Origin of the sequence: Chryseobacterium sp. B21-037, assembly GCF_028570785.1 — a bacterium.
Lineage (GTDB): Bacteria > Bacteroidota > Bacteroidia > Flavobacteriales > Weeksellaceae > Chryseobacterium > Chryseobacterium proteolyticum.
Genome location: NZ_JALGCB010000001.1, coordinates 230687 through 288357 on the forward strand (window position 1 = coordinate 230687; position 57671 = coordinate 288357).

Consider the following 57671-nt stretch of genomic DNA (forward strand, 5'->3'; position numbering starts at 1 on the left):
TATGATGCAGTTCCGGCATATTATCAAAGTTCATTCCGTAGACTCCCGCTATAAAAGTAATCGGTAAGAAGTAAACAGAATAAATTGCCAATACCTTCATCACCTGGTTGGCTTTTTGATCCGATAATGCCAGGAACATAGAAATAAGGTTGGTGATCTGGATGTTCAGGTGATCAAAATCGGCAACAACGTCTTTGTGCTTATCTTTCAGGTCTACAAATTCGGAATCCTGAAGATTCAGAAGTTTAAACTTATCAACGGCATCTGTAGAAATAATAAGGACCCTGGAATTCAAACCTGATTTTCTTTTCAGTTTATAAAGCCTTCGGATCTGGGTCGTATGATTGGTATTCTTTAAGAAAATTTCATTTTCTATATTATCCATGGTTTCCAGTAAGCTGATTGACTCATCATCAAAGCTTTTCATGATCAATAGGGCGATCATCAAGGCGATATTTTCCGGTGACGAATCTGTGGTGCTGGAAGAAAGTTGTTTTTTTGTTTCGGTGATACTTCTGGTTTTCATCCTGTGAACTGTAATGATCGTATTTTCCAGAAGAAAAATTCCAATTTTGGTGCTGATATCACTTATCGTATTCAGATTTTTCCTTTCCAGTTCTGTACTTTCCCGCAGCAGGAAGAACTTTACATTCCCATCCTCTTCATATTTCGGAAGGTGATTAGGATCAAGGGTGTCTTCCAGAAGGAGATTATTAATCTCATATCTTTCATGAAGAAACTGTAAATCTTCTGGGGTTGGAGCTTCTACATCCACCCATTCGCAGTGGGAATCTCTGTATATCGTATCGATTGGCATAAAGTAAAAATACTAATATTTTGAAATACTATGGGTCAAATAAGTTTATCTTTGCCAAAATTAAAAAACTATATGATTAAAAGTACAATAAAAGGAATCGGATTTTATGTTCCGGATAATGTTGTAACGAATGATGATTTAGCTAAATTAATGACTACCAATGATGAATGGATCACGGAGAGGACAGGTATCAAAGAAAGAAGACACAGGAAAAACAGAAACGATTCACAGGAGACGACAGCCTACCTGGCATTCAAAGCGTCTGAAAAAGCTCTTGAAAAAGCAGGATTAACCGCTAAGGATATCGATTATATTGTTTTTGCCACGCTTTCTCCCGATTATTATTTTCCAGGATGTGGGGTATTGCTTCAGGATATGCTGGGATGCGATACCATCGGAGCATTGGATGTAAGGAATCAATGTTCAGGATTTGTTTACGCGATGAGTGTAGCTAATGCTTTTATTAAAACCGGAGCCTATAAAAATATTTTAGTCGTAGGCGCTGAGGTACATTCCTTTGGTTTGGATTTTTCTGATGAAGGAAGAGGAGTTTCCGTGATTTTCGGGGATGGGGCAGGAGCTGTTATCCTTTCTGCAACTGAGGACGAGAATGCGGGAGATGTTTTATCCTTTAATATGCATTCTGAAGGTAAATATGCAGACGAATTATGTACCCAGTTCCCGGGTTCAAAATACGGCTGGAGTGATCGCATGAGAAAGGAGCCCGAAAATGTTACCAATAAAGAAGTATATCCTATTATGAATGGAAACTTCGTATTCAAACATGCGGTAACAAGATTTCCTGAAACGATGGTGGAAGCATTAAATAAAGCAGGAAAAACAGTTGAAGATCTCGATATGTTTATTCCCCATCAGGCGAATCTGAGAATTGCCCAATTTGTACAGCAGAAGTTCGGATTACCGGATGAAAAAATCTACAACAATATCCAGAAATATGGGAATACAACGGCAGCTTCTATTCCGATTGCTTTAAGCGAAGCGATTGAAGAAGGTAAAATCAAAAGAGGAGACCTGGTACTTCTTTCCGCTTTCGGAAGTGGATTTACCTGGGGAAGTGTATTGTTTGAATATTAATATCTTGATTGGATATATATAAATAAGAACCGCAGTTACACTGCGGTTCTTATTTATATATAGAAGTTGTTTAAAGGCTCTTCAATAATTTTTCAGTATCCGAAGCATCTTCACCGCTACTCTTAGCCAGTGCTACAGACTTTTCAGCCCAGATTTTAGCATTCTTTTTATCCCCAACCTTATTGTAAAGGTTCGCTAAGGTATCTGTATTTGCATAGCTTTCATTTTTCTTTACCGATTCCTGAGCCCAAAGGATTGCTTTTTCAAGAGATGATTTTGTGGTTACATTTTCAAAAAAGTTCCATGCAATAGAATTCAGTTCTTCAGAAGAGGCAGCCGAATAATCTTTGTATAAATCTAAAGTTAATGCCTCATAAGTGGCAATGTCCTTATTTTTCAATGCTCTGCTGGATTTTGCTCTTTTTAAGATTTTTTCAGATTCTTCTTTGCTTAGAAACTTCTGGGTTTCGGCTAAAAAGTAACTGTCATTCCATGTTTTGGTGTCGGCATTATAAGACTTTTTAACGATGGTATTCATCTTAATATTCTTATCAACCATATCGTATTTTTCACCAGGAAGGACCTTCACAATGTCCGCTTTTTTATCTTTAAAAATTTTGTACAAAGGACTTTCTGTACTTTGAATTCCGGCAAGTAATATCTGAACATCTTCCTGATTCAGACTGGATTTTCCCTGGAAATAACGATCCAGGACTTTACCCGCAAATTCCGAGTCATTATAAATGGTAAGTCCGGCAAGATTCTTTAAGAATTCAGGATCTTTTTCTCCGTTTTCGAATTTTTGCTTTAATGCAGTCAGTCTTTTATTCGGGTCTTCCGCATCTTTAGCAAACTGAACGAAATCATTTTCTTCTACGTATCCTAACGTTCTGTGTACTTCTTCACCGTTTGCATTAATGAACAAGTAGGTAGGGAAAGCTTTTACATTATATTTTTTGGCAAGGTCAATTCCTTCCCCTTTTTCCATGTCAATTTTGGCATTGATAAAATGAGAATTATAGTAATCTCCAACATTTTTCAATGGGAAAATGTTTTTTGCCATCAGTTTGCATGGTCCACACCATGATGCATAGGCATCGATAAAGATCAGCTTGTTTTCTTTTTTTGCTTTAGCAACAACGCTTGCGAAGCTGGTATCCTCAAATTTGATACCTTGTGCAAAAGCAAATACACCCACGAAGATTGAAGAGAGTATCGTTAACTTTTTCATAAATACTTTTTTATTGATTGCAAATGTAATAAATATGTCAATGCATAAGTCGTACTACAGTGAAAATTGTTACGGTATTATCTATTTTAATGATAAATTTTTAACACCAGTTGATGGTATTCTTCTTCTATGTAAAAATAAATCCGCAGAAATTCTGCGGATTATTTTATTATTTTGCTTTTGTAGAATCTGTTTTCGTTTTTAAACTGTCCGATGGGTTGGTTTGAGCCGTGTCAGAGTTGGCAACTGCAGAATCTCCCATTGTATTTCTCATGGCATTTTTATCATGCTCATCTTTAAATTCTTCCCGCTTTTCTTTATTCTGGGCGCAGCTGCTCATAATAAATAACCCTAAAACTGCTCCGATCCATAATTTTTTCATAGTAATTTCTTTTAATGTTTGTTGATCAAATATAGAAAAATATTAGTATTAATAGTATATAAGCTAATATTCATTATAAAAATACGATATAATGTAATTTTTCAGTTATTTTTGAGATCTATTGGATATCAAAGCATTATAAGAAAAAGAGATGGAACTGCAATTGATGAAACCTAAGAATCCCACGCTGGGTAATTTTCTGGAAGGTTATTATTTCCTGAATAAAAGCCGGTATTCAGAGGATATAGAGTATCTCACTTTTCCTAATAACTACAGTATTGTATCAATATCCCGGAATGTAGAGCTGCAGTTTGAAAATAATGAGATACGGGTCATTGAAAAAAATAACGGCGGATTTTCATCAGACTTAATATGCCATTATAAAAGGCCTATAAAAGTATTAATACAAGGCTGCTTAAATGAAATAACCTTTTACTTTAAGCCATTGGGATTAAATGCTTTTTTAGAACGCCCATTGAAAGAATATACCAAGGACTTTTCCAAAATGTTTTTCCCTTATGATGATTTTGAAGCCTCAATGATTCCGATTTTAGAAGAACAGGATCCTGAAAAAAGAGTAGAAATGATTGAAGATTTTTGGATGTCCAGGTATATAGGTTTCAATCATGCATTCCTTAATGAATTGGTGGGTGATGTACTGATGGACCTGGATAAGTCTATAGAAGCTCATGCCTGCGAATATAAAACAACAAGGCAGACGATTAATAAGCTTTTCGATCTTTATTTATGTAAAAGTCCGTCCGATTTCAGGAAAATTCAACGGTTCAGAGAAACTCTCCTGGAGCATGTCGGGAAGAAAACTCTTACCGAACTAAGCTATGATCACCTGTTTTATGATCAATCCCACCTGATAAAAGATTTTAAGGCGCTTACAGGTTTTACCCCTAAAAAATTTTTTGACAAGGTATATTCCGAAGGAAAAGTAAAATGGTTGTTTCTTTAGCCAGGTTTACAATTTTACAATTTTTCATAGAGAGGAATGTGTACTTTTGAAAGCAATACCACTAATCACGAAAACTAAAATTAGCACCAGAATCAAAATCTGTACTCCATAAAAAAATCCGTAGCGTTTCAGCTGCGGATTTTCCATATTTAGGTTAAAAATTTATTATCGGGTTGCGGGAGCTTTTACGGTATCCATTTTCATTTTGATACTATCAGGAGGTAATGTCTTTGTTTTGACTGTATCAGTAGTAGAAGGGGCTGTTTTCACAGTTTTATCTACTGCTGTAGAATCTGTAGTTCCTGATGACATTTGGGGCTCCTTGGTTCCGCAACTCACTGCAAATATCCCTAAACCCAGGGTTAGCAATATCAACTTTTTCATAATATTCTGTTTTGGTGTATAACAGACAGTTCAATAATTGTTCCTAACGGGGTGGTCGTATTATTAAAAAACAATAAAAAAATGAAAATTATGTTAATTAAAACTTTATTGCGTTTATTTGAATAATAAAATTTAAGAATTGTATTTAAAATATTTATAATGATGAAATTTTATGTGACTTTATAAGGATGAACAAGAGATATATAAAACATAAAAAACCGCCCTTGTAAGGGCGGTTACTATTTTATTCATGATGCTCATACATTTTATTGTATAAATTAATAAACTTTTCTTTGACCGCTTTTCTCTTGAGTTTAAGAGTAGGCGTTAAAAGACCTCCTTCAATACTCCATACTTCAGGAGTCAATTCAATCTTTTTAATTTTTTCCCAGTTTCCGAGATGTTCATTAATGCCATCAATTTCTTTTTCTATTCTTTCTTTTAATTCAGGGCTTTTTGCAATTTCCTGAGGAGTAGAGCCTACATTCAGATTATTTCTCATAGCCCAGCTTTTGGCAAATTCAAAGTCTGGCTGAATAAGTGCACATGGCATTTTCTCGCCGTCACCGACTACCATAATCTGTTCTATGAATTTAGAAGCTTTTGCCAGGTTTTCTATAATCTGTGGTGCAATATATTTACCTCCGGATGTTTTGAACATTTCTTTCTTACGATCGGTGATTTGTAGAAAGCCGTCAGCATCAATATTTCCGATATCTCCGGTTTTAAAATATCCGTCTTCAGTAAAAACTTCTTTTGTCATTTCTTCATTTTTAAAATAACCTTTAAAAACAGAAGGACCTTTTACTGTTATTTCACCGTCTTCCTGGATTTTTACATGTAAATTATCCAATGGAAGTCCTACGGTTCCGATTTTCATCTTATCAAAACTATTTACGGAGATCACGGGCGATGTTTCCGTTAATCCATATCCTTCCAGAATAGGAATCCCGGCATTCTGAAACATCAGGTTTAATCTTGTGGAAAGTGCTGCAGAACCTGAAACCAAAGTGATGATTTCACCTCCCAGACCTTCTCTCCATTTTGAAAATACAAGTTTATCAGCAATAAGTTCCAAAAGACCGGAAGGCTTTGAAACTTCTTTCTTTTTTGAGATCAGGTTCAGGGCCCAGAAAAAGATTTTTGATTTTAATCCTCCTGCTGAAGATCCGGTGTTGTAAATCTTATCATATACTTTTTCTACCAATCGCGGAACAACACTCATATAATGAGGTTTTACCTCCTTTACATTTTCTCCCATTTTATCAATGCTTTCAGCGAAATAAACGGAGAACCCATTGTATTGGAACAGGTAGAAAAGCATTCTTTCAAAAATATGACAGATCGGCAAAAAGCTTAACACTCTTGTTTCTTTATAGTCAAGGCTTCTTTTCTTGGGAATCCTTGGAACAGAACCCAGAACATTGGAAACGATATTATGGTGGGTAAGCATTACTCCTTTAGGCCTTCCTGTAGTTCCTGAAGTATAAATAATGGTGGCCAAGTCTTCAGAATTAATGGCATTCGAAAGATCTTCCACTTCAATTTGTGTAGAATCATCTTCACCCAGATCCAAAATTTCACGCCAGTTTGGAGCACCACTGATCATATCAAATGTGAAAACCCCTTGTAAAGAAGGAATGTTATGCTTCACCTTCATTACTTTAGCAAGCAATTCTTTATCAGAAACAAAGCAATATTGTATTTCGGCATTATTAAAGATGAATTCGTAATCTTCATGGGATATGCTTGGATATACAGGGACTGAAACAACACCGATCTGGGAGAGTCCCAAATCCATCACCGCCCATTCCGTACGGGTATTGGTGGTAATGAGTGCAATCTTATCTCCGGGTTTTATTCCAAGCTTTAAAAGTCCCCTGGATATTTTGTTTCCCTGATTGATAAATTCCTGTGTAGATGTTTTTTTCCATTCACCCTGATACTTTGTAACGAACATGTCCGTTTTAGGAAATTTCTCCAAAGCATAGTGAGGTATATCGAATAATCTTTTGATCGTCATAATTTTTTATGTAATTTTTAAGGAAATCTAAATATAAGCATTTTTGTGAAAATAGCATAAACCTCACTGGAATTTTATAATAGTAATTATTTTTTCAGATTTGCTTAAAAAGTGTAAATTTACGACCATCTAATTATTAATTTTTATGGACTTTAATTTATCCGAAGAACAGCTGATGATACAGCAGGCAGCAAGAGATTTTGCACAAAACGAACTATTACCAGGGGTTATTGAAAGAGATCGCGATCAGAAATTCCCGACTGAGCAGGTAAAGAAGATGGGTGAAATGGGGCTTTTAGGGATGATGGTAGATCCGAAGTACGGTGGAGCAGGAATGGATAGTGTTTCTTACGTTTTGGCAATGGAGGAGATCGCAAAAGTAGATGCATCTGCAGCGGTTGTAATGTCTGTAAACAATTCATTAGTTTGTGCAGGTTTGGAAAAATTTGCTTCTGAGGAACAAAAACAAAAATATCTTACCCCTTTGGCAAGTGGACAGGTAATTGGTGCATTTGCTTTATCTGAGCCTGAAGCAGGATCTGATGCGACATCACAAAAGACCACTGCAGAGGATAAGGGAGATTATTACCTTTTGAACGGAATCAAGAACTGGATTACCAACGGAGGTACGGCTACTTATTACATCGTTATTGCACAAACTGACCCTGAGAAAAAGCATAAGGGAATCAATGCGTTTATCGTGGAAAGAGGATGGGAAGGTTTTGAAATCGGACCGAAAGAAGATAAATTGGGAATCAGAGGAAGTGATACACACTCTTTGATCTTTAATAACGTAAAAGTACCAAAAGAGAACAGAATCGGAGAAGATGGATTTGGATTCAATTTTGCTATGGCTGTACTAAATGGAGGAAGAATCGGGATTGCTTCTCAGGCTTTAGGAATTGCTTCCGGAGCTTATGAGCTGGCTTTGAAATATGCTAAAACGAGAAAAGCGTTTAAAACTGAAATTATCAACCACCAGGCTATTGCCTTCAAATTAGCAGACATGGCTACGCAAATTACAGCTGCCAGAATGCTTTGCTTTAAGGCTGCAACTGAAAAAGATGCAGGAAAAGATATCTCTGAAAGTGGAGCGATGGCAAAGTTATATGCTTCCCAGGTAGCAATGGATACTTCTATTGAAGCAGTACAGATCCATGGTGGCTATGGATACGTGAAAGAATATCACGTGGAAAGATTTATGCGTGATGCTAAGATCACCCAGATCTATGAAGGAACTTCTGAAATCCAGAAAATTGTGATTTCAAGAAGTATTTCAAAATAAAAAAAACAAACAAACACAACTATTTATGAAAAAAACTTGGTGGATTACTCTCGGAGTCATTGTACTTCTTTTAGGAGTATTTGTATGGTATAAATACTTCTTCGTTTTCGGAGAAGGAGTAAAATCAGGTTATCTGAATTACGCGATTAAGAAAGGATATGTTTTTAAGACGTATGAAGGTAAATTGATTCAGGAAGGCTTCGGCCGGGGAAAAACAGGAAGTATAACAAGCTACGAGTTTGAGTTTTCTGTAAACGATCCTGAAGTTTTTAAACAACTTGAAACCAACAGTGGTAAAAGCTTTGATCTTCATTATAAAGAATATAAAGGAGCCTTACCATGGAGAGGAAATACCAGGTATGTTGTAGATAAAGTAGTGAATATGAAATAATGAAAGGCTCTCGATCGAGAGCCTTTCATATACACGCACCACAAAATATTAAGATATAATATTGTTTCTTTTATATGATCTTCTTTATATAAGCATTGAATAAAGTAAGATTTTATTTAATAATCACCTGACCGGACTTTGGAAATTGGTCTATACTGCCAGGTGTTCGTTTTTTAATTCTGTATCATAAAGTTAGTAAAGAATATTTTCTTTATGACCTTCCGGGCATTAAAAAAAAATTAAAAATAAAACACCCCCAGGTCTGAAGGTGATTTTGTACTTAATGAGAAGGGCTTTTGGGAATATTTTTGTTTTTTCTTTTGTAAAAATAATATCCGATCCCTCCGATAAGGAATACAGGCCAGAAAGGCAGGAAAAATAAAAAAATTCCTGTGATAACATCCCATCCTGAAGAGATGGCAGCGATCGAGCGATTACCAAAAGTTTCAGGTTCTTTATCTTCCGCATACCATGATGTTGTTCCGTACAAAGTAATTTCCAGATCACACATAGTATTTTCCAGATAATTCTGCCCGGAAACTTCTGTTTCTTTTTTTTCAACAGAGCCGATACTACTGAGATCAGCCATAAGATATTCAAATTTCTGGATGGGAACCTTTACTCGCAGATAAGCCGTTTTCTTATCATCATTACCCGAAGAAATACTTTCACTTCTTATAAAACCATCATATTTTCTTATTTGCTCGCTTACAAGGTCTTTGGCTGTTTCGGCGTTTTCAACTTTTAATTCCAGGGTACCCGTTTTTATCATTTTGTTTTTAGAAATATTTGCTTCTTCATTTGCCTTGTTGTTTTTATCTTTATAAACAACCCGGGTTTCTCTAATGATCTTTGGAGAAGGAACATTGATCACCATTTTTTCAGCTTTTTTTTCCGTAGAATCTTTCTTTTCTTTTTTGATTCAAGCCGGGTGGAAGTAATCTGCTGCGAAAGGGAGTCTACGCTTTTTGAGGTCGCTTCAATAGTTTCTTTGAGGTTGCTTTGAGCTTGATCAAATTCTTTGATTTTTACATTGGCAGAATCAAATACAGCATCTGCCGTGTTGGCCATCTTATTGATGCCTTCTGATGCGGCAACAACAGAACTGTCAACAGATTGTACAGCTTCTTTCAGCTGAGATTGCGTTGCTTCACTTTTTTTACATGCTATAAAGGAGGTGGATAAAGCAATAAGTAAGATATACTTTTTCATAAGATTAATTTTTTTGATGAGGTAAAATTAGCTGGGTGATCAAAGCTTCGCTTGTAAAAAGACTGTATTCTTTCGGTAAAATCTTAAGTGCTATGTAATGAGGCGTTTGTATTGTTTGTAAAACTATTTTACAAATGGGGAATGCTTTTGTTTTATAGATTTGTACAAAAAAAACCGCTCAGTATCTGCTGAACGGTTTTAAATTATTGGGTAACAATTTTTTATTGTTGACTGAACTCACTGATGAAATGGAGTTTGACATTCGGGAATTTCTCCTGAGTCATATGGATGGTAAACGAAGAATCCGCTAAAAATACAAGCTGGTTATACTTATCTCTTGCCAGGAATCTCTGTTTCAGCCTTGCAAATTCTTTAAATTCCTCAGATTTTTCATCTGCTTCCACCCAACATGCTTTGTGCATAGAAAGAGGTTCGTACGTACATTTTGCTCCGTATTCATGCTCAAGACGGTATTGAATAACTTCATACTGAAGCGCACCTACCGTTCCGATTATTTTTCGGTTGTTCATTTCAAGGGTAAATAACTGAGCAACCCCTTCGTCCATTAGTTGATCGATACCTTTAGCCAATTGCTTAGCTTTAAGTGGGTCGTTATTATTGATATAACGGAAATGTTCAGGAGAGAAACTAGGTATTCCTTTAAAGCTCAATTTTTCTCCACCGGTTAATGTATCACCAATCCTGAAACTTCCCGTATCGTGTAATCCTACAATATCACCAGGGAAACTTTCATCTACTACTTCTTTTTTATCTGCAAAGAAAGCATTAGGAGATGAGAATTTCATTTTTTTACCTTCTCTTACTAATAAGTAATTTTCATTTCTTTTAAAAGTTCCGGATACAATTTTAACGAATGCCAGGCGGTCTCTGTGTTTAGGATCCATATTAGCATGGATTTTGAAAACGAATCCTGTAAAATTATTTTCCTCAGGTTTTACAATTCGGGTATCGCTTTCTTTAGGTTGAGGCATAGGTGCAATTTCTATAAAAGCATCCAATAATTCACGTACCCCAAAGTTGTTCAAAGCAGATCCAAAGAAAACCGGCTGTAAATCACCTTTCATATAGTCTTCACGACTGAATTCCGGGTAAACGGATTGCACGAGCTCCAGCTCATCACGTAAAGTTTTAGCCGCTTTTTCCCCGATCAGTTCATCGATGGCAGGATCGTTGATATCATCAAATTTAACCGTCTCACCAACTTTTTGCTTTTTTTCCTCCAGAAATAACTGGATATTGTTTTCCCAGATATTATAAATACCCTGGAAGTCACTACCCATTCCAATTGGCAGGGAAAGAGGGACTACACTAAGACCCAATTTTTGTTCAACTTCATCTAACAAGTCAAAAGCATCCTTACCTTCACGGTCCAGTTTATTAATGAAAACCAGCATCGGGATGTTTCTCATTCTACAAACCTGAACCAGTTTTTCCGTTTGTTCCTCAACTCCTTTTGCCACGTCTATCACGACGATTACGGAATCAACTGCAGTTAATGTTCTATACGTGTCTTCGGCAAAATCCTTGTGCCCGGGAGTATCCAGAATGTTTATTTTGTGCCCTTTGTATTCAAAAGCCAATACGGAAGTGGCAACAGAGATCCCTCTCTGTCTTTCAATTTCCATAAAGTCGGAGGTAGCTCCTTTTTTTATCTTGTTGGATTTTACTGCACCAGCTTCCTGAATAGCTCCCCCGAAAAGAAGTAACTTTTCCGTCAAGGTTGTTTTTCCGGCATCAGGGTGAGAAATAATCCCAAATGTTTTTCTTTTTTGTATTTCTTTGATTAAGTCTGACATAGTGTATTTTGAAGTTGCAAAAATCGTGATTTTTTATGACGCTGTCAAATAAATTGCAAAACAAAAAGAAAACTCCCCGGTATATTCGGAATCAAAGGATAACCGGAATGTCGGAACCGAATCACTTTCCGGAATTTAAACAGCCCTAAGAATTTTCTTTTTTTGTTGTTTAAGGCCTTCAAAAAAATTACCTTTGTTCCTTAATTATTACAAAGGAAAAACATGAAAAACAGCAGATATCCAAACTATACTTTTACATGGATCGGTGGCGTTGTTTTATTAGGAGGATTATTTGTGGGAACCTTGTTCGTCACTTTTCTGAACTTCTTTTGGATGCTGATTTTTAAAGAAAACCTACAGCTCAAAGATTGGTTTTTTATGTTATCCAATGCAGCAGGATTTTTAACGGCAATTGCTTTTTTTGATTTTTTCATTGTTAGGCCTACCACAAAACAAAAGCTGAATTTCAATTTTTCTCCTACCAATTTCTATACCTATCTTCTGATTTTTCCAATGATGATAGGGATGATGTTTATTTCTGAGTTTATAACCTCTCAGATTCCTGTAACCGGGCCTTTTTTCGGGAAATATTATGAGTTTTTCAGTGAGTTGATGAATCAGCTGACAGATGATCCTGTCGTTATGATCATAACGGCTGTGATTATGGCTCCGATCTTTGAAGAAATTATTTTTAGAGGAATTATTCAGAAAGGACTTATCAATAAAGGAGTAAAACCCTGGAAAGCGATCTTGTATGCTTCCATTATTTTTGGACTGGTGCATGGGAATCCATGGCAGTTTGTGGGAGCAGTTCTGCTGGGCTGCGTTTTAGGGATTGTTTATGAAAGGACAAAGTCGCTTTTATTGCCGATGTTGCTGCATGGCTTTAATAACTTATGTTCATCATTATTGATTACGTATACAAAAAATGAAAGTTTTTCAGAAGCATTTAAAATTTCTGAATGGATATTGCTGGTAGTGGGGATTATACTTTTTTCTCTGTTTTACTATCTCTTTATGAAAAAGTACAAGGTACATTACGCTGAAATTTAATTAAAAAAATGAAAAGGATATGGAATTATTAGTTGCAACGCACAATCAACATAAAAAGGAAGAAATTCAACAAATATTAGGAGGAGGTTATACTGTCAAAAGTCTTACAGATTACGACATCCACGAGGAGATTGTAGAGGATGGAGACTCTTTTAATGCCAATGCCCTTATCAAGGCAAAATATTGTTTTGAAAAGACAGGGATTCCAAGTCTTGGAGATGACAGCGGATTGGTTGTGGAATCTTTGGACGGTCGTCCGGGGATTTTTTCGGCACGTTATGCAGGAGATCATGATTTTGCAAAAAATATAGAAAAAGTTTTAGGCGAAATGGAAGGCGTTGAAAACAGAAAAGCTTATTTTATTACAGTCTTATGTTATTATGATGAAAACGGAGCTCAATATTTTGAAGGGAGGGCTTACGGAAATCTGTTGACAGAGAATAAAGGACATAAAGGATTTGGATATGATCCGATTTTTGTTCCGGAAGGGCATGAAAGAACATTTGCTGAAATGAATCCTGAAGACAAAAATAAGATCAGCCACCGGAAACAGGCTTTGGATTTGTTTCTGGATCACCTTAAAGTTGCCGGTGAATATCAATAATAGTTTTAGAAACAGGCATATCCAAAATTTCTGTCGTACATTTGCTATAATAAACTATTGATTTGAGTACTTATTTAACGATATTAGGCTTTAATTCAGCAATTCCTACGATTAATACCTCTCCCACGGCACAGTTGCTTGAAATGGAAGAAAGACATTTCCTGATCGATTGTGGAGAAGGTACACAGGTTCAGTTGAGAAAAGCCAAAGCAAGGTTTTCAAAGATTAATCATATTTTTATTTCCCATCTTCATGGGGATCATTGTTTCGGGTTACCGGGACTTATTGCTTCTTTCCGTTTGCTGGGCAGGGAAACTCCTTTACACGTGTATGGTCCTAAGGGGATTAAAAAAATGCTGGAAACCATTTTTACCATTACGGAAACCCATCGTGGATTTGAAGTTATTTATCACGAGCTGGACAAGGATTATTCCGAAAAGATCTATGAGGACAATAGAGTAGAGGTGTTTACAATTCCTTTGGATCACAGGATTTACTGTAACGGTTATCTTTTTAAGGAAAAGCCGAAGGACAGACATATCAATATGAAGGAGATAGCCAAGTACAATGAAATTGAAGTATGTGATTATCATAATATAAAAGCAGGGAAGGACTTTGTGCTTAGTGACGGATATGTTCTGAAAAACGAAATCCTAACAGTGGATCCTATGCCATCGGTTTCGTATGCTTTTTGTAGTGATACAAGATATCTGGAATCTGTGATTCCTATTATAAAGAATGTTACTGTTTTGTATCATGAATCAACCTTTTTACATGATTTAAAGGAAATGGCGGATTATACCGGACATGCTACGGCTTTGGAAGCAGCTACGATAGCACAGAAAGCGGAGGTAGGTAAACTTATTCTTGGGCATTTTTCCAACAGGTATGGAGATCTGACCGTATTTACCGATGAGGCAAGAACTGTTTTTCCTAATACATTCCTGCCGAAAGCATTGGAAAGTGTGAAAATTTAGATGAAGTTATGAATTTTGAAGAGTTAAGAGATTTTTTGAATGAAAAATCGGATCAGTATAATAACTATGATTTTATTGAAGATGATCCGATCCAGATTCCCCATCGTTTTTCCTTAAAGCAGGATATTGAGATTGCAGGTTTCCTGGCCGCAACCATATCGTGGGGAAACAGAAAATCTATTATCCGTTCTGCAGAAAAAATGCTGGATATCATGGGGAACTCTCCATACGATTTTGTTATGAATTTTTCAGAAAAAGATCTGGATTCGATTCGGGACAAAAGTATCCACAGAACTTTTAACGGAGAAGACTTTACTTATTTTATACAGCAATTTAATAAGGTTTACAGAGAAAATGAAAGCCTGGAAAATCTTTTCCTGATCAAAGATTCCGAATTTAATTTTTTGCATGCTATTGAAAGGTTCAGGACTTCTTTCTTAGAAACATCTAAACACAGAAGTCATAAGCATGTGAGCTCACCTTACAAAAATTCATCTTCCAAAAGAATCATTATGTTCTTACGGTGGATGGTTAGAAAAGATAAACGAAGTGTAGACTTTGGTATCTGGGAAAATATAGACCCGAAATACCTGTCGATTCCGCTGGATGTTCATACCGGGAACATTTCGAGAAAGCTTAGTCTGATTACAAGAACTCAGAACGACTGGAAAACAGTAGAAGAGCTCGATCAGGTAATCAGGCAGTTTGATGATAAGGATCCTGCAAAATATGATTTTGCATTATTTGGATTAGGAGTTAGTAAAGAATTTTTATAAAGAGGAAATAATGAAATCAAACACTGAAAAAACAGAAGTTCTTGAAAGAATTGCTAATGGAATTACCTGGTGGATTGGTTCTATTCCATCCCTTATAGCCCATACCTTATTTTTTATTATTTCATTTCTGCTGCCTTTACTTCATATTGTAGAATTTGATAAAATGCTTCTTATCCTTACTACTGTAGTTTCATTGGAAGCCATTTACCTGGCAATATTCATTCAGATGTCTGTTAACAGGAGCCACGAAAAGATCGAAGATATCCAGGAAGACATTGAGGATATTCAGGAAGACATTGAAGAGATCAGTGAAGATATAGAGGAAATCAGCGAAGATATCGAAGAGATCAGTGAGGATATCGAAGAAATTAACGAAGATATTGAAGATATTCAGGAAGATATTGAGGAGATCAATGAGGATGAGGACGATGAAGATCACAATGAACGGGCAAAAAAAGTGATATTGAAAAGCAGTGTGAATTCCAACAAGAACGAGATAAAAGCTTTAAAAGATCAGATATTGAGGCTTCAGAATGAAATTGATGATCTAAAAAAGATGGTTCAATATAGATACAATATACTTCTTGAGTGTGTGAAACTCTTTTTTATAAGTCTTATTTTTATTTAAATTTTAATTTTTCTGATTTTGAGCGAAATATTAAATATTTTATTTCCAAATACGGATACTGTTATTGTTTAATTTCAGTGAATTATTTTTTTAGTATTTATTTTATCTAATTACTGCTTTTGATTCGTAAAATATTAACATCATATGTTTATTTTTGCTATTTTTGAACAAACAATACCAAAATGTTAAATTATAGACTAAAAAACTACTTTTTCTTTTTAATATTGCTATTAGCTCCGCTCTTTTCGTTTTCTCAAAATCTGGGGAAACTGCCTCAAAGAAAGCCACAAAAGGAAAAAAGTACGGCAGCAAGTCTGAAGGCAGGAGCATTTATTGATGTAAATGTTGCCTCGTATGCTCCATCTGCTTTTACTCCCACACAGCTTGTTACAGACATCCTGATTAACGGAGGTACAAACTGCTCAACTCCGAATGTGACGAATGTTACAGTAAGCCCGAATCATGATGTTGCAAATAATGACAGATTTTGGGGGTATTTTCACAGAGCTACTACCAATTTTCCTTTCAAAGACGGAATTGTACTTACTACGGGTTATGCAAGACAGGCCGGGAACTCTCTGGTAAGCGGAAGCTTATCCGGAAGTATTTCTATGCAAGGTGATGCTGACCTTGCAGCTGCTACAGGAACTAACCTAAGTAACCAACGGGATGCAGTTGCATTGGAATTTGATTTCGTACCCAACTCCAATCAGGTAAAATTTAATTATTTATTTGCTTCTGAAGAATATACAGGAGGTTATCCGTGTAATTATTCTGATGCGTTTGCATTATTGATAAAACCTGTAGCAGGTGGACCTTACGTGAATGTCGCTGTACTTCCGGGAACAGCAGGTGCAGTAAGTGTAACGAATATACGTCCTGCAAACCAGGATAATGGGTCTCCATTAACTTGCGGAGCTCTTAACGACTCTTATTTTGCGGGTTATAATACTTCAAATATAGAAACAAACTATAACGGAAGAACCATTCCTTTAACAGCCATTGCCGATGTAACGCCTGGTGTTGCTTATCATTTTAAAATGGTTTTATCAGACTACAATGACCAAAGTTTAGATTCAGCTGTTTTTTTAGAAGGTGGATCCTTTGATATCGGAATTAAAATTGTTGATGGAAATGGTACGGTTTTACCTGGCACAGTAAACATGTGTGATAATACTCCACAGATATTAAAAGCACAGGTAGTTACAGTACCGGGAATGACCTTTCAGTGGTTTAAAGATGGCGTTCCTATTCCGGGAGCTACCAACATTCAGTATGTGGCGACACAGCCTGGCGTTTATGAGGTAAAAGTTTCGGTACCTGGAAATCAGTGTCCGGGATCAGCAACTATTACGATTGTTGGAGGAACAACTCCTACAGCACATGATGCAGTGCTTAAGATTTGTACGACGCCAAATGCTTTAAACTTTGATTTAAATACAGCAATGCCATTGATCAGTACTACTGCGGGAGCTGTGTTTCACTTTTATGTAAATCAGGCAGACGCAGTTGCCCAAAATAATAATTTCATAAACAACCTAGCCAGCTACGACGGGACTGACGGACAAATTTTGTATGTAGTAGTTTCTAATGGTGCATTTTGTAGCAAAATGGTAAAGTTGACATTGAGAAAAGAAGCGACTCCTGTAGCACAGCTGATTTCTTCAAAAATGAAAATCTGTTCCGGTGAATCTGTTCTTTTAACAGCTTCTGGTGGTGCCACATACCAATGGAGTGACGTTTCAACAAACGGACCTACAAGAACAGTAAGTCCAACTCAGACGACTACGTATACCGTATATGCGATTGGGGTGCAGGGTTGTAAATCATTACAACCGGCTACGGTAACAGTAGAAGTGGTTCCGGCTATTACCTCTAATCTTACCGGAGGAATGATCTGTACCGGAGATCAGATTACGTTAGATGCCGGAGCTGGTCCTAACTATACTTATACCTGGAATACAGGAGCAACAACACAAACGATTACTGTAGCAACAAACGGTACGTACACCGTTACTATTGACAATGGTGTTTGTTCTAAGGTATTTACAACACAGGTAATTAAAGCAGTGATACCAACTGTCATTAAAGTGGATTATAACTCCAGTGGTACGATGGTTATTACCGCAAGTAATCCAAGTAACGGAATTTTAGAATATTCTATTGATAATGGATTAACATGGCAGCCTTCCAATATATTCAATAATGTTCCAAAAAATAAGCTGATATCGATCAGGGTTCGTGTGAAGAATACCAGTTGTGTAGGGTTTCTTGAATACTTTACATTTATGATGAAAAATGTAATTACTCCTAACGGAGATAATGTAAACGATATCATCGACTTTAGAGGAATCAATGAGTATAAAGATTTTACTGCAAGTATCTTTGATCGCTACGGGCGAGAAGTATATAAAGCCGAAAAAGTAAGGCCTTATTGGGATGGATATTTCCAGGGCAAGCGTTTACCTACTGCATCATATTGGTATCAGGTGACTTTTGAAGATCCTGCCAGTAAGGAAAAAGCAGTGAAAACCGGCTGGATCCTCCTGAAGAATTTTGAATAAAATATTAATCATATTTCCAAAAAGACTAACGAATCGTTAGTCTTTTTGTGTTTTATTAAATTATAAAGAGTATTTTAAGACAAATATGTTTACATTATTAACAATACAATTTGAATAGATTTGAGTTTCAATTAAAAAAAATAGTATTTTTGTTTAAAACAATATAAAATGTTAAATAGGAGGATGAGAAGTTTATTTCTGGCTTTATTTTTAGTTCTTGCAGGTAATATAGTGTTCTCCCAGAACAGGGGTCAAAACATTAAACTAAAACAACCTACAGCTGAAAGTATGAAAGCCGGAGCATTTATTGATGTAAATGCAGCCGGATATCCAGAATCTAACTATAACATTACTCAGTTGGTAAAAGATGTTCTTATTGCAGGAGGGTCTACGTGTACCACAGCCAATGTAAGTAATGTAAATGTATCTCCTAATCTACCAACAACGGATCAGAACAGAAGCTGGGGTTATTTTAATAAGGCAGGGACCAACTTTCCCTTTTCAAAAGGTATTGTCCTTGTAACGGGATTTGCCAGAAAAGCAGGAAATAACTTTCAAAGTGTCTTAAGCGATCCACTTCCTTCAGGAGGTGACGTTGACTTAGCAACAGCCCTGAATGTTAATAATGCCAATTTAAGGGATGCTACTTATATCGAATTTGACTTTGTACCTAGTTCTACTGAAGTTTCTTTTCGATACTTATTTGCTTCTAAAGAATACTCACCATCAGGAACTTTTACGTGTAGTATCGCAGATGGCTTTGCCTTATTATTGAAAAAAGTCGGTGATCCTACTTATACTAATTTAGCAGTTTTACCCAATGGTGCAGGTCCTGTAAGTGTAACCAATATTATTCCTTCAGGCTTGGCTTGTGGTCCTAAAAATGCACAATATTTTGCTGGAATGAATAATCCTCAGGTTGAAACCAACTTTGACGGACGCACGGTTCCTTTAACAGCAAAAGCAACGGTAATTCCAGGTGAAACCTATCATTTTAAAATGGTTTTAGCGGATTATCAGGACGTAAATTTTGATTCTGCTGTTTTTTTGGAGGCAGGATCCTTCGATATCGGAGTTCAGATTTTAGGTCCCGGAGGAGTAGCACTTCCTCCGTCTATTAATATGTGTGACAATACTCCTCAGGTACTTACTGCATCGATCCAGAATGCAACAGCTTCCTACCAGTGGTTCTTGAATAATAATCCTATTGCTGGAGCTACCAACGCGACTTATACAGCGACCCAACCAGGAGTTTATACACTTCAGGTGCTTCTTGCAGGAAATACATGCCCGGGAACGGCCACTGTAACGATCGTAGGCGGAACTTCACCTACGGTACAAAATGCAACGTTGACAGCCTGCTATGCTCCAGGAAATGCAATATTTAATTTACCGGCTGCTCAGACATCGATCAGTACAACTCCAGGAGCTACATTTGCTTATTATGCCAATTTAGCGGATGCCAATGCCGGAAATGGAAATACGATAGCAACACCGGCAACATATTCAAGTCCTGGAGGACAGACGGTCTATGTTCTGGTTAAAAACGGATTTTGTTCAAAAGTTGCTCAGCTCCAGTTGATCAAAGCCCCTCAAATGACGGGGACAATAGCTCCTCCTACACCGCTTACATGTGCTAATTCACAAATAACATTAAATGCATCGACTTCTGTATATCCTGCAGGATCTACATTTAACTGGACTACCACAGGTGGAAATATTGTTTCCGGAGGAAACACTTTAACTCCTGTAGTGAATGCGGCTGGAACTTACACATTGACTATTTCCAATACCTACCAGCCCGGAAATGTAGTGTGTACAGCAACTGCAACCGTTACTGTAGTAGGGGATAGTGCTCCTCCAACTACGACTGTATCGGCAACTAAAGTATTAATCTGTGCAGGGGAGACTGTAACATTAACTGCTTCCGGTGGGGCTACGTACAATTGGACGGGATTACCGGGGACGGGAAATACGCAAACCGTAACACCAGCCACTACCACCACTTATACGGTAACTGCTGTTGGAGCAAATGGATGTGTTTCTCAAAATCCTGCAAGTATAACAATTGAGGTTTCCCAACCTATTACAGTGCAAAATGCTACTTTGCTTAAATGTTATCAACCAGGTAATTTAACATATGATCTTACTTCTGCTCAGCCACAAATTACAACGGTAGGAACGGCAACCTTTGCTTACTATGCCAATTTAGCGGACGCTAATGCAGGAAACGCCAATACGATTGCGGTACCAACAGCTTATCCGACGCCAGGGAATGTAACGGTTTATGTTCTGGTGAAGAATGGCGGATGTAGTTATGTAGTCAATCTGCAGCTATTAAAAACTGCCGAAACAACATTAACGATTGCAACTCCACCAACTATTACATGTACAACGACACAGATTACATTGGACGCATCGGCATCAGTCGTGCCGGCAGGTTCTTCCATATTATGGACTACAACAGGGGGGAATATTGTTTCAGGGGCCAATACATTAACACCGGTTGTTAATGCAGGCGGAACGTATACATTAACAGTACAGAATACAACACAGCCTGGAAATGTAAACTGTAGCTACACAGCCAATGTTACGGTGGTGGAAAATAAAACACCACCAACGGCAACCTTAACTTCTTCCCACGCTCAAATTTGTGTAGGAGAGTCGGTGACTTTAACAGCCGGCGGAGGAGTAAGCTATAACTGGACGGGTCTGACCGGAAACGGGAGTACACAAACGGTTTCTCCGACAGTCACTACAACTTATACTGTATATGCTGTAGGAGCTAATGGATGTATTTCAACAAACCCTGCAACGGTTACCGTGATCGTAGGGCCACCGGTTGCATCAGTGACTGCCTCAAAATCAAAAATATGTGCCGGAGAATCTGTTACATTAACAGCTTCCGGAGGGATTACTTATAATTGGGTCGGATTGACCGGAAACGGAAATACCCAGGTGGTTTCTCCAACGGTTACAACAACTTACTCAGTATATGCGCTGGGAGGGAACGGATGTACATCACTGGTTCCTGCCACGATTACTATTGAAGTAGTACCAGCTATTACCTCTACCTTACAGGATGTATATGTGTGTGCCGGTGATACAGGAATCCTGGATGCCGGAAGTGGTCCGAATTACACTTATATATGGAGTAACGGAGCAACGACTCAAACAATTTCAACAAATATTACTGGAACCTATACGGTTACCATAAGTAATGGAACCTGTTCGAAAGCGTTTACCGCTCAGCTATTAAATCCTAATCTGCCACAGTTCACCAATATTGTTTATGAAAACCATGTGCTGACTTTAAGTGCAACCAATCCTACCGGAGGAACATTGGAATATTCTATTGACGGAGGGCTTACCTGGCAGAATTCCAATATATTTAATAATGTACTAAATAACACAAATTATAATCTGATGGTAAGGGTAAAGGATGCCAAATGTAGTACCTCATTAAGCTACTTCACCTTTGTGATTAGTAATGCTATCACTCCTAACTCAGATGGAAAGAATGACACAATCGACTTTTCGGGAATAAGCGGATATAATAATTTTGCGGCTTCTATTTTCAACAGATATGGACAGGAACTCTTTAAAGCTACTAAGTTAGAACCTGCCTGGAATGGAACAGTAAAAGGATTAGCCCTGCCAACTGCTACTTATTGGTACAGAGTACAGTGGGAGAATCCTGCGAGTAAAAAATTAGAATTACGAACAGGATGGATATTGTTGAAAAACAGGAATTAATTTTTAAAAATATACTCTTAAATGTAAGCCTTTCATAATTGAAAGGCTTTGTTTTTTTAACATAATAATGTTAAATATGTATGTGGTATGTTTAAAAATAATTTAAATTTGTTGAAACAAAAATATTATGAAGAGATATCTCCTGTTGTTTTCTTTTTTTTTAGTTTCGCTGAATATTTATCATTCACAAAGTATTAATCCCAGAAAAGTTCCTAAGCCAAGACCTAATTTAGCTGCCAAAGCAGGGGCGTTTATCGATGTAAATGCACCGGGATATAATGAGTCTGCTTACAACATTACTCAGCTTGTAAAAGACGTGCTTATTTCATCAGGAACAAACTCATGTGTTACTCCCAATGTGTCAAATGTCCAGGTAAATCCTTCTTTACCGGCAAGTGATGTCAATAGGGCGTGGGGTTACTTTCATAAGGGTACCACAAACTTTCCCTTTAAAGATGGAATTGTACTTGTGACCGGAAAGGCGAACAGGACCGGAAACAGCTATATAGATGTATTGAGTCCTTTAAGTGACCTTGTCGGTACAGGAAGCGACCCGGATCTGGTAGCTGCTACCAATCCGTCAGTGAATCTAAATGATGCTGTTGTATTGGAGTTTGATTTCGTTCCTACTTCTTCGCAGGTGAAATTTAATTATTTATTTGCTTCCGAAGAATATACAACATCCTTTCCATGCAGTTATTCCGATGCATTTGCGCTGTTGCTTAAACCTGTAGCGGGTACAGCACCTTACGTCAATATGGCGGTATTACCCAGTGGTGCCGGACCCGTAAGTGTAACCAATATTCACCCGGATACTCAGTTTGATGGGAGCCCTTTGAGTTGTGGAGCAATTAATCCAACATTCTTCGGAGGATATAATACAACTAATATTGAGACTAATTTTAACGGTAGAACCGTTCCTCTTACGGCTACCGCAACGGTAATTCCGGGACAGGCCTATCATTTCAAAATGGTTCTTGCTGATGCGATCGATACAAGTTATGATTCAGCGGTATTTTTAGAAGGTGGATCTTTTAATATAGGAGTGGAATTATTGGATCCGGATGGAGGCACATTGCCATCAGATATCAATGTTTGTGATAATGTTCCTCAGGTACTGACAGCTTCAGTGAGTGATCCTAATATGGCGTATCAATGGTATTACAACGGTGCCATTGTACCGGGAGCAACAACCAATACCATTACAGCAGTACAGCCGGGAACCTATACTATTGAAGTTACTTTTCCGGGAAATCCATGTCCGGGGAAAGCATCTATACAGATTCATGGGGGGACAACTCCTAATGCCAATGATGCTACGCTATTGTTATGCTCTACGCCGGATGTCACAACATTTGATTTGACTACAGCAATGCCTTCAATAAGTACAACACCTAATGCGGTATTCCATTTTTATGAAAATCAGGCAGATGCTTTAGCGCAAAATGATAATTATATTACCACTCCGCTTAATTATAATGGTAATGATGGACAGATTTTATATGTTGTGGTGTCTAATGGAGGGTTCTGTAGTCGGCTGATTAAATTAACTTTATCAAAAGAGGTTACCCCTACCGCACATGTTGTTTCCACAAAACTGAAAATATGTCCGGGAGATTCAGTAGACCTTACGGCTACTGGCGGAGTTACTTACCAATGGAATAATTTCCCGGGAACCGGTAATACACAAACCGTAACTTTATTCAACACTACAACGTTTACAGTATATGCTATCGGAGCAAAAGGATGTAAATCATTGCAGCCTGCTACAATCACAGTAGAAGTAGTTCCGGAAATAACCTCTCCTTTGAAAGATGTTGAAATGTGTATCGGAGACAGAATTACACTAGATGCGGGAGCCGGACCTAATTATACTTATTTATGGAGTACGGGTGAAACGACGCAAACGATTTCTGTAGACCAATTGGGTATTTATTCTGTTACTATAGATAATGGGTACTGTACAAAAGTATTCACGGTGAAAGTGATGGGAGCTACATTGCCTTTTATTACCGGATTAAATTATGGCAATAATACATTAACAATCACAGCGGTAAATCCATCGCTTAATAATATTCCTGGAGTACTTGAGTATTCTATTGATAACGGAATTTCATGGCAGGCTTCTAACGTGTTTACGGGGTTATTGGATAATACAACATATAATCTTCAGGTAAGAATACAGGGAACACATTGTGTGGGAACACTTGACTTCTTTACTTTAAAGATTTCCAATATTATTACTCCTAACGAAGATGGAATCAATGATGTTCTTGACCTGTCGTCTCTAAAGAACTTTAATAACTTTACCGGATCTATTTATGACAGATATGGTGTGGAAATGTTCAGGTTCTCTAAAGAAAATCCGATCTGGGATGGAACCGTAGGAGGAAAGAGATTATCTACCGCTACGTACTGGTATAAATTTAACTTTGAATATCCTAAGTCAAAAGCCCAGATGAACTGGTCCGGTTGGATATTACTTAAAAACAGAGAATAAATTATTTATTTATAGATTGTAAATTGAAAAGCCTTTCAGATATCTGAAAGGCTTTTCCTATTTCTTTATTTCTTAGTTTATTATTATGCGTTTTCTTTCCACTGTTTTGTAAAAGAAATAAAATCGTTAACGCTGAGTTCTTCAGCTCTCTTATCTAAAAATTCATGCGTTTTTAATGCTTCAGGAATATTCAGTATTTTAAGAGAGTTGGATAATTTCTTTCTCCTCTGGTTGAATCCTGCCTTTACAATTTGCTTAAACAGGACTTCATTGCCGGCTAAACCTTCTTTGGGATTTCTGGTTAGCCTGATAACTCCTGATTTTACCTTTGGTGGTGGGTTGAAAACATTTTCATGAACAGTAAACATATAGGATACATCATAGTACGCCTGAATAAGAACAGATAAAATGCCATAGTCTTTTGTTCTCGGAACGGCAGCTGTTCTTTCTGCAACTTCCTTCTGGAACATTCCTACCATTTCGGGAATAAGCTCATAATGATCTATGATCTTAAAAAGGATCTGCGAAGATATATTATAGGGGAAATTGCCAATAATAGCAAGCTGTTCATTATTGATAAAAGCAAAATCCTGCTTTAAAAAATCTCCTACGAAATTTTTATCTGTAATTTTTGAATAATGATTTTTCAAATATTCGATGGACTCGTTATCAATTTCAGCAAGATAAATATATTGGTCTTTTTCCAATAGATATTTTGTAAGGACTCCCATTCCCGGACCAACCTCCATGATATTATTGTAGTTTTCAAAGCTTAAGCCTTCTACAATTTTTCTCGCTATGTTTTCATCTGTCAGGAAGTGTTGACCAAGATGTTTTTTTGCTTTTACACTCAAAGTTTTTTATGATTTTGTTAACAATGATTTTCTTTTTTTCGTCCCAAATTTCGGAAGATTTTTTCTATTTTAGCCAAAAAATTTAATATTAATGGCGAAATCTGTAGATGAATTTAATAAGAAGAGACTTAGGTCCAGCAATATTACAGTGGTAATTAGTATTGCCTTAGTGTTATTTTTGTTAGGATTAATGGGATTGATTTTAATTAATGCCCAGAAATATTCTGACTATATCAAGGAGCAGTTGGTTGTAAACGCATACTTTGATGAAAACTATGACGCTAAAGATTCTGTTAAAATTGCGAAACTGGAAGAAGAAACTTTTAAAAAAGTACAGACTTTAGCCCCCGTAAAAAGGGCAACCTATATTTCAAGAGAAATGGCTGCTAAGGAAGCGAAAGCCAGTATGGGAATTGATAGTGATGCACTTTTTGAAGAAAATATTTTCCCTTCATCTATTGAAGTTGCCTTAAAACCGGAGTATGTGGATCCGGCAAAAATTGATGCGGCTATTAAAACGCTGAAATCCGTTCCCGGTATTGTAGATGTAAAGAATAACAGTACGCTGATGGTAGATGTTTATAATAACCTGAACAGAATCTTGAAATGGATCTTAGGCTTTTCTATACTATTCCTTATTTTAGCGGTTGTCTTGATTAACAATTCAATCCGTCTGAAAATATTCTCCAAAAGATTTATTATTAAAACCATGCAGCTTGTAGGTGCAAAGAGAAGATTTATCCTGAAACCATTTATTGTTGAGGCTTTGATTTTGGGTTGTATAGGCTCTGTTATCGGACTTCTGGCGCTATTTGGAGTATGGTATTATTTCACAAGTCAGATCGGGTCTGCATTTGTTCAGAATAATCAGCAATATTTCTGGCTTGTTATACTGGTATTCGGGGTAGGGATTTTTATTACTGTTTTAAGTACTATTGTTGCTACCTGGAGATTCTTGAGAACAAACGTTGACGATTTATATTACTCTTAAAAAGATGAGCAAAAAAACAAATAAATTTTCTGCAGCTGAGTTTGGTACGGATACCAAAGCTCCACAGGAAAACACCTTTTATTTCGGACAACAAAACTTTAAATGGATGCTGATTGGATTAGCATTCATTGTAGTAGGTTTTCTCCTGATGATGGGTGCCGATGCTAATACAGTCGATGGAAAATATGATCCGAACTCATGGAACGACGGTATCTTCTCTATTCGCAGAATCCGGATAGCTCCATTATTTGTAGTTATCGGTTTCGTGATAGAAGTATATGCGATTTTAAAAAGAAAATAATTTTTTATTTAAGATTAAGAAGTTTAAGAAATTCGGAGTATTCCGGATTTCAGGCTTTTTAATCTTTTAATTTTATACATATGGATTTATTCAAAGCAATTATTATTGCGATTATAGAAGGTCTTACTGAGTATCTTCCAATTTCTTCTACAGCCCACATGGGTTTCACGGCTAGCTTAATGGGATTGCCGGAAGATGAATTTTTAAAAATGTTTCAGGTATCTATTCAGTTTGGTGCTATTTTATCAGTGGTGGTTGCTTATTGGAAAAAGTTCTTTGATTTTAATAATATTAAATTCTATTATAAGCTTGCCTTTGCGGTAGTACCGGCTTTGGCTTTGGGATATCTTTTTGATGATAAGATTGAAGCTGTTCTTGGAAATCAGATCGCTATTTCGTCTGTTTTGGTTTTAGGTGGAATCGTTTTATTATTTGCAGATACCTGGTTTAAAAACCCGACAATTGATGATGAAAAGGGGATCACTATCAAGAAAGCCGTGACCATAGGTTTTTGGCAGTGTCTTGCAATGATGCCGGGAACAAGCAGAAGTGCTGCTTCTATTATCGGAGGAATGACACAGGGATTAACGCGAAAGGCGGCCGCGGAATTTTCATTTTTCCTTGCTGTTCCTACGATGCTGGCAGTTACTGTGTATTCAGTTTTTGTAAAAACTTGGGGAAAAGAAACTCCTAATCCTCAGAAAGGATATGAAATGATTTTGTCATCACAAGATCATCTTACTATTTTTATCATTGGAAATATCGTGGCATTTATTGTAGCTTTAATCGCTATTAAAGCTTTTATCGGAGTGCTTAATAAATATGGTTTCAAACCTTGGGGATGGTATCGTATTTTTGTAGGAATAGCTTTATTGATTTATTTCTATTTCTTTAAATAAATTATTCTCTTATCTATTTATTACCAATTTATGACTGCCGAAAATATACTTGAAGGCCATATATTTTTACTTGATAAACCTTTGGATTGGACCTCTTTCCAGGCCGTTAATAAAATGAAATATAAACTCAAAAGTGAGTTTAAACTTCCTAAAAAATTTAAGATTGGGCATGCCGGAACTTTAGATCCTAGAGCAACAGGTTTACTCATTGTCTGTACCGGGAAATTCACTAAAAAAATTCCTGAAATACAGGATGCCCCTAAAGAATATTGGACTGAAATCAAGATAGGGGTTCAGACGGAATCTTACGATACTGAAAAACCTGAAATTCTTCATCAGGATATTTCAAACGTTTCCGAGGAGCAGGTAAGAGCAGTTTTACAAAAATTTGTTGGAGAAATAGACCAGAAACCTCCTGTTTTTTCTGCTATAAAAATTGATGGGAAAAGAGCTTATAATCTAGCGAGAGCAGGTGAAGAAGTAGAGATGAAGTCAAGAAAAACTACTATTTTTTATCTTAATAATATTCAGATTGATTTTCCTTTTGTGAGTTTTACGGTAGGATGTTCAAAGGGGACTTATATCCGGAGTCTTGCACATGATATTGGGCAGGAGCTTGGTGTTGGTGCATATTTAACGCAACTGAGACGTACGAAGATCGGGGAATATAAGATAGAGGACAGTACAGAAAAGTTTTTAGAAAATGATTTTAAATTTGAAAGTATATGAAAAAAACTCTCCTTTTGTTCATAAGTTTATTTTCGATAACTCTATCATACGCTCAAAATGTTGAGAACAAAAAGCCGAAAATGGATTTTTATGTTAATCCCACTCTCAATTTAGGATATAATCTTGGAAATAATATTCAGGATGACAGAAATAAGGATTCAGCCTATTATCAACAATACATAGCTCCTTATCTCCCTAATAAAATTACTTTTGGAATGACAGTTATCGGTGGGTATAATTTTCTTCCTAACTTTGCCTTAGGATCAGGGATAAAATATAGTTTTACGGATAAGAATTTTCATTTGCTTTATTGGGTTATCCAACCTAAATTCATAATTGGTCCTGGAGATGAACCTTTTTTTATTGATATTAATTATGGAAAGCAGATCAACCACTCTGTTGTTTCAAATGCTGAATTCTGGGGAATAAAGTTGGGGAAACAGGTGTCTTATTCGAAAAGATTAAGCCAGGAAGGAGGACTTGTTCTTGAAAATCATAACTTTGGAAAATCAAATGCTTTTTTATCGGTTTGAGTTATGGGATAACATTTTTTAGTAATAAAAACTACACGGGTTACGGAGACGATTAATGGAAAAGACACGGATTAATAAATATTTATCAGAAGTTGGTTTCTGCTCAAGAAGAGCGGCAGATAAATTACTGGAAGAAGGGAGAATAAAAATCAACGGGCAGATTCCTGAATTGGGAACGAAAATTTCCGACGAAGATGTTGTGGAAGTAGACGGTAAACCGATCCGGGAAACAGAAGAAAAACCTGTTTATATTGCTTTTAATAAACCAATTGGTATTGTTTGTACCACAGATACAAAAAGAGAAAAAAACAATATTGTAGATTATATCAATCATCCTAAAAGAATTTTTCCGATTGGTAGGTTGGACAAGCCTAGTGAAGGCCTAATACTTCTAACCAGTGACGGGGATATTGTTAACAAAATTTTAAGGGCCAGGAACAATCACGAAAAGGAATATCTTGTAAGAGTCGATAAGCCGATTAATCCGAGATTTTTGGAGAAAATGAGAAATGGAGTTCCCATCCTGGATACCGTCACTAAAAAATGTGAGGTAGAAAAAGTAGATGATATGACGTTCAGAATTGTTCTTACCCAAGGCCTCAACAGGCAGATTCGCAGAATGTGTGAATATTTGGGCTACGAAGTGAAAAAACTTAAAAGGATGCGTATCATGAATATCAAGCTGGATTTACCTGTAGGAAAATGGAGAGATCTTACCGATGAGGAGCTATCCGCTTTGAACAAGTTGCTTGAAGACTCCAGTAAAACGGTAGATTAAATTGATAAGAAAGTAAGATTCGATCATTTCAGATATAATTTCATCCTTGTCTCATATTCTGGCTTTAATTTCAGAAACTTCCATATTTTTTTGTCTTCGGGATTGCTCACACGGTAATAAATAATCTTATCTGCAGAGTATCTGAAATAAGGATGGTTCTTTAACCATTCTTCCGGTGCGTCCGCAAGTGTATATTTTGTGATGCCGGAGGAATCAAGCTTACAAATTGAAATTAATTTCTGCACAAGATCTGCATCTATATTGTAAGTTTCCAGGATTTGCTGTTTGGTAACGAATCCGCCCAGTTTTTTTCTGAAACCAATAATTGATCCTGCACTTTTTTCATCAAGTCCGAATTCCAGAAGCTGTTTAAAAGTAATTTGATTTAAATCAGTAGATGCGAAATCTGTTTTTTGCTGAATGATTGGATTCTTTTTTTCATCATTTTGCTGATCTTTGATTTTAATAAAGGGTTTTAATTCTTCAAACTTTTCCTGAGAAATGACGAAACATTTCTGAATATCCTGATAGGTATTAAAACGTCCCTTTAAATTTCTATCTCTGTAATTAACTATAGTTAATGCCTGCTTTTCGGAAAAACCAAGAGATTGCCATCCTGCTGTGTTTAAAGTATTAGGATCAAAAAAACGGAGATAAATACGAGGCTTTTGCTCAGTACTCTTAGAAATGTTTTTTAAATTTTCAGGTGTTTTTTCCGGTAAAAGCAGATGTGGTGCTAATAATCGATAGTTTTCATCATTGATTATAAAGCAGGCTTTTAATTTTTCTTTACTTACAAAACTACCTCCCAGATAAGCTTTGTATTTCAAAATCGCTTGGGCCTGTCTCGGGCTGAATCCCATATTCTCCCATTCTTTTTCAGAAAGGTGATCCGGATTGAATGTTCCGGAGACGGTAATTGTTTTTTTATCAGGCACTCCCGATCTACCATTTTTTATAACCTTATGGTCATTTGGGAGCATAATGTATGGACTGATCTCTGAAAATTTCTCCTTGGAAATAGCGTAGCATTTTTGTAATTGTTCTTTAGATGTAAATTCTCCACCAACAATTTTCTTATAGTTTAGTATCGTTAGTACCTGTTTTGAAGAAAATCCAAGGCTTTGCCACTGTTTTTCGTTAAGGTCATTAGGATTAAATTCGGTTAAATACAATGAAGCGTTTTCCTCCGACACAAACTTTATTTCGGGGAAATTTTCTTTTTCTTTACTGGTATACTCCTGGAAGATGAATAATATGAGCAGTAGTATACCTAAAAATGCAATCTTTTGATAGTAGCTTCTTTTCATCAAGCTAAACTTATTGATAAACCTCAACTTTTAAAAGAATAATGTTCAGAATTTGATATAATGATATATAAAGGGTTGTTTTTTGATGGTAACCCTTTTTAAAATGAAGCTGATCTTTTGATTAATTGAATTTTTTCAAGCCTACTCATCGGAATAATCGAGATAATATGATATATGATGGCATAAAAAATCCCCAAAAATGTTTTTGGGGATATATTTAACTAATAACAGATTATTGTATTACTGACGAACAAGATTATATTCTGTTCCTGCTGTTTCTTTTGTCCATGCGCTTCCGCTATGCATTTGAATTGTTTTATCATTGACAATTGAGAAGGTTGTTACACGGTCTGCAATATTTGAATACTTTAAAATTACCTTATTGGTGTCTTTGTAATACTTCCAAGTCCCTGTACTTGACATAGGAGTTGTACTACCAGGAAAAGTTTCAGACAAAGCGAAAGTATTATCATCTTTGAAAGTGATTTCAACATTCTGTTTTGAGTTTCCTGAAGGGATATTTCCTTTATAAACTCCTGGTACAAAAGTAGAAGTTTTAATTACCGAAGTATTTTCCTTTTGATTTTTCATTGTACTGCAAGAAGTAAATCCGATGAATGATGCGCAAGCTGCTGCGAGAAATAAATTTTTCATAATATGTTTTTTAAATTTGGTTTCTTACTAACTAAAATAATGCCAAAAAATAAAATAAATAAGTGAAAAAGTCATTGAGTTTTCATTGCTGATCTTATTTTGCCAAGGTGTGAAAAGGTGCAGAAAATTGATCATCACAGGATTAGCAGATGTTTATGTAAAATCTGATATTTGGAAAAAAAATGTTAGGGTATTTTTATCCGTTTCTGTTATTCAGAGTCTTTTTCTACTAAAGATTCTTTTAATTTCAGTAATTCAGCTTTTACGAATTCCAGACGGTCGATAATAGTAATGGTCTCGGATATTTTACTGTTTGTTGCCAAAGCGATCTTTGCTCCATCCAGCGTGTAACCTTTTTCTTTCACCAGATGGTAAATGATCTGCAGGTTTTTAATATCCTCAGGGGTGAAGTACCGGTTACCTTTCTTGTTTTTTTTAGGTTTGATAATAGGGAATTCCTGCTCCCAATAACGTATTAATGAAGTGTTTACATCAAATGCTTTAGCAACTTCTCCTATTGAATAATACAGCTTATCGGGTAAATTTATCTTCATTTTATGAATCCTAATTTTCAAAGATAATTTTTTTTGAATTTTTTTACAAATTTACCATCCAAAATATATTCTTAAAACTCTTTTCTTTTCTTGAAATACTATAATCTTCCAGTGCTATTTAAGATTAAATGAAAGTCTTTTTTTAATTTTGAAGTAAATTAATAGATTTGAATTCTATATCTGTACTTCATATTGATCTTTTTCAGTCCGGGAAAAATACTTCGGATTTTTATTTCAATACAATGAAAGATCATTTGGTCAGCAGCCATAAACATATTGAGAAGCCCCATCGGCATGATTTTTACGTAACGGTGCTTTTTACAAAAGGGACAGGAATTCATGAAGTCGATTTTCACAGGTATGATGTCTCAGAGGGAAGCATGTTTTTTCTATCACCGGGTCAGGTTCACAGCTGGGAACTTTCGGAAGACACGGACGGGTATATTTTTTTCTTATCTCAGGAATTTTATGATATGCATTATATCAATCAGCATCTGAGAAACTTCCCTTTTTTTAGTTCGGTGAATTTTTCAAGAAAGCTTCAGCTTGAAAAAAAATACCTGAACCCAATGGTTGGTTTGTTTGATGAGATTCAGAATGAGTATTATTCTCATAACCTTATGAAGGAGGGGCTGATACTTTCAGTGATTACAAAAATGTATATCACCTCATCAAGGTTGTTTTCTAAAGAATACAATACTTTTAATTCCCCGGTTAGTATTTCATATTTAAAGCACTATCAGGATTTTGAGACTTTACTCGAAGAACATTTTACAAAAGAAAAATCGATTTCATTTTATGCTTCTTTGCTGGATATTTCTCCTAAACACCTGAACAGGATTACGCAGACTATGGTTCAGAAAACGGCTACTGAAGTTATTACTGAAAGGGTAGTGCTGGAAGCAAAACGGATGCTGATGTATTTAAGCGAAAGTCTTGTTGAGATTGCCTTCAGATTAGGATATGAAGAATATTCTTATTTTGTGAGGGTATTCCGGAAAACTTCCGGAATAACACCGACTCAGTTTATTCAAAAGTATAAATCATAAACTTTTTGGCTACAACAATAGTTTGAAAGGTCCTTCAAAAGTTGTTTCAAAAGTATCCACAATTTTGCCTTTTTCATCAAGTACAGCAATCACAATGTTCTGTTTGGAAAATCGGATGTCTTTTTCAGGAAATGTAATATTAATGTTACCTTTTAAGATCTGATCTCCCTTTAATACAATTTTATCTGAACCAAAAAAAGTGATCTCGCCATTTTTAGGACTTATTACTTTTATTGTTAAAACCTTTTTCTCATTGGTTTTGTTTAAAAAAGTATAAATAAATGTATTCGTTATTTTTCCATTTTTTGTAAAGAAAGTGGATCCGGCAGGTTTAATAAATTTGGCCTCCATAGATCCACGGTCATACATTAGAAAACCAAGAAAACCGATTAATAATGCCAGAAAAACCGTAGTGACTTTCATTCTGGAGGTAAAAATAAACCTGGATTGGTTTTCAATTTCAGCTTCAGTTGCGTAGCGAACCAATCCTTTTGGAAGACCTATTTTTTCCATTACTTCATCACAGGCATCAATGCACGCCGTGCAATTAATACATTCAAGCTGTTGGCCGTTTCTGATGTCTATTCCTGTAGGGCAAACTACGACACATTGCTGGCAATCGATACAATCTCCTTTTCCTTCTGATTTTCGGTCTTCACCGTTTTTCCATTTGGAACGGTTTTCACCTCTTTTAAAATCATAATATACATTGATGGTTTGTTTATCAATAAGAACTCCCTGTAAGCGTCCGTAGGGGCATACCAATGTACATACCTGCTCACGGAGCCATGCGAAAGTAAAATAAAAAACAGCTGTGAAAGAAATCATAGCAATGAATTTCAATGAATGTTCTGCCGGTCCTTCACTCATGATTTTAAAAACCTCTCTGTAGCCTACAATATACATGAACATGAAATGACTGATAATTAACGAAACCAAAAGGAATACCGACCATTTCAGACTCCTCTTTCTTATTTTTTCACTATTCCATTCCTGTCGGTCCAGCTTCATTTGCTTATTACGGTCACCTTCGATCCAATATTCTATTTTTCTGAAAACCATCTCCATAAAAAGAGTTTGCGGACAAAGCCAGCCGCAGAATATTCGTCCGAAAACTACTGTAAAAAGCATAATAAATATAACAGAAGTAACAGCGCCCAGAGCCAGAATAAAAAAATCCTGGAGATAAAAAGGTTGCCCCACAATGAAAAATTTTCTGTCGATAACATTAATCAGAAGAAAAGGGTTATGATTAATGGTTACGAAAGGTAGAATAAAAAACAAAGCAAGCAGGATATAGCTGGTGTAATTTCTGTAATTTGTATATTTCCCCTTGGGTTTGCGGGGGAACACCCATTTTCTTTTTCCTGTATCATCCATTGTTCCCACAGAATTTCTGAAAGCTTCATTCTCTATTGCTATAACCTTTTCGGGTTTGGTGTCTGTATTCATTCTTTTATTTTAAATAACCAATTGAATAATCCCTCATTTTGTTGTTTTTTTTATTAAAAAACATCTATTGAGTTTCTTACCGCAAAGCTCTTAATTAAGGGAATACATTACTAATAGTATACACGTATTGAATAGGACAAATGGGACATTTATCAATTTTTTATTATTGTATCAAAATGAGAAAATAATTCTTGAATTTTATTTTTTCATGTTGTACATTGTGAGCCTAAAATGAAATAAGAAATGAAGAATCTTTTTAAAATGACTTGGGTTGGTTTGGTTTTAGTATTACTAAATTGTCAATCAGTAAATTATACCCGTATGTTTTATCATGATGTAATGCCAGAGAAGATTTCAGACCGGTTCGGTTTTACTGAGGGGCCCTCCTCAGATAAAGAAGGGAATGTTTATTTTACAGATCAACCCAATGATAAAATTTATTATTGGGATTGGAAAACAAATGAAATCCGGGAATTTTTAAGCAAAACAGGACGCGCCAATGGAACCCATTTTGATCAAGACGATAATCTGATTACCTGTTCTGATGATCAGGGCGAGATCTGGAAGATCTCTAAAGATAAAAAGATTCAGATTTTATTAAAAGGTTTCGAAGGAAAAAGGCTTAATGGTCCGAATGATGTATGGGGAGATTCTTCAGGTGGAATGTACTTTACTGATCCTTTGTATAAGAGAGATTACTGGATTGATTTTAAACAGGAAATTCCTCATAAAAGTCTTTATTACAGAAATAAAGAAGGTAAAGTAAAAAAAATCGATACTTTTACCCAGCCCAATGGCATTGCCGGAAGTGAGAAATACAGAAAACTCTATGTTTCTGATATTGATGCAGGAAAAACTTATGTATACGACATATTGGATGCAGGAGAACTTTCTGAGAAGAGACTGTTCTGTGAAATGGGTTCTGACGGAATGACGTTAGATAAGCACGGGAATGTTTATTTAACAGGTAATGGGGTTACGGTGTTTAATCGCGATGGTAAGAAAATCTATCATATTCCCATAGAAGAGGAATGGACCTCTAACGTAACATTCGGGGGAAAGCATAATGATATTCTTTTTATTACTGCTTCAAAGTCAGTATATACTTTACCAACAAGGGTAAAAGGGACAAGATAATCGATTCCATTTATTGTTGTTAAATCTTTTATCAGTGATTTAGTTACTTGAAAATTATATGTAATATTCAGGTAATCAGTGAGGTGGGCTTTGATTTCATTGATGTTATTTCATGTGTATTTGAATTTATTTCTTTTTAAATCTTATTTTATATAAAATTTTTAATCTATTTACTTCTATCGTAAAATAATTTAAGTTAATTGTGAAAATGTTAATAATGAGTGTTGTTTATTATTAATATTATGGTTTTTGTGTTTAATTTTTTGCTTTTTTTGTAAAGTGTTTTAGGCTCTGGAAAATATCGTTTATTTTATTTAAGATGTTTGCGTGAGTTAGAACATATACCAACCTTAACACAAACAGTTTAAATTATTATAGATATGAAATTCTACTTATTGATCGCATTGGCGATGGTTCCTTTTATGGGGTCATCACAATGGAAGAGAACAGAACTACGTTCACAAAGCGTAAAAAAAGTACAGGAAAAACTGGAGTTTTCAGGCTTGTATACATTAGATATAAACGCTTTAAAACAAACCCTTAAAAATACATCTTCTAAAACTTCTGAGGGAAAAGGTGTTGTTATTTCAATTCCTGATATCAATGGGAAAACAGAAAGGTTCCAGGTATGGGAATATTCCAATATGGCTCCTGAATTACAGGAGAAATATCCAGACATAAAATCTTATATGGGAAGGGGAATAGAAGACCCGTCTGCTTATTTAAGATTTAGTCTTTCACCGGTAGGTTTTTCATCCATGATTACAAGATCCGGTAATTCTGAATTTATTGAACCTTATTCACAGGACGGAACAGTATATGCTGTATTCGATTCAAAAGCAAGAAAGAATCAGGAGGCAGAACCTTTCATTTGTGGTACTGCTGAAAATCTGGCAACGAAGTCCCTATCTAGTAAAAATGGTGCACAAAATAAAAAAGCCGCAGGTTTCAATACTTTCAGGCTGGCTATGTCATGTACCGGGGAATATGCCCAGTATCATTTAACAGCAGCCGGAACACCGGCAAATGCTACGGAAGCGCAGAAAAAAGCGGTAGTACTGGCAGCTATGAATACGACATTAACCCGTCTTAATCAGTTATTTGAAAAAGATCTGTCATTACATTTTAATTTAATTGCCAATAATGATGTGCTTATTTTTTTAGAACCTACTGCAGATCCTTATACCAACGGAGGACCTGGTGAAGCTCAAACCCAGATTTCAGCGCGTATTGCAGCTCAGGACTACGATATGGGTCATTTGCTGGATAAAAAGAATGGTAACGGCCAGGCAGGAGATATCGGAGTAATCTGTGATGATAATGCTAAAGCAGGTGGATGGACAGCTCATAATTTTCCTGAAGGAGATAAATTCGATATAGACTATGTTGCTCATGAAATGGGTCATCAGATGGGGGCGAACCATACATTTACGCTTTATAATGCAAGCTATACGGATGCTTCTTTAGTAGAGCCGGGAAGTGGATCTACGATTATGGCTTATACAGGTATTATGGGTGGTAATAGTGATGTGCAGTTTAACTCATTTGATTATTTTCATGCTTTTAATCTTAAAGAGATCAAAGATGTGATCAATGGCGTGGCATGCGGTGTTAATGTGCCGTTTGCTAACCCTGCACCAGCAGTAAATGCCGGAGCTGATTATACAATTCCTAAATCTACACCTTTCGCATTGAAAGCAACCACAACAGATGCCAATAGTGCTGGTTATACTTATACGTGGGAGCAGATGGATTCCGGTTCGGCACAAACAGGAACGGTGAACTCCCTTACGTATGCTGCCAAACCTTCCGGTCCTACTTTCCGGTCCTTACCTCCGGTAAGTACACCTGTAAGATACTTTCCTGATTTTAATAAAGTATTGGCAGGAGTATATGCGACCCGTTGGGAGTCTTTATCCAGTGTGGCAAGGACACTTAATTTTACAGTTACGGCAAGAAATAATCATCCTACTGCTCCGCAAACGAGCAAAGATGAAACGGTAATAACGGTTGATGCTGCATCGGGACCTTTCAAAATTACAGCTCCGACATTTGGACAGTCGTTAAGTTCCGGAAATTCAGCAACTATAACCTGGGATGTAGCCAATACCACTCAGGCTCCGATTAATACAGCAAATGTTACGATTAAATTATCTACCGACGGAGGGCAAACATTTACCGTGCTGGCAGCAAATACACCTAATGACGGTAGCGAACAGATTACAATTCCTGCCGGATCAACTTCGGCAAACGCATACATTCTGATTGAAGCTATAGGAAATGTTTATTATGCGGTAAGTCCAAGTTTTGTTATTGATTATAATGTGACCGGAGAAACATGTGCAACATATACTTATAATGGACCAGCTGTTGGCATTACAGATGGTCCAGGAGGTAGTAATATTTCTGCTCCTAAAGTTGTGATTCCTCTCCTTGTAAATAATACGGGAATTATTACGAAAATTAAAGTAACACCTTCTGTTGCACATACGAACGTAAGAGATCTTGCTATCGGGATTGAAAGTCCGGCAGGTTCATCCGCCTTAATCTGGAACAGGCAGTGTAACAACAGGTCTGGTATAACAGCAACGTTTAGTAATGAAGGAAATGCTGTAGCATGTGCTTCGCCAATACAGGGAGAAACATTATCTAATGAGTCTTTAGCTATTTTCAAAGGTCATAAAGCGCAAGGGGAATGGAAGCTTTTCGTATCTGATAACAATGCCGGTAATGTTGGAACCATTAACGGATGGTCACTTCAGGTTTGTACCCGCGAAACACAAAATTTAGGAACAAAGGATGCTTCCGCTGTATCAGGAAATGATATCAAAATTTACCCTAATCCGAGTAATGGGAATTTCTTTGTTAAATCCAGGAATTTATCAGGAGAAATAAAAGTTACTCTATTTGATTCAAGTGGCAGGCTGATCTCTTCGGATTCCTATCAAGGTAATGGAGATTTTACAAAAGAATTTAATATGAATATCCCAAAAGGAGTTTATATTATTAATATTAATTCTTCCAAAGGGATGTATAGTCAAAAACTGATCATCAAATAAGTTTTTTAATATTATTGTAAAAGGAAAGCGGCTATTAAATAATGGCCGCTTTCTTTTTTATCTTAAAATTGATGTCGTTTAATACGCTATCTCCATTTTGACTTTTTTTCCTTTAAGCTTTTCATTGGATAATTTCTTTAACAATGAATTTACTTTCTTCCTGGAAACGGCAACATATGATGTTGTGTCTTTCACTTCAATCAGCCCGATATCCTCCTTTTGTAATTCTCCTTTTTTAATGAGATAACCCACAATATCTACTTTATTAACTTTGTCTTTCTTACCTGCACTGATATAAATTGTTTGAAAAGGTGTCTTTTCAGGAACTTTATCATATCCTGAAACACTTTCGTCAGGCGTATTATTTTTGATAAAAGGAAAATTTTCTTCCTCTGTCATGATAAGGTAAACAAAACCTTTAGCATTCATCCTCGCGGTACGTCCGTTTCTGTGAATGAAAGCATCTTCTTTGGGAGGTAGTTGATAATGAACAATAGACTCTACTTCAGGTATATCAAGTCCCCGGGCGGCAAGGTCGGTTGTGATTAGGATTCTTGCAGAGTCATTTCTGAATTTCAGTAAAGCCCGTTCTCTTTCGTCCTGTTCCATACCCCCGTGGAATGTTTCCCTGTCAATTCCCATTTGATGAAGAAGCTCGGAAATACGGTCTACTGCGTCACGGTGATTACAGAAAATCAGCGTTCTTTTATTCCCGATTTTACAAACAAGATTGAAAAGTGTATCCAGCTTTTCTTCCGGAATTGTCATTACTTTTCTCAATTGTAAATCAGGTTTTATATCGTTTTCTTTAAGGAAACTGATTACTTTTTCATCTTTCAGCCCGGTAAATGAAGGGATTTCATCCATGGCAGTTGCAGAAGTTAAAATTCTTTGGGATAACCCTTTTAAAGAATTAGAAATAAATTCCATATCATCATGAAAGCCTAGCTCTAATGCTTTATCAAACTCATCAAGAACCAATGTCTTAATTGTCTTAGGATCAAAATTATTGTTTCTCAGATGGTAAACAACTCTTCCCGGTGTTCCAATCAATACGGCAGGAGCTTCAATTAAATTATTAACCTCAATCTTTTTATCATGGCCACCATAGCAAACGGAAACCTTAAAATCCGTTCCCATTGACTTGAACACCTGTTCAATTTGTAGAGCCAATTCTCTGGCCGGAACTAATATCAATGCCTGGACTCCTTGAACGTCTTTTTTCAGATTTCTTAAAACCGGAAATAAAAAAGCAAGCGTCTTCCCTGATCCGGTAGGAGAGAGCAATACAATATCCGTATTGTTTTCAGAAGCTTTATAAGTAGATTTCTGCATCTGATTCATATCCTGAATTTGCAGTTTTTGATAAATTGATTGTAGTTCCATTGGGCAAAGATAGTGAAAATAGGTGGCTAGGAATTTAGAGTCTTTAGAGTCTTAAGCTGTAAGTTGTTATTTGTTATAAAGATTGTTGGTGAAGATGTATTTTAATCTTTTAATGATTTTAATTTTGACAATCAGGCATTTAGGTGTGACGTCTCTGCGGATTAAAATATTGTTTATATTAAATAATATTCGTATATTTGCACCCACTTTTTGTGGTCAAGGTTTGAAGAGGTAAATTATTAAAAATTAATTACTTCCGTATTTTTTAAATCCACATTTGTTCAAACCGTTAAAAAAGAAGGAATACAAATTTTATTAGAAAATGTCAAAAGAGACAAATTCAGCAGAGGTTTTATTAAACCAAAACGTAGCACCAGAACAATTTGATTGGGATTCATTCGAATCAGGTCTTGATGCAGATGCGAGAAAAGAAAAAAGTGATTTAGAAGAAATCTACAACGGATCTTTAAACAGCTTAAACGATAACGACGTTTTAGTTGGTAGAGTTGTAAGATTAACTGATAAAGAAGCTATCGTAGACATCAACTTCAAATCAGAAGGTGTTATTTCTCTTAACGAATTCCGTTATAACCAAGGATTACAAGTAGGTGATGAGGTAGAAGTAATGGTTGACAGAAGAGAAGACAAAACTGGACAATTACAATTATCTCACAGAAAAGCAAGAACGCTTAAAGCTTGGGATAGAGTAAACGAACTTCACGAAACTGGAGAAATCGTTAACGGTTTTGTGAAATCTAGAACTAAAGGAGGTATGATCGTTGACGTACACGGAATCGAAGCATTCTTACCAGGTTCTCAAATTGATGTTAAGCCAATTAAAGATTACGATCAGTTCGTAGGTAAAACTATGGAGTTCAAAGTTGTGAAAATCAACCCTGAATTCAAAAACGTAGTAGTATCTCACAAAGCATTGATCGAAGCAGATATCGAAGGTCAGAAAAAAGAAATCATCGCTCAGCTTGAAAAAGGACAAGTTCTTGAAGGAACTGTTAAGAACATTACTTCTTACGGTGTATTCATTGACTTAGGAGGTGTAGATGGATTGATCCACATTACAGACCTTTCTTGGTCTAGAGTGAACCACCCATCTGAAATCTTAGAAGATGGACAAACTGTAAAAGTTGTTATCCTTGATTTCGATGATGAGAAAACAAGAATCCAGTTAGGTATGAAGCAATTAGAAGCTCATCCTTGGGATGCTCTTTCTGCTGACCTGAAAGTTGGAGATAAAGTAAAAGGAAAAGTAGTAGTTCTTGCTGACTATGGTGCATTCGTAGAAATCGCTCCAGGTGTAGAAGGATTGATCCACGTTTCTGAAATGTCTTGGTCTACTCACTTGAGATCTGCTGGTGATTTTGTAAAAGTAGGTGATGAAGTTGAAGCTGAAGTACTTACTTTAGATAGAGAAGATAGAAAAATCTCTCTAGGTATGAAACAATTATCTAAAGATCCTTGGGAAAATATCGAAGCTAAATATCCTGTTGGATCTCAGCATGTAGGAACTGTAAGAAACTTCACAAACTTTGGTGTATTCGTAGAGTTGGAAGAAGGTATCGACGGTTTAATCTACATTTCTGATCTTTCTTGGACTAAGAAAATCAAGCATCCATCTGAATTCTGCGCTGTAGGAGACAAATTAGATGTTATCGTATTGGAATTAGATATCCAAGCAAGAAGATTGTCTTTAGGTCACAAGCAATTGACTGAAAACCCTTGGGATAAATTCGAAACTAAATATGCTGAAGGAACTATCCATGCTGGTAAAGCTGTAGAAGTACACGATAAAGGTGCTTCTGTACAATTCGAAGATGCTGAGGTTGAAGCGTTCTGCCCTTCAAGATTATTAGAGAAAGAAGATGGATCTAAAATCAAAAAAGGTGAAGATGCTGAGTTCAAAGTAATCGAATTCAACAAGGAGTTCAAGAGAGTAGTAGTATCTCACACAGGTATCTTCAGAGATGAGGAAAAGAAAAATGTAAAAGAATCTAACAACAGATCTAATACTTCTTCTTCATCTTCTTCAAACGAAGAAAGATCTACATTGGGAGATATTGATGCATTAGCAGAATTAAAAAGAAAAATGGAAGAAGGTAAATAATCCTTAACCATTTAGGAATATGAAGCCACTCTTACGAGTGGCTTTTTTTATTTCTTATTATGATATTTTTATTAAAAATATCATGCTGTTTTCTAGAATTCAATTGTAAGAAGTGAATTATGTAAATGTTTAAAATTGAGTTGAATGAAGGGGAATTAATTATGATTTTAGTTGTGTATAATAAAATCAAATAAAATGATTTTTGATTATTAAATATTTGTAAATTAGCGGCTTTATTAATGTATATTAAAAATATAACCCGATCCATTTTGTTTGCTGTATCCGCAGAATTTGATCTTTGTTCGTTTTCTTAATATTAATTATATAAGGAAGGTTAAGTAAATTATGTTTCACAAAGTAAGATGAGGAAATATAAAGTCTAATAAATTTCAATATTAAAAATTGTTCAGTATAAATGAAAAGAATAAAACTACCTCTTATGGTTGCTGCTTTCGCAGTTATTCCATCTTTACAATTATTTTCACAGGAAAATACTCAGATTATCAAAGACTATATTTCTCAGAATAAGATCAGAGAATATAAAAAGTCCGATCTCACTAATTTTGTTATTGATAATACGGATGCATCGAAGTCATTAAATGGTGATGTTATAAAATTTCAACAGACTTATAATGGAATTCCTGTATACAGTTCCGGAGGAACTGCGTTAATTAAAGATCGTAAGATCGTTTATTATACAGATAATTTTGTAAAGAACTATACAGGATCTACTCCCGTTTCTGCACAAATCAATAAAACAGCAGCTCTTCAGAAAATAGCAAATGAACTTGGAAACACTGAGATTGCTGATTTTTCAATTCTTGGATTTTTTGAAAAAAGCTTAAATAATACAAAATCAGCTAAACAAAGGCTGGTGTATGCAAATACGTCTACTGGAGATTTGCGTTTAGCCTATGAGTTTATTATGATGGAGCCAAAGTCTTCCAATTACTGGAATATTCTGGTAGATGCCAATGATGGAAAAATCATAGAAAAGAATAACTTAACATTATCTTGTAATTTTAAACCGGACTCTTATGTTTCAGATGGATTAGCTATAGAGAATAATAATACATTTGTTGGTCCTGAGAAAGGCTATCAGCAAAGTTTGGTTTTGTTGGCTGATCCTGCAAGCTACAATATATTTTCAACGCCACTGGAAGCGCCTACATTTGGATCAAGATCTGTAGTTTCTAATCCATGGATGTTGACTTCCTCACCAGAAGGATGGCATTCGGATGGTACAACCCATTATACCAATACAAGAGGAAATAATGTGTATGCTTACGAAGATACAGCCAATACAAATAACCCTGGATTTTCACCTGATGGAGGGGCTTCAAGAAATTTTAATTTTCCTTTTAGTATCAATGGGACTCCTGCAGCGAATCAAAGTGCAGCAATTACCAATCTGTTCTACATCAGTAATAGGGTTCATGATGTATTTTATAAATTTGGATTTACAGAATCTGCGAGAAATTTCCAGCAAAATAATTTTGGACTTGGCGGATTAGACGATGATTCAGTTTATGCAGAAGCGCAAGATGGCGGAGGTACTAATAACGCGAACTTTTCCAGTCCTCCGGATAATTACAATGGGAGAATGCAGATGTATTTATGGTCGACTAGAAATAGACTTTTCTTCTATAATACACCTAGTACAGCGGTAGCCCGCCAACCCGCTGCTGGTGTTGCTGAATTCGGGAATGCACTAAACCCTACTGGAGTTACTGGAAATGTACAATTATCATCCGTATTAGATGGATGTACTGCATTACCAGCAGGTTCACTTACAGGGAAGATTGGTTTGGTTGAGCGTGGAACCTGTGCTTTCGTGATCAAAACAAAGAATTTACAGAATGCAGGAGCTACTGCTGCCATTATCTATAATAATGCCGCAAATGGATCAACCATTGGCAATATGTCAGGGACTGATGCAACAGTTACTATTCCATCTGTATTAATTAGTAATGCAGAGGGAGAATATATTAAAACCCAGCTTTCAGCTGCTACAACGGTAAATGTTACTTTGAAGAATGATCCTGCAACCAGCGTTACACCAGATGGGAGCTTTGATAATGGAATCGTAACACACGAATACGGTCATGGAATTTCTAACAGATTAACGGGAACTGGATATGGATGTCTGAATGCTTCATCTGATAAAGAACAAATGGGTGAAGGATGGTCGGATTTCTTTGCCTTAATGCTTACCAATAAAATAGGAGATAATGCTTCTGTTCCTAGAGGAATGGCAACATATGCTGCAGGACAGCTTCCGGATGGGGATGGAATCCGCCCTGCAAAATATTCTCCTGACTTCACGATCAACGATTATACCTATGGAGATACCAATGGAATGGAATATACGAATCAAAGTGGAAATATAGTTCCTGATGTGCATTCAATTGGATTTGTATGGGCTACGATGTTATGGGATCTGCATTGGCAGTATGTAGCAAAATATGGTTATTCTGCCGATGTTACTGCTAATACAACAAATGGTAGTTCAAGAATATTACAACTTGTTACCGATGCATTAAAACTTCAGGTTTGTAATCCAACATTTATTGATGGAAGAAATGCGATATTAGCTGCAGAACAGGCAACTACCGGAGGAGTAGATAAATGTATGATATGGAGAACTTTTGCAAAAAGAGGTTTAGGAGTGAATGCAAGTGCGGGAGTTAAAACAAATATCAATGATCAGATTCAGGATTTCACAATTCCCGATGAATGTCCGTTATTGGCTACTGATGAAGTGAAATCTGTAAAAAATACCTCAATTTCTATCTATCCTAATCCTGCTAAAAATGAATTTTTCATCAATTTCCCAAGCAATACAATGGGTAAAGTAAGTGTGGAAATTTATGATATGTCTGGAAAGCTTGTTTCTTCTGAAGATAAAATTTCTCCGGATGCTAAAAAAGCTATTTCTACAGATCGCTTGATCAACGGAACTTATATGGTAAAAGTAAAAGGCCTTGGCTTTGAAGCTGCGTCTAAAGTAATCGTTAAAAAATAAGCTGTTTTTTTTATTCAGTTTCAATCACCCCAGGGAAAACTTGGGGTGATTTTATTTATCTATAAGCTTTTTACCTCCTGGTGAATTAAATTATTATATTGTACCTTTGCAGGCTGTTAAAAAGATTATGAAGAAGAAAAATTTATTGAAAGGCGTATTGCTAGTGGGTATTGGTGCAAGTGTTTATGGAATGTTGGCTACATTTGTTAAAATGTCTTATCATGATGGATATACCACATCCGAAGTAACCACTGCTCAGTTTGTATTAGGATTAGTAGGACTTCTGATCCTGAATTTTATCCAGACTTTAACATCAAAAACAAAATTATCATCACCAAGCCGAAAAGAAGTTAGGATGCTGATGCTGGCAGGTACTTCACTGGGGTGTACAAGTTTATTTTACTATATCGCAGTTCAATATATCAATGTTTCAATAGCGATTGTTTTGTTAATGCAGTCTGTATGGTTTAGTGTGGTTGTAGAAAGTTTCTTGACCAGAAAATTTCCCAACGTGAGGAAAGTGGTCGCTACAATTATTGTACTAGTAGGAACTGTATTGGCTACGAATCTTATTAATGTGGATATAGAATTAGACTGGCATGGTGTTTTTTGGGGATTAATGGCAGCGGCTTCCTATACTCTGACGATGTTCACCTCTAATACACTGGCTACACATTTACCCGTCCTACGTAAAAGTATGGTAATGCTTTCAGGAGGATCTATTGTTATTCTGGCATTCCTTTTCTTTGCTCAGATCGGGCCCCTCTATTTTGATGGTCTTAAATCAATTTATTTAAATTTTACCGACAATACTCAACATATTCATTCTTTTGATTATTCTATATTCTGGACCTATGGCTTTGTTCTTGCTGTTTTTGGAACTATCATTCCACCCATTTTATTTAATTTGGGATTTCCAAATACAGGATTGGGCTTGGGAAGCATTATTTCATCACTGGAACTTCCGGTTTCTGTGACAATGGCTTTTGTTTTGTTGGGTGAAAAAGTAATTTTAGTTCAATGGGCAGGGATTGCATTAATCCTTTTTGCTATTGTACTTATGAATTTACCGGCAAAAAAAGAATTGCAAGTTGCTGAACAACTGTCCTGAAAAGATAATTAAGCTGAAAATAATAAGTAAAACCGTTTCTTTTGGAACGGTTTTTTTAATTTTAATCTATAAATAAGAATTCATGAAATATTTTAAAAAAGCATTATGATTTTAATGCTATCTATGATACCATTTTTATCGTTTTCCCAGATAAAATCGTTAGATGCAATGCTTACGAACTATCAATATCCTTTTGAAGTTCATTTTATTGATTTGAATACTCAGAATCAGCATCTGAAAATGGCCTATATGGATGTAAAGCCTAAAGAACCCAATGGAAAAGTAATCATGCTTCTTCATGGGAAAAACTTTAACGGAGCGTATTGGGAACAAACGGCGAAAGATCTTTCAGCTAAAGGTTTCAGGGTTATTATACCCGATCAGATAGGATTTGGTAAATCTTCCAAGCCTCAGTGTTATCAATTTTCCTTTTCACAATTAGCAGACAATACAAAAAAAATCCTGGATGAATTAAAGATTGATAAAGCAATTGTTCTGGGGCACTCTATGGGAGGGATGTTGGCAACCCGTTTTACATTACTTTACCCTGAGAGGGTTCAAAAGCTTGTCCTTGAAAACCCGATTGGCCTGGAAGATTATAAGACCTTTGCATCATACCAGACCATTGATCAGGCATATCAGTCGGAGCTTAAAAATACAGCTGAAACCTATAAAAATTATCAGCTAAAATTCTATTATGATAATCAATGGAAGAAAGAATATCAACCCAGGCTGGATCTTATTGCTGGTTGGACTTTACATAAAGAATATCCACTTGTGGCATGGGATGCTGCTCTCACATCCGATATGATTTATAATCAACCGGTTTGTTATGAATTTAAGAATATTAAAACTCCAACCTTACTTATAATCGGAACAAGGGACCGAACTGCAATAGGAAAGGATAGGGCACCTAAAGAACTTCAATCCAGGATGGGGCAATATCAGGAACTGGGAAAAAAAACACAACAGCAGATACCTGGTTCCAGATTAACGGAAATCGATAATGTAGGGCATCTTCCCCATATTGAGGTTTATCCCCAATTTTTTGAAGCCTTATATGAGTTTATAAGGTAAAACATGAACTCTTGAAATTAGCCTGTTCATAACGGAAATAAAAACAGAGGTGGATTTAGAATTTTGACTTTAAAAACATTTCTTGCCATATGTATAGTTTTTCATGAAATAAATTGTATAAAATTGTATTACCAATACACGGGATTTATGGAAAATTATACCAATACAACAGAAATAATAACTACACCTGAAAAGGCATATGAAGCTTTGACCCGGAAAATTCCTTTATGGTGGTCAGAAATGTTTAACGGATCTTCCCGGGAACCCGATGATGTATTTACTATACAATTTGGTGACAATATTCACAAGACATTTCGGGTAAAGGAAGCTGTACCTGAATCAAGAATTGTATGGTATGTTGTAGATTCTTTAATCGGTCTTCCAGAGCTGAAAAATCAAACAGAATGGATTGGAACGACTATCGTTTGGGAAATTGAAAAAAATGAGAATGGAATTCTGCTGAAACTTACGCATAGGGGTTTGCATCCTGATGTCGAATGTTATCATATATGTTCCAATGGCTGGGTGCAATTTATCAATAGTTTGAAACTATTTCTTGAAACAGGAACGGGAAGTCCGTTTACAGGATAGCATCAGAGTCATATAAAACAACTTATATATAAAAAAAGAAGCTGCTTACATTGAGTAAACAGCTTCTTTTGTATGTATTGTTGTCTGAATTATTTCTTTTTGTAAGCAGCGTCTTTAATTCTTGCTTTCTTACCTCTAAGATCTCTGAAGTAGTAAATTCTAGATCTTCTAACTTTACCTCTTCTGTCAACTTCAATCTTCTGAAGAGCTGGCATGTTGATAGGGAATACTCTTTCTACACCTACATCACCACTCATTTTTCTGATAGTGAAAGTTTTTGTAGAACCTGTACCTCTTAATTGGATAACTGTTCCTTTGAAGAACTGAGTTCTTGTTTTTTGTCCTTCTTTAATTTCGTAATACACTGTAATTGTATCACCTGCTTTGAATTCAGGGAATTCTTTTTTTGCAATGTACTTCTCTTGTACGTACTTTAATAAATCCATTATTAATGATAATATAATGTTAAGGCTAAGCAACTTACACGTTTTTCGTCAGAGGTTGAATAACAGGTTGCAAATGTACAAAATTAGTTTTGAATAATCCAAATAAATTTAAATGTAATTGAACAGAGATTTTTGATGCATTGAAATCCCAAAACTTAACATATCCTTCACCTTATGATGAAACTGTGTTTACATGGGAATTTTACTTTTGCACGAAGTAAAAATTAACCGTTACTCTTCTTATTTTACTGATAAACAGTAAATTATTGAAGAGTGCCAATTTAAAAATTATTAGCTATGAAAAATTATTTCTTCCTTTTATGTTTTATCGTCGTCCAGATGACCTTTGGGCAGGCTTTATTTCCTTATTTGCAAAATCCGACTCCAAATTCAATGATCGTTAATTGGAAAACCGCTTCCAATAATGAGACTACTGTTCTCTACGGGAATTCTCCGACGAACCTGAATGTTACGGTAACAGGAACCACCAATATATTTTCGGATACGGGATATAATAATAACTACTATTATCACACGGCCAAAATCAATAATCTGCAGCCGAATACAAAGTATTATTATAAAATAAAAACAGGAACCAGCGAGTCGGCAATTTACAACTTCAGGACACTTCCCATGCCGGGACAGCCTACTACGGCAGACGGTAAAATACGTTTTTTGATTATGGGAGATAATCAGATCAAAGCGGAACCCAGGTATGATACACTTACCTTAAATGCATTTAAAAAATTAAAGCAAAAATTTGGGGCAAACTCAGATCCTTCGGATAATGTTGCTCTTACTTTTATGGTGGGAGATCAGGTAGATGTCGGGACACTTGATCATTACGAAAATGTCCACTTTAAAAAGAATATTAAATTATCACCATATCTTCCGATCCAGACGACTGTGGGCAATCACGAAACCTATGGAACATTGGGAATGAATTCTTATTATGCTCATTTTTATATCGATGAAATTAAATATAAAAATATCAGCTCCGGGAATGAAAATTACTATGCGCAACAAGCGGGGAATGTTTTGTTTATCAGCTTAAGCTCTGAACATACGGGAACGGCTCAGCAGACCTGGTTACAGCAAATTCTTACAGCTGCAAATAACGATCCTACTGTCGATTGGATTATTTCCTTAAGCCACAGGCCTTATCAGGCAGAGCAATATGTAGGGGATATCTCAACATGGGTAAGAAATAATGCAGTTCCTCTTCTAACGTCATCGAGTAAATATCTGATGCACGTAGGTGCACACCATCACCTGTATCACAGAGGGCAATTAAAAGATAGCCCTACTTATCAGATTATATCCGGAGGAACAGCGTGGGATCAGTACTGGGGAATGTCTACAGAACAGGATTTTGATGATGTTCAGAAAACACTTACCGACTGGACATACCAAATCGTAGAGGTAGATGTTACCAATGGTAAGGTAGATGTGGAATGTTATTCGATTGGAGGGATCTATACTAAAAAATACAATGAGCTCGTTGATTCTTTCCATAGATATAAAAACCAGCCAAAACCTGTTAAGCCTACGATCACCAATACTTTTTCAGGTCCTGTGACTTTACCCTTAACTTTGAATGGAAGCAGTTTTACGTCACCCAACAATGAGCTTTTAAACACAACACAATTCCTCATTAGTAAAGCAGCAGATTTTTCGGTGATAGAAAAAGAATTCTATCGTGATTATGAAAATTGGTTCGGTAAGGACGGAGTTCCTGATAAGGCTAAAAACCTGAATGCCGGTGTAGATATTACGAAAGTAAGCTTTCCCGCCAATTCTATTTCCAATGGTGTGTATTACGTAAAAACAAGATACAGGGACAGAAATCTGGAATGGAGTGACTGGAGTGATGTAAAGCAGTTTGAAATAACGGGAAGCGTAGTTTCAAATCCTACATTTACGCTGGATAAAACAGAATATTTACAAAATACCCCCGTAACTGCAACCTATACAGGCGGTCCAGGTAATCAGACAGATTGGGTGGGTGTTTATAGAAAAGGGCAGGTTCCGGGAACATCAACTTCGCAGGCCTATATTTATACCAACGGACAAACAGCGGGAACAGCCACTTTTACCAATGGTTTTGCAGCTAAAGGACAGTATTTTGCCGGATTTTTTGCCAATGACGGATATACGGAGATTACACCGAGAAAAAATTTCTATATAGGCCCTAAAGTTGTTCTTCAGGCCACTTCAGATACTTATCCGGTAGGAGGAACTGTGAAAATAAATTTCAGTAACGGACCCAATCTTGTAAAAGACTGGATCGGGATTTATAAGATGGGGCAAACTCCGGGAACCAATACTTCTGCGATGTATAAATATGTAACAACCGCTGCTGGAAATCTTGAGTTTACCGGACTCCCTAAAGGGTACTATTTTGCGCAATATTTTCTGGAAGATGGTTATACGGCAATCGGTGAGAAAGTGTTTTTTAAAGTAGGAGATATTGTTACCGAATTATGGATTAACAAACCTGTTTATACGTTGGGCGAAAATATTACAGCTTCATGGACGGATTCTCCGGGAATTATCAAAGACTGGCTGGGTATTTATCCACAAAATATTCAGACGCCGGACGATAATTTTGTTTCATATACTTATTTTGACGGGATAACTCAGGGTACAAAAACATTGAATGGAGCTGCCTTACCTACAACTCCCGGAAATTATTATATGGTAATGTTTACCAATGATTCTTATACTGAAGTTTCAAACAGAATGCAATTCCAGGTAACTTCTTCAACATTAGGAACTGCTGAAACCTCAAAAAGTACTGAGAAAAATGTAGTGTTGTATCCTAACCCGACCAAGCCAGGTGAACCTACATTTATCAAGAGCGATTATCCAATTGATAAGATTGAGTTATTATCTGCTACAGGAGATCTATTATACGAATCTAAAAATGTACACAATCAGCGTTTTTCTTTAGTCAACGAAAATCTGCCTAAAGGTGTATACTTTGTAAAAGTTCATACAAGAAAGTTATTTACTTTAAAACTGATTATTCAGTAACACTTTTTTGATCAGTACAGAGAGGGAACATTTGTTCCCTCTTTTTTTATTAAAGATTACCTAATGAAGATAAATAGTTTACTTTAATCCGTGGATTTTAATGCCCATGCAATTAAAGGAGCCTGCATTAAAAGTCTTGCGAATCTCTGATTATCGGTGTTCAGGCCGAAAGAATCCCTTCTGTTTTTATATTGGGCAATATTTCCGGGAAGAACCGCTGCAAAAAAGCCTGCAACAACTTTTCCCATTGTTTTTCGATACTTTTTAGGAGTCACGATCGTTGCTGTTCCCAGGAGTATTTCTACGATTCCGGAATATACCACCGTATCATCTTTTTTTAAAGGAACCCATTCGGGAACCTGAGCCTGAAATTCTTTCCTTGCAAATGTAAGGTGACTGATTCCTGCAGTAATCAGAAATGCACCAAGTCCTATTCTTGATATGTCTTTCGTTTCCATAATAATGTGATTGGTTGTATGTACTCAGAATTTTATAATTCTTTTATACATGAACTCCAAAATTCAGACCATTAGGATTTGGTCTGTATATTGTCGTAGTAATTGGAATTGTTGGTTTTATGAGCCTGGTCATAAAATAGTTTTTACCGGTCCGGTTAACTTTATGAATCTTAGTTTACCAGTGAATAAAGCTAAAATGTGAGTTCCTTACATGTTCAATTTTAAAAGATGAAATTATGAAACCTAAAGAAATTCCGGGAGTTCCCCAACAAAAGAGTGGAGGATTTCATGATACTGAAAGTAAAAAACAATTTGACGATCCTGAATTGAACAAGCAAGAGTTTTCTGTTTTGAAAAAAGATTTTTTTCAGTGAATCAGTGGAGGGAGTACAGTGGTGCTCTCACAGCCGATTTTAAATTGTATGGTTCAAAAGGAAAACCCCTTGACCGACCTCCTGAAATTGATGATTACATCCGTATTGATATACCTGGTCCCGGAGAAAAAGAAGCAAAAGGATACGATTGGGTACAGATAGTTAATATTTCCTCTCATCATACAGGGTCATTAGAACGTATTAGTATAACCTGCAGACCATCCAAAATTCCGGGAAACTCCGAAAACAACCGTATAGCACACTTTTACAGCAGTAAAGCTACGTCAACTTTTATGATCTCAAATAATGGCAAAGAAATAATGGCAGCAATTTACGGAAGGAATGAATCACCCAATTTTAATGCTTCTTTTATTGATAAGATCAGAAATATCATGGTAGGCATAGGAGGAATGATGGGAATTTCTAAAATTCAATGGAAGGCCCTTTCTGATGGTTTGCTGGATTTTTAGCAATTATCTAAAATGGTGTTTCACTTTTATCTATTTAAATAAAAATCCTGTGTGCCTTGATTTAAAAGAAAATTATTAAATTTAGCCAACAGAAAAATCTAATATTTCATGATAGATAAAAGAGTAAAAAATGCAAAGGAAGCTATAGAAGGAATTCAGGATGGGATGACATTAATGCTGGGGGATTCGGCCTTTGCGGTATTCCTGAAAACTCCATTAATGCTTTGGTAGAAAGTGATGTGAAAGATCTGACGTGCATTTCCAATAACGCTGGGGTTGATGATTTTGGATTGGGATTATTGTTGCATAAAAGACAGATTAAAAAAATGATCTCTTCTTATGTAGGGGAGAATGCAGAATTCGAAAGACAGATGCTTTCCGGGGAACTTGATGTTGAACTTACTCCACAAGGGACCCTTGCTGAAAAATGCAGAGCTGCACAAGCCGGAATTCCTGCGTTTTATACACCTGCAGGATATGGGACTGAAATAGCTGCAGGTAAAGAAGTAAAGGAATTTAACGGTAAGCCTCACATTCTTGAACATGCCTATAATGCAGATTACTCTATTGTAAAAGCGTGGAAAGGAGATCATGCAGGAAATCTTATCTTCAAAGGATCTGCAAGAAATTTTAATCATCCAATGGCCGGGGCTGCAAAAATTACAATAGCAGAAGTAGAAGAATTGGTAGAACCGGGAGAATTAGATCCCAATGAAGTCCATATTCCAGGAATTATGATTCAGAGAATATTCCAGGGTGATAAATTCGAAAAGCGAATTGAGCAAAGAACAGTAAGGAAAAAAGATTAAGTCTTCGTTTGAAAGAGAGTATTCATATAAATAAAGCGCCGGAAAATATTTTCCGGCGCTTTATTTATGATTCTTCTTATGATTCTTCGGGAATTACCATTTTCCTTTCTCCGATCTGTTGTCTCCACATGGCATAGTATAATCCTTTTTCGGCAATCAGATTATCATGGGATCCCATTTCTATGACTTGGCCTCGTTCAAGTACATAAATCCGGTCGGCATGCATAATGGTGCTTAGACGATGGGCAATCAATACTGTGATTTGTTCTTTTTCCTCCGATATGCTTTTGATGGTGGAAGTTATTTCTTCTTCCGTAATACTGTCCAAAGCTGAAGTGGCTTCGTCAAAAATTAACAGGTGAGGTCTTCGTAATAAAGCCCTTGCAATCGCAATTCTTTGCTTTTCCCCGCCACTTAATTTCAATCCACCTTCTCCAATTACGGTTTCTATACCTTTTTCAGCCCTTTCCAGTAAAGCAGTACAGCTTGATTTTTGTAAAGCTATTTGAAGTTCTACCTCAGTAGCCTTTGGATTTACGAAAAGAAGGTTTTCTTTAATGGTTCCTGCAAAAAGCTGGGTGTCCTGAGTTACAAAACCAATTTGATTCCTCAATTCATCAAAATCAAATTCTTTCCCATTGATATTATTATAAAAAATATTTCCTTCCTGAGGACGATAGAGCCCAACCAAAAGTTTTACCAGAGTACTTTTTCCGGAACCACTGGGACCAACAAAAGCAATTGTTTCTCCGTTTTTTACGGTAAAAGATATATTGTTTAACGCTTTATACTGAGCTGATTGATGTTTGAAAGAAACGTGTTTGAACTCCAATTCTTCAATAGCACCGATCTGTTTAGGATGAAGGGGTTTTTCCTCGACTGTTTTTTTCATTAAACGGTCAAAATTAAGAAGGGAAGCTTCAGCCTCTCGATAAGAAATAATGATATTTCCGATCTCCTGCATAGGTCCGAAGATAAAGAAGCCATAAAACATCAGCGATAAATATTGTCCCGGAGTTACAATATTTTTAAAAATTAAAAGTAATAAAGTCAGGGTGATCAGCTGTTGAAGAAAATTAACCATTGTTCCCTGGATAAAACTTAAAGAACGGATGCTTTTGACTTTTCTAAGTTCAAGCCCCAGAATTTTATAGGTATTATTGTTTAAGCGGATGACTTCCTGATTGGTTAATCCCAGACTTTTTACTATTTCTATATTTCTAAGGCTTTCTGTAGTACTTCCTGCCAGAGCTGTGGTTTCCGAAACAATATTTTTCTGGATACTCTTTATTCTCTTGCTTAATAAATTCGTGATGAATGCAATCAGAAATATTCCACAAATGTATACCGGCATGATTGACCAATGTAAACGGATAGCATACACAGCAACGAAAATGATACTAACCAGAATTCCGAAGAAAATATTAATAAAATTACTGATGAACTTTACAGTATCTTCTCTTACTTTCGTTAAAATAGAAAGGGTTTCACCACTTCTCTGGTCTTCAAATTCCTGATATGGCAATGCCATAGAATGCTTTAAGCCGTCCGTGAAAATTTTTGCCCCGAACTTTTGGGTGATAACACTTACTGCATAATCCTGAAAAGCTTTGGCGATCCTGCTCACCATGGCTGTTCCGATAAGGAGGGATAAGAAATAGAATACACCATGATAAATGCCGTCTCCGTATAAATATTGGTTCAGGTTTCTTGGTAAAAGCTTTTCTTTATCAAAAAAATTAGGATGGGTAACCAGTTTATCGAGAATATTACCCGTTATTGCCGGAGCAAATAAAGAGAATACCTGATTAATGGTTGCTAATAACAATGAAAGAATAATCAACCACAGGTAAGGTTTAAGGTATTTTAAAAGTATTTTCATTCTGTTAAATAATGTTGCAAAATTAGAGATATTATTTCGACTTATTATGTTAATAATTTTCAATAACAAAGCCCTTTTGTATTCTATTGAAAATAATTAAATTGCAGTCTAAGTTTTTACTATGCTCACAAAAGAACAAATTGCTAAAAGAATCTCAAAAGAATTAAAAGATCGTTATTATGTAAATCTGGGAATAGGGATTCCCACTTTGGTTGCCAACTACGTTCCTGATGGCATTTCAGTAGAATTTCAGAGTGAAAATGGAGTTTTGGGAATGGGACCTTTCCCTTTTGAAGGAGAAGAAGATGCTGATATCATCAATGCAGGAAAGCAGACCATTACGATACTACAAGGAGGTTCATTTTTTGATTCCGCTTTTAGTTTTGGGATGATCCGTGGACAGAAAGTAGATCTTACGATCCTTGGCGCAATGGAAGTTTCTGAAAATGGAGATATTGCCAACTGGAAGATTCCTGGAAAAATGGTAAAAGGAATGGGCGGAGCGATGGATTTGGTAGCTTCTGCTGAAAATATCATTGTTGCGATGATGCATGTAAATAAAGCAGGAGAAAGTAAGATCCTGAAAAAATGTACACTTCCTTTAACAGGAGTAAATTGTGTGAAAAGAGTGGTTACGGAACTCGCTGTTTTAGATGTAACACCAGCTGGTTTTAAGCTTGTTGAAAGAGCACCGGGAGTGTCCGTAGAGCATATTGTACAATCTACAGAAGCAGATCTGATCATTGAAGGAGAAATTCCCGAAATGCAATTTTAATAAAAAAACAAAAGAAAGGCTGTTATCATTAACAGCCTTTTTTATCACCGGTTAATTAAGTTTCATTAGTTTTTCAGGAAGAGCAGGAAGCTTTGTTTGTGGATTTATTTCATCGTTGTTCCAGAAACTTATTACGCAGCTTATATTTTGATCTCGTATATTTTCTGCGATATAGTAGATTGTTAAAGACTTTCCGCCGGACATTTTTGTAAGAACAGAAGTTAGGCCCGTAAAGTCATACACTATTTTTTTTGCTTTTGTAGGTACATCCAGAAAATTAATATCAATCATTTCTTCGGATGTAATTTTTCCCCCTCCTTTAGATTTTGTTACATTCAATTGGTTTTCAACAGCTTCTTTTGCATCCTGTAATGTTCTGTGAACAGACCAGTTCATCTCACCAGCATATGGGCATTGAACTGTATTGAGGAAGGTCCAGTAACAATTACTGCCAAGTTCTATTTTTCTTCCGGCAAAATTAATTGAACTGATATTCATAGAAACAAAATTCTCCTCCGGAATTCTATTCTCAATAATTGCATTAACGAGCTTTTCTTCAGTATCTTGATCTGTTTTTCCGTTTTTTATAAACCATACTACAGTGATTGTCTTATTCGGATTTTCAACGAAATAATAATTATTTGTTTGAAAGCTGTTTCCTGAAATTTTTTGTTGTTTGGTTAGAAAGAAGTTTTTACTATTGATTTTCTCATCTCTTGTTTTTAGTTCAGAATTTGAAATTTTATGTTTTTTTAAAACCTTTGAAAGCCCTTTTTCATCAAAAGAATTATTGAAAACCTCACTTGTAACACTATATCCATCTATATTGTACCAGATTTTGCCATTATTATTCAACGCGGAAAGTCTTGTGAGGATATTATTTTCCTGAGAAAAGCACATTGAACAGAAGAAAATGGTTAAGATTTTAAAGATCTTCATGTCCTTATTTATTAATGGTAAATGTATATGTGGGAACATTATCTTTGGATCCCTTTTTCCAATTTTCTGCAAGTTGAGGATCATTTAATTCCACACCATCTACTGGTGATATGTCGAACTTTGAAAACCATTTTTGAGGATTGGTACCGTCTTTTTTGAAATAAGTCTGCCTCACAATAATACTGTCATGAGGTTTTACCGTAAAAGAATTAGAGACTTCCTGCGCTCCAAAACTTTGTGACATTTTGATAACACTAGAGGTAAAGCTAACGGGCTTGTCTGAAGTGTTTTTCACAATAAAAGCTGTCATGGGACTTCCGGACATGGGTAAACAAGCTGCGAACAGACTGAAAACAAGAAAAGCATACATTAATTTTTTCATGGTTGTTTATTTTTGTGTTTATTGATTTACTT

General features: G+C 36.0%; 49 protein-coding genes and 1 pseudogene (1 of these 50 cut by a window edge). 31 read left to right on the forward strand and 19 right to left on the reverse strand.

Annotated elements, in window-relative coordinates; genetic code table 11:
- Positions 1-817 carry the 5' portion of a magnesium transporter CorA family protein gene (locus tag MTQ00_RS01035; protein ID WP_172277350.1) on the reverse strand. Its footprint begins 83 nt before the window's first position, so the window shows 817 of its 900 coding nt (coding positions 1-817); its start codon is at positions 815-817; its stop codon lies off the left edge, out of view.
- Positions 818-889: 72 nt separating this feature from the next.
- Here MTQ00_RS01035 and MTQ00_RS01040 point away from each other — a divergent pair, with 72 nt between their 5' ends.
- Positions 890-1912 carry a 3-oxoacyl-ACP synthase III family protein gene (locus MTQ00_RS01040; protein ID WP_172277353.1) on the forward strand — a complete coding sequence of 341 codons (1023 nt, stop codon included), beginning with the start codon at positions 890-892 and terminating at the stop codon, positions 1910-1912.
- 70 nt (positions 1913-1982) lie between these two features.
- Here the strand turns inward: MTQ00_RS01040 and MTQ00_RS01045 are convergent, their stop codons facing one another.
- Both MTQ00_RS01045 and MTQ00_RS01050 read right to left on the reverse strand, forming a co-directional pair.
- Positions 1983-3143 carry a thioredoxin family protein gene (locus MTQ00_RS01045; RefSeq protein WP_273647382.1) on the reverse strand — a complete coding sequence of 387 codons (1161 nt, stop codon included), beginning with the start codon at positions 3141-3143 and terminating at the stop codon, positions 1983-1985.
- 169 nt (positions 3144-3312) lie between these two features.
- Complete coding sequence (locus MTQ00_RS01050; protein ID WP_172277359.1) at positions 3313-3525, reverse strand: hypothetical protein; 213 nt, start codon at positions 3523-3525, stop codon at positions 3313-3315.
- 166 nt (positions 3526-3691) lie between these two features.
- On the opposite strand from MTQ00_RS01050, the gene MTQ00_RS01055 reads away from it, so the two are divergent.
- Positions 3692-4489, forward strand: a complete 798-nt coding sequence (locus tag MTQ00_RS01055; protein ID WP_273647383.1) for a helix-turn-helix domain-containing protein — start codon at positions 3692-3694, stop codon at positions 4487-4489.
- Positions 4490-4654: 165 nt separating this feature from the next.
- Here MTQ00_RS01055 and MTQ00_RS01060 read toward each other — a convergent pair whose 3' ends face one another.
- A complete protein-coding gene (locus tag MTQ00_RS01060) occupies positions 4655-4873 on the reverse strand; it encodes a cytochrome C551 (RefSeq protein ID WP_273647384.1) in 219 nt (72 codons plus the stop codon).
- 244 nt (positions 4874-5117) lie between these two features.
- Complete coding sequence (locus MTQ00_RS01065) at positions 5118-6896, reverse strand: AMP-dependent synthetase/ligase (RefSeq protein WP_172277369.1); 1779 nt, start codon at positions 6894-6896, stop codon at positions 5118-5120.
- A 145-nt stretch (positions 6897-7041) separates the two neighbouring features.
- On the opposite strand from MTQ00_RS01065, the gene MTQ00_RS01070 reads away from it, so the two are divergent.
- Positions 7042-8181 carry an acyl-CoA dehydrogenase gene (locus MTQ00_RS01070; protein WP_172277372.1) on the forward strand — a complete coding sequence of 380 codons (1140 nt, stop codon included), beginning with the start codon at positions 7042-7044 and terminating at the stop codon, positions 8179-8181.
- 25 nt (positions 8182-8206) lie between these two features.
- Positions 8207-8572: a hypothetical protein gene (locus tag MTQ00_RS01075; protein WP_172277375.1), complete on the forward strand. Its 366-nt coding sequence runs from the start codon at positions 8207-8209 to the stop codon at positions 8570-8572.
- A gap of 280 nt (positions 8573-8852) precedes the next feature.
- Here MTQ00_RS01075 and MTQ00_RS01080 read toward each other — a convergent pair whose 3' ends face one another.
- The 3 genes from MTQ00_RS01080 to MTQ00_RS01090 all read right to left on the reverse strand — a co-directional run bounded on the left by MTQ00_RS01080 (position 8853) and on the right by MTQ00_RS01090 (position 11601).
- On the reverse strand, positions 8853-9449 hold the full coding sequence (locus tag MTQ00_RS01080) for a DUF4349 domain-containing protein (RefSeq protein WP_273647385.1): 597 nt from the start codon (positions 9447-9449) through the stop codon (positions 8853-8855).
- Positions 9443-9784, reverse strand: coding sequence for a hypothetical protein (locus MTQ00_RS01085; protein ID WP_273647386.1), 342 nt, complete (start codon positions 9782-9784; stop codon positions 9443-9445). Before MTQ00_RS01085 ends, MTQ00_RS01080 begins: the two co-directional genes overlap by 7 nt.
- A 221-nt stretch (positions 9785-10005) precedes the next feature.
- Positions 10006-11601: a peptide chain release factor 3 gene (locus MTQ00_RS01090; RefSeq protein WP_172277381.1), complete on the reverse strand. Its 1596-nt coding sequence runs from the start codon at positions 11599-11601 to the stop codon at positions 10006-10008.
- A 222-nt stretch (positions 11602-11823) separates the two neighbouring features.
- On the opposite strand from MTQ00_RS01090, the gene MTQ00_RS01095 reads away from it, so the two are divergent.
- The 8 genes from MTQ00_RS01095 (at position 11824) to MTQ00_RS01130 (ending at position 24459) form a co-directional block, all read left to right on the forward strand.
- Positions 11824-12654, forward strand: coding sequence for a CPBP family intramembrane glutamic endopeptidase (locus MTQ00_RS01095; RefSeq protein WP_273647387.1), 831 nt, complete (start codon positions 11824-11826; stop codon positions 12652-12654).
- Positions 12655-12673: 19 nt separating this feature from the next.
- A complete protein-coding gene (gene rdgB / locus MTQ00_RS01100; protein ID WP_273647388.1) occupies positions 12674-13258 on the forward strand; it encodes an RdgB/HAM1 family non-canonical purine NTP pyrophosphatase in 585 nt (194 codons plus the stop codon).
- A 62-nt stretch (positions 13259-13320) separates the two neighbouring features.
- Positions 13321-14235 carry a ribonuclease Z gene (locus MTQ00_RS01105; RefSeq protein ID WP_273647389.1) on the forward strand — a complete coding sequence of 305 codons (915 nt, stop codon included), beginning with the start codon at positions 13321-13323 and terminating at the stop codon, positions 14233-14235.
- Positions 14236-14243: 8 nt separating this feature from the next.
- Entirely contained in the window at positions 14244-15011 is a 768-nt protein-coding gene (locus MTQ00_RS01110) for a TIGR02757 family protein (RefSeq protein ID WP_273647390.1), read from the forward strand.
- Positions 15012-15021: 10 nt separating this feature from the next.
- Positions 15022-15639: a DUF1003 domain-containing protein gene (locus MTQ00_RS01115; RefSeq protein ID WP_273647391.1), complete on the forward strand. Its 618-nt coding sequence runs from the start codon at positions 15022-15024 to the stop codon at positions 15637-15639.
- Positions 15640-15821: 182 nt separating this feature from the next.
- On the forward strand, positions 15822-18203 hold the full coding sequence (locus MTQ00_RS01120; protein ID WP_273647392.1) for a choice-of-anchor L domain-containing protein: 2382 nt from the start codon (positions 15822-15824) through the stop codon (positions 18201-18203).
- A gap of 183 nt (positions 18204-18386) precedes the next feature.
- A complete protein-coding gene (locus MTQ00_RS01125; RefSeq protein ID WP_273647393.1) occupies positions 18387-21959 on the forward strand; it encodes a choice-of-anchor L domain-containing protein in 3573 nt (1190 codons plus the stop codon).
- A 127-nt stretch (positions 21960-22086) separates the two neighbouring features.
- A complete protein-coding gene (locus MTQ00_RS01130; protein ID WP_273647394.1) occupies positions 22087-24459 on the forward strand; it encodes a choice-of-anchor L domain-containing protein in 2373 nt (790 codons plus the stop codon).
- A gap of 83 nt (positions 24460-24542) precedes the next feature.
- On the opposite strand, the gene rsmA is transcribed toward MTQ00_RS01130, so the two are convergent.
- Positions 24543-25313, reverse strand: a complete 771-nt coding sequence (gene rsmA / locus MTQ00_RS01135) for a 16S rRNA (adenine(1518)-N(6)/adenine(1519)-N(6))-dimethyltransferase RsmA (protein WP_273647395.1) — start codon at positions 25311-25313, stop codon at positions 24543-24545.
- A gap of 91 nt (positions 25314-25404) precedes the next feature.
- On the opposite strand from rsmA, the gene MTQ00_RS01140 reads away from it, so the two are divergent.
- From MTQ00_RS01140 to rluF, 6 genes are all read left to right on the forward strand, one after another.
- The gene (locus MTQ00_RS01140) at positions 25405-26304 is read left to right on the forward strand and encodes a cell division protein FtsX (protein ID WP_172277411.1); all 900 of its coding nucleotides are present in this window, start codon (positions 25405-25407) and stop codon (positions 26302-26304) included.
- A 4-nt stretch (positions 26305-26308) separates the two neighbouring features.
- Positions 26309-26605 (forward strand): DUF3098 domain-containing protein, encoded by a 297-nt coding sequence (locus tag MTQ00_RS01145; protein WP_034686639.1) that lies wholly within the window; start codon positions 26309-26311, stop codon positions 26603-26605.
- An 80-nt stretch (positions 26606-26685) separates the two neighbouring features.
- Positions 26686-27504 (forward strand): undecaprenyl-diphosphate phosphatase, encoded by an 819-nt coding sequence (locus tag MTQ00_RS01150; RefSeq protein WP_273647396.1) that lies wholly within the window; start codon positions 26686-26688, stop codon positions 27502-27504.
- Positions 27505-27534: 30 nt separating this feature from the next.
- Positions 27535-28233 carry a tRNA pseudouridine(55) synthase TruB gene (gene truB / locus MTQ00_RS01155; RefSeq protein WP_172277417.1) on the forward strand — a complete coding sequence of 233 codons (699 nt, stop codon included), beginning with the start codon at positions 27535-27537 and terminating at the stop codon, positions 28231-28233.
- 80 nt (positions 28234-28313) lie between these two features.
- On the forward strand, positions 28314-28766 hold the full coding sequence (locus tag MTQ00_RS01160; RefSeq protein ID WP_273647397.1) for a hypothetical protein: 453 nt from the start codon (positions 28314-28316) through the stop codon (positions 28764-28766).
- Between the two features lie 55 nt (positions 28767-28821).
- Positions 28822-29544: a 23S rRNA pseudouridine(2604) synthase RluF gene (rluF, locus tag MTQ00_RS01165; RefSeq protein ID WP_172277423.1), complete on the forward strand. Its 723-nt coding sequence runs from the start codon at positions 28822-28824 to the stop codon at positions 29542-29544.
- A gap of 23 nt (positions 29545-29567) precedes the next feature.
- Here rluF and MTQ00_RS01170 read toward each other — a convergent pair whose 3' ends face one another.
- From MTQ00_RS01170 to MTQ00_RS01180, 3 genes are all read right to left on the reverse strand, one after another.
- A complete protein-coding gene (locus MTQ00_RS01170) occupies positions 29568-30854 on the reverse strand; it encodes a helix-hairpin-helix domain-containing protein (protein WP_273647398.1) in 1287 nt (428 codons plus the stop codon).
- Between the two features lie 240 nt (positions 30855-31094).
- Positions 31095-31508 (reverse strand): copper resistance protein NlpE N-terminal domain-containing protein, encoded by a 414-nt coding sequence (locus MTQ00_RS01175; protein WP_273647399.1) that lies wholly within the window; start codon positions 31506-31508, stop codon positions 31095-31097.
- Between the two features lie 209 nt (positions 31509-31717).
- The gene (locus MTQ00_RS01180; protein ID WP_172277432.1) at positions 31718-32062 is read right to left on the reverse strand and encodes a MerR family transcriptional regulator; all 345 of its coding nucleotides are present in this window, start codon (positions 32060-32062) and stop codon (positions 31718-31720) included.
- A 167-nt stretch (positions 32063-32229) separates the two neighbouring features.
- On the opposite strand from MTQ00_RS01180, the gene MTQ00_RS01185 reads away from it, so the two are divergent.
- Positions 32230-33111: an AraC family transcriptional regulator gene (locus tag MTQ00_RS01185; RefSeq protein WP_273647400.1), complete on the forward strand. Its 882-nt coding sequence runs from the start codon at positions 32230-32232 to the stop codon at positions 33109-33111.
- Positions 33112-33120: 9 nt separating this feature from the next.
- Here MTQ00_RS01185 and ccoG read toward each other — a convergent pair whose 3' ends face one another.
- Positions 33121-34563: a cytochrome c oxidase accessory protein CcoG gene (gene ccoG / locus MTQ00_RS01190; RefSeq protein WP_273647401.1), complete on the reverse strand. Its 1443-nt coding sequence runs from the start codon at positions 34561-34563 to the stop codon at positions 33121-33123.
- Positions 34564-34884: 321 nt separating this feature from the next.
- Here ccoG and MTQ00_RS01195 point away from each other — a divergent pair, with 321 nt between their 5' ends.
- Both MTQ00_RS01195 and MTQ00_RS01200 read left to right on the forward strand, forming a co-directional pair.
- Complete coding sequence (locus MTQ00_RS01195; RefSeq protein WP_273647402.1) at positions 34885-35700, forward strand: SMP-30/gluconolactonase/LRE family protein; 816 nt, start codon at positions 34885-34887, stop codon at positions 35698-35700.
- A 380-nt stretch (positions 35701-36080) separates the two neighbouring features.
- Positions 36081-38759, forward strand: a complete 2679-nt coding sequence (locus MTQ00_RS01200; RefSeq protein WP_273647403.1) for a reprolysin-like metallopeptidase — start codon at positions 36081-36083, stop codon at positions 38757-38759.
- A gap of 78 nt (positions 38760-38837) precedes the next feature.
- On the opposite strand, the gene MTQ00_RS01205 is transcribed toward MTQ00_RS01200, so the two are convergent.
- On the reverse strand, positions 38838-40145 hold the full coding sequence (locus MTQ00_RS01205; RefSeq protein ID WP_273647404.1) for a DEAD/DEAH box helicase: 1308 nt from the start codon (positions 40143-40145) through the stop codon (positions 38838-38840).
- A 322-nt stretch (positions 40146-40467) separates the two neighbouring features.
- Here MTQ00_RS01205 and rpsA point away from each other — a divergent pair, with 322 nt between their 5' ends.
- The 5 genes from rpsA to MTQ00_RS01230 all read left to right on the forward strand — a co-directional run bounded on the left by rpsA (position 40468) and on the right by MTQ00_RS01230 (position 48068).
- A complete protein-coding gene (gene rpsA, locus MTQ00_RS01210; protein WP_172277450.1) occupies positions 40468-42264 on the forward strand; it encodes a 30S ribosomal protein S1 in 1797 nt (598 codons plus the stop codon).
- Between the two features lie 415 nt (positions 42265-42679).
- Positions 42680-45289, forward strand: a complete 2610-nt coding sequence (locus tag MTQ00_RS01215) for a T9SS-dependent M36 family metallopeptidase (RefSeq protein ID WP_273647405.1) — start codon at positions 42680-42682, stop codon at positions 45287-45289.
- Between the two features lie 127 nt (positions 45290-45416).
- Positions 45417-46400, forward strand: coding sequence for an EamA family transporter (locus MTQ00_RS01220; RefSeq protein ID WP_172277456.1), 984 nt, complete (start codon positions 45417-45419; stop codon positions 46398-46400).
- Positions 46401-46523: 123 nt separating this feature from the next.
- Positions 46524-47477, forward strand: coding sequence for an alpha/beta fold hydrolase (locus tag MTQ00_RS01225; RefSeq protein ID WP_273647406.1), 954 nt, complete (start codon positions 46524-46526; stop codon positions 47475-47477).
- 147 nt (positions 47478-47624) lie between these two features.
- Positions 47625-48068, forward strand: coding sequence for an SRPBCC family protein (locus MTQ00_RS01230; protein WP_273647407.1), 444 nt, complete (start codon positions 47625-47627; stop codon positions 48066-48068).
- Positions 48069-48157: 89 nt separating this feature from the next.
- Here the strand turns inward: MTQ00_RS01230 and rplS are convergent, their stop codons facing one another.
- A complete protein-coding gene (rplS, locus tag MTQ00_RS01235) occupies positions 48158-48514 on the reverse strand; it encodes a 50S ribosomal protein L19 (protein WP_172277465.1) in 357 nt (118 codons plus the stop codon).
- A gap of 297 nt (positions 48515-48811) precedes the next feature.
- Between rplS and MTQ00_RS01240 the strand changes: the two genes are divergently transcribed.
- The gene (locus MTQ00_RS01240) at positions 48812-51550 is read left to right on the forward strand and encodes a fibronectin type III domain-containing protein (protein WP_273647408.1); all 2739 of its coding nucleotides are present in this window, start codon (positions 48812-48814) and stop codon (positions 51548-51550) included.
- An 83-nt stretch (positions 51551-51633) separates the two neighbouring features.
- Here the strand turns inward: MTQ00_RS01240 and MTQ00_RS01245 are convergent, their stop codons facing one another.
- A complete protein-coding gene (locus MTQ00_RS01245) occupies positions 51634-52008 on the reverse strand; it encodes a DoxX family protein (protein ID WP_273647409.1) in 375 nt (124 codons plus the stop codon).
- A 236-nt stretch (positions 52009-52244) separates the two neighbouring features.
- Here MTQ00_RS01245 and MTQ00_RS01250 point away from each other — a divergent pair, with 236 nt between their 5' ends.
- The 3 genes and pseudogenes from MTQ00_RS01250 to MTQ00_RS01260 all read left to right on the forward strand — a co-directional run bounded on the left by MTQ00_RS01250 (position 52245) and on the right by MTQ00_RS01260 (position 53661).
- On the forward strand, positions 52245-52382 hold the full coding sequence (locus MTQ00_RS01250) for a hypothetical protein (RefSeq protein WP_273647410.1): 138 nt from the start codon (positions 52245-52247) through the stop codon (positions 52380-52382).
- A complete protein-coding gene (locus tag MTQ00_RS01255; RefSeq protein WP_273647411.1) occupies positions 52379-52852 on the forward strand; it encodes a hypothetical protein in 474 nt (157 codons plus the stop codon). The genes MTQ00_RS01250 and MTQ00_RS01255 overlap by 4 nt, the downstream gene beginning before the upstream one ends.
- Positions 52853-52960: 108 nt before the next feature.
- Positions 52961-53661: pseudogene (locus MTQ00_RS01260) on the forward strand (CoA transferase subunit A).
- Positions 53662-53737: 76 nt separating this feature from the next.
- On the opposite strand, the gene MTQ00_RS01265 reads toward MTQ00_RS01260, so the two are convergent.
- Positions 53738-55543 carry an ABC transporter ATP-binding protein gene (locus MTQ00_RS01265; protein ID WP_273647412.1) on the reverse strand — a complete coding sequence of 602 codons (1806 nt, stop codon included), beginning with the start codon at positions 55541-55543 and terminating at the stop codon, positions 53738-53740.
- 121 nt (positions 55544-55664) lie between these two features.
- On the opposite strand from MTQ00_RS01265, the gene MTQ00_RS01270 reads away from it, so the two are divergent.
- Positions 55665-56318, forward strand: a complete 654-nt coding sequence (locus MTQ00_RS01270) for a CoA transferase subunit B (RefSeq protein WP_273647413.1) — start codon at positions 55665-55667, stop codon at positions 56316-56318.
- Between the two features lie 51 nt (positions 56319-56369).
- Here MTQ00_RS01270 and MTQ00_RS01275 read toward each other — a convergent pair whose 3' ends face one another.
- Positions 56370-57257, reverse strand: a complete 888-nt coding sequence (locus MTQ00_RS01275) for a hypothetical protein (protein ID WP_273647414.1) — start codon at positions 57255-57257, stop codon at positions 56370-56372.
- A 4-nt stretch (positions 57258-57261) separates the two neighbouring features.
- Positions 57262-57639: a hypothetical protein gene (locus MTQ00_RS01280; RefSeq protein WP_273647415.1), complete on the reverse strand. Its 378-nt coding sequence runs from the start codon at positions 57637-57639 to the stop codon at positions 57262-57264.
- Positions 57640-57671 lie beyond the last annotated feature (32 nt).

What these genes read in the sequence shown, in the direction of transcription:
- MTQ00_RS01040 (WP_172277353.1), top strand. Translation starts at nt 890, where the DNA reads ATGATTAAAAGTACAATAAAAGGAATCGGATTTTATGTTCCGGATAAT.
- MTQ00_RS01045 (WP_273647382.1), bottom strand. Translation starts at nt 3,143, where the DNA reads ATGAAAAAGTTAACGATACTCTCTTCAATCTTCGTGGGTGTATTTGCT.
- MTQ00_RS01050 (WP_172277359.1), bottom strand. Translation starts at nt 3,525, where the DNA reads ATGAAAAAATTATGGATCGGAGCAGTTTTAGGGTTATTTATTATGAGC.
- MTQ00_RS01055 (WP_273647383.1), top strand. Translation starts at nt 3,692, where the DNA reads ATGAAACCTAAGAATCCCACGCTGGGTAATTTTCTGGAAGGTTATTAT.
- MTQ00_RS01060 (WP_273647384.1), bottom strand. Translation starts at nt 4,873, where the DNA reads ATGAAAAAGTTGATATTGCTAACCCTGGGTTTAGGGATATTTGCAGTG.
- MTQ00_RS01065 (WP_172277369.1), bottom strand. Translation starts at nt 6,896, where the DNA reads ATGACGATCAAAAGATTATTCGATATACCTCACTATGCTTTGGAGAAA.
- MTQ00_RS01070 (WP_172277372.1), top strand. Translation starts at nt 7,042, where the DNA reads ATGGACTTTAATTTATCCGAAGAACAGCTGATGATACAGCAGGCAGCA.
- MTQ00_RS01075 (WP_172277375.1), top strand. Translation starts at nt 8,207, where the DNA reads ATGAAAAAAACTTGGTGGATTACTCTCGGAGTCATTGTACTTCTTTTA.
- MTQ00_RS01080 (WP_273647385.1), bottom strand. Translation starts at nt 9,449, where the DNA reads ATGGTGATCAATGTTCCTTCTCCAAAGATCATTAGAGAAACCCGGGTT.
- MTQ00_RS01085 (WP_273647386.1), bottom strand. Translation starts at nt 9,784, where the DNA reads ATGAAAAAGTATATCTTACTTATTGCTTTATCCACCTCCTTTATAGCA.
- MTQ00_RS01090 (WP_172277381.1), bottom strand. Translation starts at nt 11,601, where the DNA reads ATGTCAGACTTAATCAAAGAAATACAAAAAAGAAAAACATTTGGGATT.
- MTQ00_RS01095 (WP_273647387.1), top strand. Translation starts at nt 11,824, where the DNA reads ATGAAAAACAGCAGATATCCAAACTATACTTTTACATGGATCGGTGGC.
- rdgB (WP_273647388.1), top strand. Translation starts at nt 12,674, where the DNA reads ATGGAATTATTAGTTGCAACGCACAATCAACATAAAAAGGAAGAAATT.
- MTQ00_RS01110 (WP_273647390.1), top strand. Translation starts at nt 14,244, where the DNA reads ATGAATTTTGAAGAGTTAAGAGATTTTTTGAATGAAAAATCGGATCAG.
- MTQ00_RS01115 (WP_273647391.1), top strand. Translation starts at nt 15,022, where the DNA reads ATGAAATCAAACACTGAAAAAACAGAAGTTCTTGAAAGAATTGCTAAT.
- MTQ00_RS01120 (WP_273647392.1), top strand. Translation starts at nt 15,822, where the DNA reads ATGTTAAATTATAGACTAAAAAACTACTTTTTCTTTTTAATATTGCTA.
- MTQ00_RS01125 (WP_273647393.1), top strand. Translation starts at nt 18,387, where the DNA reads ATGAGAAGTTTATTTCTGGCTTTATTTTTAGTTCTTGCAGGTAATATA.
- MTQ00_RS01130 (WP_273647394.1), top strand. Translation starts at nt 22,087, where the DNA reads ATGAAGAGATATCTCCTGTTGTTTTCTTTTTTTTTAGTTTCGCTGAAT.
- MTQ00_RS01140 (WP_172277411.1), top strand. Translation starts at nt 25,405, where the DNA reads ATGGCGAAATCTGTAGATGAATTTAATAAGAAGAGACTTAGGTCCAGC.
- MTQ00_RS01145 (WP_034686639.1), top strand. Translation starts at nt 26,309, where the DNA reads ATGAGCAAAAAAACAAATAAATTTTCTGCAGCTGAGTTTGGTACGGAT.
- MTQ00_RS01150 (WP_273647396.1), top strand. Translation starts at nt 26,686, where the DNA reads ATGGATTTATTCAAAGCAATTATTATTGCGATTATAGAAGGTCTTACT.
- truB (WP_172277417.1), top strand. Translation starts at nt 27,535, where the DNA reads ATGACTGCCGAAAATATACTTGAAGGCCATATATTTTTACTTGATAAA.
- MTQ00_RS01160 (WP_273647397.1), top strand. Translation starts at nt 28,314, where the DNA reads ATGGATTTTTATGTTAATCCCACTCTCAATTTAGGATATAATCTTGGA.
- rluF (WP_172277423.1), top strand. Translation starts at nt 28,822, where the DNA reads ATGGAAAAGACACGGATTAATAAATATTTATCAGAAGTTGGTTTCTGC.
- MTQ00_RS01170 (WP_273647398.1), bottom strand. Translation starts at nt 30,854, where the DNA reads ATGAAAAGAAGCTACTATCAAAAGATTGCATTTTTAGGTATACTACTG.
- MTQ00_RS01175 (WP_273647399.1), bottom strand. Translation starts at nt 31,508, where the DNA reads ATGAAAAATTTATTTCTCGCAGCAGCTTGCGCATCATTCATCGGATTT.
- MTQ00_RS01180 (WP_172277432.1), bottom strand. Translation starts at nt 32,062, where the DNA reads ATGAAGATAAATTTACCCGATAAGCTGTATTATTCAATAGGAGAAGTT.
- ccoG (WP_273647401.1), bottom strand. Translation starts at nt 34,563, where the DNA reads ATGAATACAGACACCAAACCCGAAAAGGTTATAGCAATAGAGAATGAA.
- MTQ00_RS01195 (WP_273647402.1), top strand. Translation starts at nt 34,885, where the DNA reads ATGTTTTATCATGATGTAATGCCAGAGAAGATTTCAGACCGGTTCGGT.
- MTQ00_RS01200 (WP_273647403.1), top strand. Translation starts at nt 36,081, where the DNA reads ATGAAATTCTACTTATTGATCGCATTGGCGATGGTTCCTTTTATGGGG.
- MTQ00_RS01205 (WP_273647404.1), bottom strand. Translation starts at nt 40,145, where the DNA reads ATGGAACTACAATCAATTTATCAAAAACTGCAAATTCAGGATATGAAT.
- rpsA (WP_172277450.1), top strand. Translation starts at nt 40,468, where the DNA reads ATGTCAAAAGAGACAAATTCAGCAGAGGTTTTATTAAACCAAAACGTA.
- MTQ00_RS01215 (WP_273647405.1), top strand. Translation starts at nt 42,680, where the DNA reads ATGAAAAGAATAAAACTACCTCTTATGGTTGCTGCTTTCGCAGTTATT.
- MTQ00_RS01220 (WP_172277456.1), top strand. Translation starts at nt 45,417, where the DNA reads ATGAAGAAGAAAAATTTATTGAAAGGCGTATTGCTAGTGGGTATTGGT.
- MTQ00_RS01225 (WP_273647406.1), top strand. Translation starts at nt 46,524, where the DNA reads ATGATACCATTTTTATCGTTTTCCCAGATAAAATCGTTAGATGCAATG.
- MTQ00_RS01230 (WP_273647407.1), top strand. Translation starts at nt 47,625, where the DNA reads ATGGAAAATTATACCAATACAACAGAAATAATAACTACACCTGAAAAG.
- rplS (WP_172277465.1), bottom strand. Translation starts at nt 48,514, where the DNA reads ATGGATTTATTAAAGTACGTACAAGAGAAGTACATTGCAAAAAAAGAA.
- MTQ00_RS01240 (WP_273647408.1), top strand. Translation starts at nt 48,812, where the DNA reads ATGAAAAATTATTTCTTCCTTTTATGTTTTATCGTCGTCCAGATGACC.
- MTQ00_RS01245 (WP_273647409.1), bottom strand. Translation starts at nt 52,008, where the DNA reads ATGGAAACGAAAGACATATCAAGAATAGGACTTGGTGCATTTCTGATT.
- MTQ00_RS01250 (WP_273647410.1), top strand. Translation starts at nt 52,245, where the DNA reads ATGAAACCTAAAGAAATTCCGGGAGTTCCCCAACAAAAGAGTGGAGGA.
- MTQ00_RS01265 (WP_273647412.1), bottom strand. Translation starts at nt 55,543, where the DNA reads ATGAAAATACTTTTAAAATACCTTAAACCTTACCTGTGGTTGATTATT.
- MTQ00_RS01270 (WP_273647413.1), top strand. Translation starts at nt 55,665, where the DNA reads ATGCTCACAAAAGAACAAATTGCTAAAAGAATCTCAAAAGAATTAAAA.
- MTQ00_RS01275 (WP_273647414.1), bottom strand. Translation starts at nt 57,257, where the DNA reads ATGAAGATCTTTAAAATCTTAACCATTTTCTTCTGTTCAATGTGCTTT.
- MTQ00_RS01280 (WP_273647415.1), bottom strand. Translation starts at nt 57,639, where the DNA reads ATGAAAAAATTAATGTATGCTTTTCTTGTTTTCAGTCTGTTCGCAGCT.